Genomic DNA, 54472 nt, shown 5'->3' with positions numbered 1-54472 from the left:
CGCGTTCACCTTCGGCTGAGCGCTGACGCGGCCCGGGCGGGGAGCGAATAAGCGAAGAAACGCTACGCAGCCCAGGCGGTCAACGAAAGCCGCCGAAGCATGTCGGTCTGGCGCGACTCTTCGGCGTCCCGCAGGCTCTTGGCCGCACGGGCGGCCACGTAGGCCACGTACATCGTCTCGATGGCCTTGCCCCATTCGTGCATCTTTTGCGAGACCACGCTGGTGGAGGATGCCGACGGGTCTTCGGCCGGACAGGCGGGAACCTGGAAACCGGCTTTGCTGAGGATGGTGGCTTTCTGAAAAATGGTGAGCATGCGGCTGGCCTCTGGAATATGGGCATCAGATTAGCCTTGGCGCAAGACGCGTGCCATCAGCCGCTTGACGTATGTGTGTGTCAGTAAATGGCTATCCGTCCATGCAAACAGCCGCGGTTTTCTAGGCCTTTAGCCTTAGGCTTGCGCCGATTCGGCATGCCGCCACACCAGGGTGGCGGCCGTCAGGTCTTCGAGCGCGCTGCCCACCGCCTTGAAAACGGTGCGCTCGCCGCTGTCCGTGCGGCCCGCACGCTCGCCCCGGCAGAGTGCGGCAAGCGTGCCTTGCACCTCATCGGCGCGCAGCGTGCCGGCCGCCATTGCGTCGAGCAGCTCGCCCGCTTTCTGCAGGGCCTCGCTGGTGTCGATGAAGGTGCGGGCGCCCGCGAAGCAGCGGGCATCGGCCTCGCGCATGGCAGGCGTAAAGCTGCCGATCAGGTCGAGGTGCGAGCCCCGACTCATCCATTCGCCGCGCACCAGTGGCTCGGTCGCGAGGGTGGCGCAACTCACGATGTCGGCGTGGCGCACGGCTGCTTCGAGATCGGTAGCGGCCCGGGCGTTGAAGCCTTCGGCGCGCCACTGCGCGGCAAGGGCCTCGGCGCCTTCGGGCCGGTGGTTCCACACCTGCACTTCGTCGATGGGCCGCACGCTCGCGTGCGCGGCAGGCAGCAGCCTGGCGATGCGGCCAGTGCCCACCACCAGCAGCCGGCGTGAATCTGCCCGCGCCAGAAACTCTGCGCCCAGTGCCGATGCGGCCGCCGTGCGCCGCGCGGTGAGCTCGTTGCCGTCCATCATCGCCAGCGGCACGCCCGTGTGCGCGTCGTACAGCACATAGGTGGCGTGCAGGCCGGGCAGGCCGCGCGCCCCGTTGCCCGGAAAGACATTGATGGTCTTGATGCCGAGGAACCCCGCATCGCTCCATGCCGGCATGATGAGCACGGTGCCCTTGTCGCCGCCGGCGGTCTCGATGCTGTGCACATGGCGCGGCGGCACTTGCGCCTCGGCCGCGAATGCGGCGCGCAGCGCAGGTACGAGCCGTGCGAAAGCCAGCGGCTCGCGGGTGGCGGTTTCGTCGAAGTGCTTCATGGTTGCCGTGGTTGCAGCGCGGCGTCGAAGAATTCGACCAGTGCGCGCTGGTAAGTGGTGCCGAAGCGGTGGGTCATGGGCTCCAGATGAGCGGCACCGGCCACTTCAATCAGCCGCTTGGGCTCGCGCGCGGCCTCGAGCAGTCGGCGCGAATGCGAATGCGGAATCACCGCGTCGGCCGTGCCATGGATGAGCAGCAACGGAATCGGCGAAACCCCCGCGATGTATTTCGATGCGGCGTATTCGTCGCTCACCAGCAGGCCGGCGCCCGGGAGCTTCTCGCTGGCAATCGATGAGTACGAATAAAAGGTCGCTTCGATGGCCGCCGCCTTCACGCCGGCCCGGTTGCCCGAACCCACCGCAGCCACGGCATTGGTGCCGCCCAGGCTCTGGCCGAAGACGAGGAGGCGCCCGGGGTCGACGTCGGCGCGAGCGCGCACATGGTCCAGCGCGGCATTGGAATCCTCGAACACGCCCTTGGGTTCCGGCTTGCCTTCGGACTCGCCGTAGCCGCGGTAGTCGAACACGAACACGTTGAAGTCCTGCTTCGGCAGCCAGGCAACGAAGCGCCAGTGGGCGGACATGTTCTGCGCGTTGCCGTGGAAATGCACCACCGTGCCCTTGGCATCCTTCGGGTTCTGGCGGCTTGCGGCGGGAATGAACCAGCCGCTCAGGCGCGTGCCGTCGGCGCTGGCAAATTGCACCGCCTCGTAGCGCAGCCCGAGCGCATCGGGCGTTTCGTAGCGCACCCGGTCGGGGTAATAGAACATCGACTGAACACAGCCGGTGAGGAACACGGGCAGCGCGAACAAGGCCAGCTTCCAGTTCATGGGTGTCATGCGCGGGGTGTCGCCATTCCGGCGGAGGATAGCTCAGCCCGCGGCAATTCGGCTCCATTCGAGCCTATGCTTTGCAAGGTACTTCCGGAGCCGGTCGGCATCGTTCACCACGCTGCGCTGCGCGCGCGACGCCTGGAACAGCTGCCGCCCCGCGTCCGACAGGCTGCGCGAATCACGGCACACGCGCACCACCGCCTCCAGCTGCAGCCGGTCGAACAGGTCGAGCGCGGCCGTGCGCTCATCGCCCAACAGTGCGTCGAGGTCCACGTCCTCTGCGCCGCCGCCGGCGGTTTTCGGGCTCTCGCGGTTCCACAGCCAGCGAAGCCGCGCAATCTCGGCTTCGACCAGCGCGACAGGAATGCGCCCGCCGTCCGCCAGCGTGGCCAGCCGCGTCACGCTGGCCGAGAGGTCGCGGAAGTTGCCGCACCACAGCGCCTCGGCGCTTTGCGCAAACCGCAGGTAGGCGGCGCGGGCCTCGGCGTTGAAGCGCACCACGCGATTGTTCTCGGCCGCGTGGATGGCCAGCAGGTGATCGATGTTGGGCTCTATGTCTTCCGGCCGCTTTGCAAGGCCCGGCAGGTCGTAGGTCCAGAGATTGATGCGCGCGAACAGGTCTTCGCGAAAGCGCCCGCCGGCCACGTCGCTGCGCAGGTCGCGGTTGGTGCCGGCAATGAGCTGGAAGTCGCTTTCCACCTCCTTGTCGGCGCCCACAGGGAAGAAGCGCTTCTCTTCGATCGCCTTGAGCAGCATCGCCTGTTCGTCGAGGCCGAGCTCGCCGATCTCGTCGAGAAAAAGCGCGCCCTGGTGCGCCGTGCGCAGCAGGCCCGCGCGCTCGCCCGCTGCGCCGGTGAATGCGCCTTTCTTGTGGCCGAACAGTGTGGATGCGGCGCCGTCGCCCCGCAGCGTGGCGCAGTTCACCTCCACGAACGGCCCCGTCATCTGATGCCGCGCCTGCTTCAGTTCGAACATGCGCCGCGCCAGGAAGGACTTGCCCGCACCGGTCGGCCCCACCAGCAAGATCGGCGCGCGCGATCGCACCGCCACGCGTTCGATCTCGTCGATGAGTGCATTGAAGCGCGCATTGCGCGTGGCGATGCCGCTCTTCAAAAATGCCACCGCATCGCGCTGCTCGGCATCGAAGCGCCGCGCAATCGCGTCGTAGCGCGACAGGTCGAGGTCGATCAGCGCAACGTCGCCCGGGTTGCCCGCGCGCTGCCGCTTGGGCGGTGAGGTCTGCGCCAGCACGCCCGGGATCACCCGCGATTCGGCCAGCAGGAACATGCAGATCTGCGCCACGTGCGTGCCGGTGGTGATGTGCGTCCAGTACTGCTCGCGCTCGGTGTCGAAGGTGTAGGTGCGTGCCCAGTCGTAGAGGCGCGCGTACACCTCGCCGAAATCCCACGGGTCCGCAAGGTCGAGCGGAACGAGGTTGACCATGGTCTCCGGCGACACGGTGGCAATGTCGGTCTTGACCACCTCGGCCAGCGCCTTGTGCTTGAGCGTGTAGAGCAGCTCCATGCGCGAGATGACCATGTCCTCGTGCTGCGCGAGTGAGACGGTGGGGCGCCACTTCTCCCAGCGGCCGGTGCCCTGGCCGGCGTCTAGCTGCGTGCCGAGAAAGCCGATGACGACGGTTGATTTCTTCATTGATTGGATAAATAACTATCCAAAATTATAAGAACTGCCGTCTATTTGAGCCTGCTGAACTTGGTGTGATCAGCTGAAAATCAGAAAAATCTTTTTCAGATCAACAACTTAACTTCAGCTGGCGCTACGGAGCTGCTGGCTGGCACACCCGTTGCAATAAGGATCACACATCCAAGAAAACGAACGAACAAAAAGAACGCCACAAGGAGAAGTCACATGGCCAACCTTCAACTCTTCCAGACCCTGCGCGGCGCGCTGCTGCCTTCGGCCAGCACGCTCAACGAAGCGGGCGGCGCGGCCTACGCGCTGTCGCCAAAGCACCAGCTGGCGCAGCTCGCGGCCACCGGCTGCCTGAACAGCACCTTCTATGCGCAAGCGCAGGACCGGCTCGACACCGTGCTGGCACTGGCCCGCGAAGTCGATCCGGTGTTCGTCGCCAAGACGGCCGTGTACGCACGCCGCGCCGGCCACATGAAGGACATGCCTGCGCTGCTGGCCGCCACGCTGGCGGTGCGCGACGTGGCACTGCTTGCCAAGGTGTTCGGCCGCGTGGTCGACAACGGCAAGATGCTGCGCAACTTCGTGCAGATGCTGCGTTCCGGCGCGGTGGGCCGCAAGTCGCTCGGCACGCGTCCGAAGAAGCTCGTGCAGCAATGGCTGCTCGAAGCAACCGAGGCGCAGCTGCTCAACGCTGCCGTGGGCAACACGCCCTCGCTGGCCGACGTGGTGAAGATGGTTCACCCGAAGCCCGCCGAAGCCTGGCGCGCCGCATGGTTCGCATGGCTCATCGATCGTCCGTGTGCGCTGGAGGCTCTGCCTCCGGTGACGCAGGCTTTCGAACGCTTCAAGCGCGACCGTGCGCAAGCGGTGCCCGACGTGCCGTTCCAGATGCTGACCGCGCTGGAGCTGGACGCGCAGGCCTGGGCGCAGATCGCGCAGCGTGGATCGTGGCAGATGGTGCGTCAGAACCTGAACACCTTTGCGCGCCACGGCGTGTTCGAGTTGCCCGGCCTCGCGGAAGCGGTGGCTGCCAAGCTGCGCGACCCGCAGGCCGTGGCCAAGGCGCGCGTGCTGCCGTACCAGCTGATGGCGGCCTACACCGCAACCGGCGCCGAGGTGCCTCACGCGGTGAAAGAGGCGCTGCAGGACGCGATGGAACTCGCGCTGGCCAATGTGCCGGTGTTCGAGGGCCGCGTGGTGGTGTGCCCCGACGTGTCGGGCTCCATGAGCTCGCCGGTGACGGGCCACCGCGGCTCGGCCACCTCGGCGGTGCGCTGCATCGACGTAGCCGCGCTGGTTGCTGCCGCCGTGCTGCGCCGCAATGCGGATGCGCGTGTGCTGCCCTTCGAGACCAAGGTGGTGCCGCTGAAGCTGAATCCGCGCGATTCGGTGATGACCAACGCAGCCAAGCTGGCGGCGGTGGGCGGCGGCGGTACCTCGTGCAGCGCGCCGCTGGCGCTGCTGAACAAGGAGAAGGCGCAAGCCGATCTGGTGGTGCTGGTGTCGGACAACGAATCGTGGGCCGATGCTGCACGTGGCCGAGGTACGGCCACCATGCAGGAGTGGGAGGCGTTCAAGCAGCGCAACCCCAAGGCGCGGCTGGTGTGCATCGACATCCAGCCCTATGCGACCACCCAGGCGCAGGAGCGTGGCGATGTGCTGAACATCGGCGGCTTCAGCGACGAAGTGTTCAAGCTGCTGGCGGTGTATGCCGCGGGCGGCCTGGGCGCCGAACACTGGGTGGGTGTGATCGAAGAGACTTCGATCTGAGAGAAGAAAAGAGAAAAGGGCGCCGCGGGCTTCGGCCCGTGGTGCCCGGCTCGAAATGAATTGAACGTCGTCGTTCGGCGAATGCAGATGCGAGTACATCCAACCATGTTCTTCCTCGCATCGATTGTTGGTCGCCGAACGGGGATGAGGTTTTTTGCAGCGAATGCTGGCGGAACTACAGACTCTTAATCTCGTGGTCGCGGGTTCGAATCCCGCCGGTCGCAAGGCCGTAGCTCAGTGGTAGAGCACGAATGTTTCGCCGATTTTTGTCGCTGCTTTTTTGTTTTGAGGTGAATGCAGGCGGGTTTACAGGATAGAGCGTCATGGTCTTGGCCATGAAGGTCCCGGGTTCAACCCCCGGTCTGTTTCGGCAGATAGCTCAGTTAACAACCCGTCGCTCCTCGTCACCTTTTTATTCCGCAAGCGCGGATTTCGGATCCGGCGCCCGAATCAGACGGTCGTGAAGAATAGATAGAGAGAAAAGAAAATGGAACAGAACTACAAACTGCATGAAGTAGCCAACGGCGTCCCCGTAAAAATGTGGACGAACGGCGTGCCTGTGGAAGACGAGGCGCAGAAGCAGCTCGAGAACGCGGCGCGCCTGCCCATCGTGTTCAAGCACATCGCGGCCATGCCCGACGTGCACTACGGCATCGGCGCGACCGTGGGCTCGGTGATCCCGACTTTCAAGGCCATCATTCCCGCCGCCGTCGGCGTGGACATCGGCTGCGGAATGATGGCCTGCAAGACCACGCTCAACGCGCGCGACCTGCCCGACAACCTGGGCCCGCTGCGTTCGGCCATCGAGAAGGCCGTGCCGCACGGATCGAATCCCAAGCGCATGGGCCGCGACAAGGGCTCGTGGGAAACGCCGCCCGATGAAACCGATGCGGCCTGGGCCAAGCTGGTGGATGAGTTCGACCTGATCTGCGAGGACTACCCGCGCCTGAAGAATACCAACAACCACAAGCACCTGGGCACGCTGGGTACCGGCAACCACTTCATCGAGGTGTGCCTCGACGAGGCGGGTGCCGTGTGGTTCATGCTGCACTCGGGTTCGCGCGGCGTGGGCAATGCCATCGGCACGCACTTCATCGAACTCGCGAAGAAGGACGCCGAACTGCACCAACGCAACCTGCCCGATCAGGACCTGGCGTACTTCGAAGAAGGCGCCAAGTACTTCGGCGACTACGTGCGCGCGGTGGGCTGGGCCCAGAAGTTCGCGCGTGCCAACCGCGAAGTGATGATGCAGCGCGTGGTCGCGGCCGCGCGCAAGGTCATCACCAAGCCGTTCGAGGCGCATGTGGAAGCGGTGAACTGCCACCACAACTACGTGAGCCGCGAAACGCACTTTGGCGAAGACGTGCTCGTTACGCGCAAGGGTGCGGTAAGCGCCAAGGCGGGCGAACTCGGGATCATTCCCGGCAGCATGGGTGCCAAGAGCTACATCGTGCGCGGCAAGGGCAACCCCGAGAGCTTCATGAGCTGCAGCCACGGCGCCGGCCGAAAGATGAGCCGCACCAAGGCGAAGAAGCTCTTCACCATCGCCGACCAGATTGCCGCGACCGAGGGCGTTGAATGCCGCAAGGACGCCGACGTGATCGACGAGATTCCGATGGCCTACAAGGACATCGACGCGGTGATGGAAGCGCAGAAGGACCTGGTGGAGGTGGTCTACACGCTCAAGCAGGTGGTTTGCGTGAAGGGTTAGTAACCCGCGCTGGTCTCAGGACGGAGGGTGCGGGCGTGTGCAACGGCAATCGGGTAAGTAAACAATGAAAAGCAACAAGCAACGCCGCGCCGAAATCAAGGCGCATCGACTCCAACGCGCCGCAGCGTTGAAGGCGCAGCTGCGCACGCAAGACGCCCGTCAGCTCTCGGCGGGCGGACTCGTGCCCGGCATGGTCATGGCCGACAAGTCGCGGCTTGCGCACTACAACACCACGTTCGGCGAGGTGCCGGATTTCTATCTTGATCAGGCCTACACCTGCCGAGATTGCGGCGCCCAGGAGGTATGGACGGCGAAGCAGCAGAAGTGGTGGCACGAAGTCGCGCAAGGCTCGGTGTACAGCCACGCAGTGCGATGCCATGCATGCCGGCAGGCCCGCCGGGCCTTGCGCGATGCAGCGCTTCGGAACGAAGGCGCCAACCTGCTGGGCGACGAGGTGGCCCGGTTGCGTGCGCTCGCCATGCAAAAGCTCACCGCCAACGCGCTCGCGCAAGTGGAAGCTGCCCTGCAAAGCAAGTGGCGCAGTCTGCGCGTGGTCGCCATCGAAGTCATGGGTCAGTGGGGTGGGGCCGAGCAGATCGAGCGGCTGCAGGCATTCGCAGCGAACCGCACGAGCAGCTACGGGACGTGGGAACGCGAGGCAGCAGACGCCGCGACGAAAGCACTGGCGCGCAGGGCCGAAGAGGGGAGTTGGAAATGCTGATGAAGCTCACCTTCCTGGGCACATCCTCAGGAGTTCCCACGCGCCAGCGCAACGTCTCCGGCCTCGCGGTGCAAACCGTGCTCGGCACCGACTGGTTCCTTGTCGATTGCGGCGAGGGCACGCAGCATCGGCTGCAGCAGACCCGGCTGTCTTTGCACGAGATGGCGGCGGTCTGCATCACGCACGTGCATGGCGACCATTGCTACGGTCTGCCGGGCCTGCTCGCGAGCGCGGGCATGGGCAAGCGCACCAGGCCGCTGAAGCTGATCGCGCCGCTGCCGGTGTGGCAATGGTTCGACGCCACGCGCCGGTTGACGGACCTGCATCTGCCCTACGAGGTGGAGCATGTCGATCTGGAAGCCGACGCGCTGGTGTACGAAGCCCCGGGCCTACGCATCGACCGCCATGTGCTGCGGCACCGGGTGCCCAGCCACGCCTATCGCGTGCAGGTCGAAACCTGGCGCGTGCGGCTGAAGGCCGACGCGCTTCGTGCCGCCGGCCTGCCGCCCGGCCCCGCATGGCGCGCGCTGCAGAACGGCGAAGACGTGCCTTTCAACGGCGCGGTGCTGCGCAGTGCCGACTTTGCGGAGACGCAGGTCGACACGGCAAGCGCTGTGCTTGGCGGTGACAACGCGGAGCCTGCGCTGCTGCATGCGGCCTGCGAAGGCGCTCAACTGCTGGTGCACGAGGCCACCTACACGCAGGAGGCGCTGGACAAGGTCGGCCCAGGGCCCATGCACAGCTCCGCGCGCCTGCTGGCCGAGTTTGCGCAGTCTGCCAAAGTGCCCAACCTGGTGCTGACGCACCTGAGCCCGCGCCACCAGAACGAAGAGGGGATGGCGGCGCTGATGGCGGAAACCCAGGCCTACTACACCGGCACCGCGTTCCTGGCCAACGACCTGGACGTTTTTGAACTCGACAGCGCCGGCAAGGTGGCTGTCACCCGAGCCCGATCGGATGAATGAGAACATCCGGCGGCAAGAAGAAGATTTTTATCCATGAGCAACCAAGAAGAATTCCTGCGCTCGGCGCACCCCATCGATCCCGCCATGCGCGCGCAGATCATGGACGCGCTGCGCGACATCGAAACGCGCCATGACGTGACGGTGCTGTTCGCCTGCGAATCCGGTAGCCGCGGCTGGGGTTTTGCCTCGCCCGACAGCGACTACGACGTGCGCTTCATCTACGTGAACCGCCTGCCGTGGTACCTCACGGTCACGCCGCGCCGCGACGTGATCGAACTGCCGATCAGCGGCGACCTCGACGTGAACGGCTGGGACCTGCGCAAGGCGCTGGGCCTCATGCGCGAGTCGAACCCCACGCTGCTCGAATGGCTGCGCTCGCCGGTGGTGTACCGCGAGGACGACGCGGCCATGCCACGGTTTCGTGCGCTCTCGGAGGCGGTGTTTTCCAACGCGCGCGGCTGGCATCACTACGCGTCGATGGCAAAGAAGAATTTTCGCGAGCACCTGCAGGCGGACGAGGTGCGCTACAAGAAATACCTCTATGTGCTGCGCCCGCTGCTGGCCGCGCGATGGATCCGCACGCAGCCCGGCGTGCCGCCGATGCGCTTTGCCGACCTGGCGCAGAAGACGCTCGACGCCGTGCGCGATGCCGCGCTGATCGAGGAAATCAACGCGCTGCTCGAAGTGAAGATGCGCGCCGGAGAAGCTGCGACCAGCCCGCGCTGGCCCGGCATTCACGCGTTCATCGAAAGCGAGCTGGCGGCCAACGCGGCCGAACCCGTCGCGCCGCTGCCGCAGGCCGAGGGTGCAGGGCTCGATGCGTTTCTCTGCGAGACGGTGCTGCGCTTCGACGCGGCCGCGTCCGATGCAAAGAAAGGAGGCTGTGCATGATCGAACTCGACGGCTCGCAAGGCGAGGGCGGCGGCCAGATCCTGCGCACCAGCCTCGCGCTGTCGGTGGCAACGGGCCAGCCCGTCGCCATCGAGAAGATTCGCGCGGGCCGCGCCAAGCCGGGCCTGATGCGCCAGCATCTCGCCTGCGTCATCGCGGCGGCCGAAATCAGCGGCGCGCAGGTCGAAGGGGCCGAGCTCGGATCGCACTCGCTGCGCTTCGTGCCCGGCCCGGTGCGTGCGGGCGAATACAGCTTCACGATCGCGAGCGCGGGCAGCTGCATGCTGGTGCTGCAAACGGTGCTGCCGCCGCTGCTGCTGGCCGGCGCGCCAAGCCGCGTGCAACTGCGCGGCGGCACGCACAACCCGATGGCGCCGCCGTTCCACTTTCTGGAGCGCGCCTTTGCGCCGCTGGTGCGCCGCCTGGGCGCGGACCTGCAACTGGTGCTGCGCCGCTGCGGCTTTTATCCCGCCGGCGGTGGCGAGGTAGAGGCGACCATCGTTCCGTCGGTCGACAGGCTGAAGCCCTTCGACCTGGTCGAGCGCGGCGCACTGCTGTCGGGCCATGCCGAGTGCCTGGCGCCGGGGCTCGCACGGCACATTGCCGCGCGCGAGCTGGAAACACTGGGCAAGGCCATGGGCTGGTCGGGCGAGCAACTGCGCGTTGGCACGGCGCGGCAGAACGAAGGGCCGGGCAACGCGCTGCTCGCCACGCTGGCCTACGAGCACGTGACCGAGGTTTTTACGGCCTTCGGCGAAAAGACGCTGAGCGCAGAGCAAGTGGCGCATGCGCTGGTGAGGGAGCTGCGCGACTTCCAGAAGAGCCAGGCGGCCGTGGGGCCGCATCTGGCCGACCAGCTGGCGCTGCTGCTGGGCCTGGCCGCATGGCAAAGCGGCGGCGCTGCCGCCTTCACCTGCAGCGAGGTGACGGAGCACACGCGAACCAACTGCGCCGTGATCGAGCGCTTTTTGCCGGTGCGCTATGCCATCGAAGAAGCTGCGGACGCGGCCACCGTGAAGGTGGCGCGGGCCTGAGCGGCCGCCTTACAGGCCGGCTTGCTGCGTGAACGAAACGGCCGGCTTGCTGTAAGCCGAAGGCACCTGGTCGCGGTAGAAGGCGCGGCGGTCCAGGCTTTGCAGCGGATCGTGCGCGGCGGCCACGGCCTGCGCGCGCACCGTGTTGCGGTCGAGCGTGGATTCGACGGCCACCACGCCTTCGGCGGCGCTGTCCGAATACGTGTTGCCGCCGCGCGCAGCGGCCACGGCTTCTGCCTGCACGTCCGCACGGTTGGCGTACGACGTGAGGGCCTGCACGCCTTCGTAGGTTTCGGCATGTGCGCCGGCGGCGCCCAGCATGGCGAATGCGGCGGCGGAAACGGCGATGAGTTGCTTCGTGTTCATGATGAGAGTCCCCTAGACTGAAAGTGGTGTGGGCGGCGGACATTCGTCGTTGCCACAGATGCAGTGTGAAACCGCGCCGCGGCCTGCGCTGTGCGTTTGCGCACCGCTTTTGGCAACTGCTACAGGGGCGTTGCCGCGGGGACGGGCTGCGAACAGATCACCGCAAGCGGCTCGGAGCGCCCGCGCACCACCAGCGTGTCGACCTGATCTGCGGCATGCGCCAGGCCGGCCTGCTGCGCCGCGAACAGCGAAACCACCAGGCGCGATGCGGCCGCCTTGGAATGGTCCTGCAGCCGGCTTGCCGTGTTGACCACTTCGCCGATGGCGGTGAAGGTGGTCGTGTCGAGGTAGCCCACTTCGCCCACCGCCGCGCGCCCGGCGTGCAGGCCCATGCCAAAGTCCAGCCGCTGGCCGAACTGAGCTTCGAAGCCTTCGCTCCAGGCGTCCATGCGCTCGCCGATGAGCTCGGTCGCGCGCAGTGCCTGTCGGCATGCGGTGGGCAGGTCGGTCTCGAGCCCGAAGATCGCCATCACGCTGTCGCCGATGAACTGGTTGGGCACGCCGCCGCTTTCGCGCACGGCGGCACCCACCGTCGCAAAGTAGCGGTCGAGCACATAGGCCAGGTCGAACGGCCATTGCCGCTCCGACAGGCCCGACCAGCGCCGCAGGTCGACGAACAGAACGGCCACGTCGTGCTCGCGGCCGAAGCTGCTGACCGGCGCGGGCCGGCCGCCGTTGGGCGGCGGCGCAAACAGCGGAGTGACCTCGATGTCGCCGCGGGGCCGCAGCTGGCAGGCGAGCCGCACGTCATTGGGCGCACGCACGCGCTCCAGCGTTCGCTGCTCGTCGCGGCCGGGTTCGCCGATGTGTTCGGCGGGGCCGAGCACGCGCACACGGCAGGTCGAGCAGCGCGCCCGTCCCCCGCACACCGAAAGATGGGCGATGCCGTGCGAGCGGCTCGCCTCCAGCACGCTCCAGCCGCGCGGCACCTGCACGGTGCGGCCCGGGTAGCGCAGCGAAACCGAAAGCCCGCGCGGCCGGCGTGCCAGCCAGTGGCGCGTTCCGAAGGCTGCCAGCAAGGCGGCCAGGCCAAGTGCGTAGAAGACCTCGATGCCGGTTTCCACGGCGTCGAGCGTCCGGCCCTGGGCCGCGTTGGGCACCACTGCGGGCGGCACGCCGGTCCACTGGAACTCGCGCCCCATGGAGACGAAGCCCATCGCCGCGGCAAGGGGCAGCACGACCGCGAAGGCAAGCAGCAGATGGGAGAAGCGGCGGTAGCCCGGCCGTGCCCGCAACGCAAAGTGCATGCCGATGCAGCCGTGCGTCCAGGCCGCGAACATCATGGCGAGTTGCGCGGTGGCGCCCGGCAGGCTCCACCGCCCCCAGACCACGCGCGCATAGGAACCTTCGATGCCGTAGGCCTGGTAGGCGCCGCGCATGGCCGTCAGATGGGCGATCAGCAGCAGCGGCAGCGCGAAGCCGAGCAATATGCGCAGGCCCTCGAGCGGCGGCATGCGCAGGGTGCGGCGCTCCCACAGCGCGGCCACGGCAAGCGCCAGGTGAACGGTGGCGGCGCCATACAGCAGCAGCGTGCCCGGCAGGCTGTGCCAGAAGTGCTGCACGCCGCGCAGCACCGTCTCGGCCGCCGCAAAGGAGACGATACCCAGCGAATGGTTCAGCAAATGCGCCGTCACATAGGCCATCAGCACGAGCCCGCTCGCCCAGCGGAGATTGCGCCGGGTCGGCAGTCTCGGCAAAAAAGGGGCTTGGGGGGAACGTCTGTCCATGAACGGGTTCGAAGGGGCACCCGAGCATAATGCGCGCGCCCCTCTCACCCGGCATGGCCCCAACTACTCCTTCGACCACTCTTCGCTCCAGCCTTGCGCTGCGCCGCATCGCGCTGCTCGAGGGCCTTTCCGACCAGCGGCTGGACCTGCTTGCGCAGCAGTGCCTGTGGCACAGCGTGGAGGCCGGCAAGCCGCTGCTGCTGCGCGCCGAGCAGCAAGGCGACGTGTTCCTGCTGGTTTCGGGCCGGGTCCGGGTGACCACCTATTCGGCCAACGGCCGGCAGGTCACCTTCAGGGATTCGGAAGCCGGCGAGCACTTCGGCGACATTGCCGCGATTGACGGCGGGCCGCGCTCCGCCGACGTGGTCACGCTCGAACCCAGCGTGCTCGCCAGCCTGGACCGGCTCTCCTTCATGGCCCTGCTGCGCGACGAGCCCGTGGTGGCCGAGCGCGTGATGCAGCGGCTCGCTTCACTGGTGCGGCAGCTGTCGGAACGCGTGATCGACCTGAGCACGCTGGGTGTGCAGAACCGCTTGCATGCCGAGCTGCTGCGGCTCGCACGCACCGCGGGCGTTGAAGGCAACCAGTCGAGGCTTGACCCGGCGCCCAAGCATGCGGCCCTGGCCAGCCAGATCAGCACCAACCGCGAGCAGGTGACCCGCGAACTCAATGTGCTGGTGCGCAGCGGCGTGCTGCGCAAGGACGGCAAGGCCCTGCTGGTGGCCGACGCCGCCCGGCTCGAACGCATGGTGTCGCAAGTGCGCGGCGATGCGGGTTGAGCCGGCGGCCTGGCCGGATCAGTTCCAGCGGCCGCGCAGGCCTGCCAGGCTGAAGCGGCCCGCGCCCAGCAGCACCACGGCCAGCGCGCCGAACAGGTACAGGCCCTGCAGCTCGAGCGCCCAGCCACCCTGCTTGGTCAGGGCGAACAGGTCGGCCATGTGCACCAGGCCGAAGGCCGCGAGCATGTTGATGACGACCACGCCGGCGGCGGCGCGGGTCCAGAAGCCGGCAATCATGAGCAGCGGCGCCGCGATCTCGCCCACGTACACGAGGTAGGCCAGCCCGCCCGGCAGGCCGGCCTTCACCAGCATGGCGCTGACAAAGCCCACGCCGGCCGAAATCTTGAAAATGCCGTGCAGCAGCACCAGCACGCCGATGGCCACGCGCAGCAGCAGCTTGCCGGAATCGTCCAGCGCGGCGGGCGAGGGAGGGGCGAACGAAGATGCGATCGGCGCACGCGCGGAGTCGGCGGCTACGGCCTGGGTGTTCATGGCAGATCCTTGAGGAAAGTTGAAGCCCGCCGCGGAGTGCGGCGGTTGCGGTTCCAGTGTGCGCAGCCGCAGCCGGCGCGGCTGTGCGTTTACGCACACGTTTGCGAAGGTGCCCCAAGAATCCTGCAGGCCCGGCGCCGTCCTGCTACGCTTGCACCGCCCGCCACACGGCGGGCTTTTTTCTGCGCCGCCACACGGCGGGCTTTTTCTGCGCAGCCTTCCCATGCTCTTTCCTCTCATCACCGATCCGCATTTCTATGCGGTTGCCGTTCCGGCCGTGCTGTTGCTCGGCATCAGCAAGAGCGGGTTCGGCGCCGGTTTCGGCTCGCTCGCGGTGCCGCTGATGGCGCTCGCGGTCACGGTGCCGCAGGCCGCGGCCATCCTGATGCCGCTGCTGCTGTTGATGGACTTGCTGGGGATTGCGGCCTTCCGGCGCGACTTCGACCGGGCGCTGCTCAAGTTCCTGGTTCCGTTCGGGTTGCTCGGCACAGTCATCGGCACGCTGCTGTTCCGCACGCTTTCGGCCCCCACCGTGGCGGGCATCGTCGGCGTGTTCACCCTGCTGTTTCTTGCGCAGCGGCTGGTGTTTCCGCCCAAGCCGGACGACCCGCTGCCTTCGCGCGCAGTGGGCGCGGCGCTCACCGCGGTGTCGGGTTTCACGAGCTTCATTGCCCACGCCGGCGGGCCGCCCATCAACGCCTATGTGATTCCGCTGCGGCTCAAGCCGGTGGTGTTCACGGCCACCATGGCGTACTTCTTCTTCGTGGTGAACCTGAGCAAGTGGATTCCGTACGCCTGGCTCGGCCTCATCGACCTGCGCACCCTGGCCACATCGGCGGTGCTGATGCCTCTTGCGCCGCTCGGCGTGTGGGTCGGCATTCGCATTGCGCGGCGCATCAGCGCCACATGGTTCTACCGCTTCCTGTACCTCGGCATGCTGCTGACCGGGCTCAAGCTGGTTTACGACGGGTTTCTTGCCTGAGCCCGGCGCGCCCGGTCAGAACTCGACGATCGACTTGAACCCGCCGAAGATCATCCGCTTCGCGTCGAAGGGCATGGTCTTCGGGTCCATCGCGGCAATGCGCGGGTCGGCCATGACCTTGGCGTTGACCGTGTCGCGGTGCTTGCGCGACTTGTAGACGATCCACGAGAAGGCCACCGTCTCGTCCGCCTTCTGCTTCACGCTCTGCGGAAACGAAGTGAGCTTGCCGGGCTTCACATCGTCGGCAATGCACTCCACGTATTCGAGCGCGCCGTATTCCATCCAGATCTTGCCGGCCTTGCGCGCCAGCTTGCGATACGCCTCGACGTTGTTCGAGGGAACGGGAACCAGAAAGCCATCGACATAGCGAGCCATTGGAAGTCTCCTTGAGAGAAACGGAAAATAGAAAAGAAAGGCGGCGGCCCAACGGGCGAGCCCTCAAGATGCCGCTGCACGGTCTGCCGTGCTTGCGGATGCCGCGGCTCCCTCGTTGTTCTTGTCGTTCTGAGTGGACCCCGGAGATGCGGTGCGAAGCAGCAATGCCCCCAGCAATCCCGCCACCGCCGCAAACACGGCGCCGACGAGAAACGCAAGGTTGTAGCCACCGGTGAGGGCAAGAGGCAACTGCGCCCCGGCTGCCTGCATCGAGCCGGTGCGCGCCGCGGCGGCACTGGCCAGCACGGCAAGCCCGAGCGCGCCACCCATCATGAAGGCGGTGTTGACCACGCCCGAGGCCAGGCCCGAATCGGCCGGGTCGACCTCGCTCATGGCCGCGAGCAGCACCGGGTTGAACGCCATGCCGGCACCCAGGCCGAGCAGCATCATCCCGGGCAGCACGTCGACGACAAAGCTGCCGTTGACGGGCGCACGCGCGAAGAGCGCAAGGCCGATGGCCGCGAGCCACAGCCCGGCCGCGAGCGGCTTACGGATGCCGAAGCGCATTACCAGCCTGGCCGAGAGGCCGAGCGAGAACACCGCCATGATGATGTTGGCCGGCAGGAAGGCGAGGCCGATCTGCATTGGCGTGTAGTTCAGCACCAGCTGCATGTAGAGCGCGGAAATGAAGAACCACGCAAACATTGCCGCCGCCCACAGCACGCCCACCACGTTGGCGACCGACACACTGCGCAGGCGGAAGAGGCCCAGCGGCATCAGCGGGTGCTGCACGCGTGCCTCGATGGTGATGAAGATTGCGAGCAGCACCACCGCAGCACCGAGCAGGCCCAGCGTTTGGGTGGAGCCCCAGCCGGCTTCGTTGCCATTGACCACGCCGTAGACCGCGAGCATGAGCGACAGCGTGACGGTGACGGCGCCGGCCACGTCGAGCTTTTCGCCGTGCGCCTGGCCGCGCGCGTTGGGCAGCAGCGCCACGCACAGCGCATACACCGCCACGCCGATCGGCAGGTTCACCAGGAAGATCCAGTGCCAGCTCAGCGAGCTCGTGAGCAGCCCGCCCAGCAGCACGCCGATGCTGCCGCCGCCGGCGCAAACGAATCCGTACACCCCCATCGCCTTCGCGCGGTCGGCCGGCTCGGTGAACAGGTTCATGATCAGCGAGAGCGAGACGGCCGAAACCACCGCGCCGCCCAGCCCCTGCACCGCGCGCGCCGCCACCAGCAAGGCTTGCGAATTGGCAATGCCGCAGGCCAGCGATGCAAGCGTGAAGAGCACAAGGCCAATGAGGAAGAGCCTGCGGTGGCCGTACAGGTCGCCGAGCCGACCGCCCAGCAGCAGGAAGCCGCCGAAGGTCAGCATGTAGGCGTTTACCACCCAGACCAGCGAGGTCTCGGTGAAGCCCAGGTCGGTGCGGATCGAAGGCAGCGCCACGTTCACGATCGTGGTGTCCAGCACGATCATCAGCACGCCGAGGCACAGCACCATCAATGCGAGCCAGCGCTTCCGGTTGTTGTCGAGTGTGTCGGTCATGAAGAATGATTCCCTGCAGTTTGCGAGTGAGGTGGTTTCAGACCAGCGGCTTGCCGCCGTTGATGAGCCACGGCGTGCCGAAGCGGTCGGTCACCATACCGAAGCCCTCGACCCAGAAGGTCTTCTCGAAGGGCATGGAGACGGTGCCACCCTCGGCGAAGGCGTCGAACACGCGGCGCGCTTCGGCAACGGTGTCGAGGGTCAGCGCAACGCCGAAGCCCTTCATGCCTTCGTAGGTCTGGCCGGGCATGGTGTCGGAGGCCATGAGCATGCCGTCGCCGTAGGCAAGGGAGGCATGCATGATGCGCTTCTTGACGTCGGCCGGCATCTGCTCGGTATCGGGCGCTTCGCCGATCGTCATCATCATCTGCATGGTGCCGCCGAGTGTCTTCGCGTAGAAGCGCATGGCTTCGGCTGCGTTGCCGTCGAACGTGAGGTAAGCGTGGATGGGAGACATGGTCTTTCCTTTCGGTGGTTACTTTTCGGCGTCCACCACCAGCATCCAGCCAATGCCGAAGCGGTCGGTGAGCATGCCGAAGCTAGAACTGAAGAAGGTCGGCGTCAGCGGCTGCATCACCTGTCCGCCGTCGGCCAGCGCGTCGAACCATTGGCGCGCCTCGGCGTCTGTGCTGGCGCTGAGGGCGAGCATGATGCCCTTGAATTCCGCTTGGCCGGAACACCGTCCGTCGGAAGCCATCAGCTCGGTTTCGCCGATGCGCAAGACGGAGTGCATCACCTTGTCGGCGGCGGGCATGCCGCCGGCGCAGCCTGCTTCGGCTTCGCCCGCCGGCATTTCGGGCGCATCGCTGTAGCGCATGAGCTGCACGACTTCGGCGCCGAGCGCCTTCTTGTAGAACGCGATGGCTTCGTCGCAGCGGCCTTCGAACGACAGATAAGACTGGACTTTCATGGCGGATCCTTAGGACTGAGGTGAAAGGTTGCGCAGACGACCTGCGCGAATACGGAATACCTAGTTTGTGTACACCGTCCACAAAGAATAACAGACATAATGGACACTGTCCACATGGAGATTCCGATGAGCCCCCCCGTCGTTCCGCCCGCGCCCGTTCCGCCTGCCGCCCGAAGTACGTACCGGCATGGCGACTTGCGACGGGCGCTGCTCGAAGCGGGCGTCGAGCTGGCCCGGGACGGCGGCCCCGATGCGGTGGCACTGCGCGAGGTGACGCGGCGCGCGGGCGTGGTGCCCAACGCGGCGTACCGGCATTTCGCAAGCCGGCGCGAGTTGCTGCTGGCGGTGCGGGCGGCGGCGCTCTCGGCGGCTGCCGTTTCCATGGAAAAGGAACTGGCGGTTCTGCCCCGCGACCAGCCGCCGCTGGACTTCGCGCGGGCGCAGGTGCGGGCCATCGGGACGGCCTATCTGCGGTTCGCGCAGGCCGAGCCGGGGCTTTTTCGCACGGCTTTCGTGGTGTCGTCTGAAGATGCCGAGGGCGAGGTGGGCCCGGCGAGCGTGGGCGCCAGCGGGATGGGGCCCTTTCAGCTGCTGGGCGCGGCGATCGACCGGCTGGTGGAGGCGGGCGCGCTCGAGGCTTCGCGCCGGCCGGATGCCGAATACCTGGCCTGGTCGGCCGTGCACGGGCTGGCACTGCTGATCATCGACGGGCCGCTGAAAGGCATCGGTGCCGAAGCGGCCCACGCGCTCGGGCAGCGCCTGATCGACATGGTGGAGCGCGGCCTTTAGCCGGAGCTTCCCGGAGGCAGAGGGCTACAGGTAGATTTTCTGCAGCAGCCGGATCAGCGTTTCGCGCTCGCGCGCCGTGAGCCTTGCGCTGGCATCGGCCTCGAGCTGCGTCACCGTCTGTTCGGCTTCGCGAATGAGCTTGTCTCCCGCTTCGGTGAGATGCAGGCCGACGGCGCGGCCGTCGTGCGGATGCGGCTTGCGCTCGATGAGCCCCCGGCTGTCCAGCGTGGCCACCAGGCTCACCAGGTTGGGCGGCAGGATGTCGAGCGCGTTGCACAGCTGGCGCGAGGTGGCGCCCGGGTTGTGCGCCAGCAGCGACAGCACCGAAAAGTCGATCTGCTTGAGCCCGTAAGGGGCCATGCGTTCGGCGAATACGCCGCTGATGATCAGCCAGGCGCGGCGCGCGTTGTAGCCGACCAGGGCTTCGAGCATGCGGGCGTCGAGCCGGTCGGACTTGCCGTTGCCGGGCGCTGCCGGCTCTGCCTTGGCGGAACTGTTCTTGGATGGACGAGGCATGGCCCGAGCGTAACCCGTGGCCAGCCTGGCCGGGGCTCCGTCAGCTTGAAGCAGCGGGAGTTTTTGCGGCGTCGTGCGACATGGCGACACCCTCGCAGGCGCGCTTGACGATGCCCAGCCGCATTTCGAACTCGGGCAGCACCCAGCGCCGGAATGCCGCAGCAGGTCCGGCCCTGGCGGCACGTTCCGCATCCGATGCCTCGGCTGCGTCGATGCGCGCCCAGGCCCAGGCCATCAATGTGAGCGTGACCACGCGCAGGTAGTCGTCGGCCACTTCGTAGGGCAGCACCGGGTTGGCGTGCGCGGCCATGGCAATGGTGGTGCCCAGGTAGCGCAGCTGCGCGAGCCGGCGCTGCACGTCGGCATCGGCCTCGCGCGAGGCGTCGAGCGTGTCGCGCAGTTCGAGCAGCACGCCCGACATGGCGGCGCCGGCGTCGGGCAGCACCTTGCGCACCAGCAGGTCGATCGCCTGGATCTCGTTGGTGCCCTCGTAGATCATGGTGACGCGCGCGTCCCGCACGATCTGCTCGATGCCCCATTCGCGCACGTAGCCGTGACCGCCGAACACCTGCAGGCATTCGCTCGCACCATGAAAGGCCTGCTGGGTGCAGGCGGCCTTCAGCACCGGAGTGACCAGCGAACACCAGCGCTGCGCGCGGTCGCGCGCCTTGGCGTCGGCGTCGTGCGTGGCCACGTCGAGCATCAGCGCGGTGCGGTAGGCGAGCGTGCGCCCGGCCTGGACCCAGGCGCGCTGCGTGTCCAGAATGCGCCGGACCGCAGGGTGTTCGGCAATCAGGTCGGCGGCTTCAGTGCCGCGGCTCGCGGGCACGGCGCCGGGCGCGCGCATCTGGCGGCGCTCCGCGGCGTAGGCATCGGCTTTCTGCCAGGCGGCATCGAGCAGGCCGACGCCCTGCAGCGCCACATGCAGGCGCGCCGCGTTCATCATCACGAACATCGCGGCCAGGCCGCGGCCCGGTTCGCCGACCAGCCAGCCGGTGGCTTCGTCGAAGCGCATGACGCAGGTCGGGCTGCCGTGCAGGCCCATTTTTTCTTCGATGCGTTCGCAATGCACCGCGTTGCGCGCGCCGTCTTCCAGCTGCTTGGGCACCAGCACCAGCGACAGGCCCTTGGGCCCGGCGGGCGCATCGGGCAGGCGGCAGAGCACCAGGTGCACGATGTTCGGCGTCAGGTCGTGCTCGCCGCCTGAAATGAAGATCTTGCCGCCGCTCACGCGAAAGCTGCCGTCGGCCTGCGGCACGGCGCGCGTGCGCACCTGGCCCAGGTCGCTGCCCGCGTGGGCTTCGGTCAGGCACATGGTGGCGAGCCATTCGCCGGTGGCGATTTTCGAAAGGTAGCGGGCCTTCAGTTCGGCGCTGCCGTGATGCTTGAGGCAGGCGTAGGCGCCGTGCAGAAGCCCGGGCGCCATGGTGAACCCGTGGTTGGCCGCGCTCAGCCACTCGTAGAGAACGGCTTCGAGTACGGTCGGCAAACCTTGGCCGCCGTCTTCCGGCGCCGCCGAAAGGCTGGGCCAGCCGCCGTCGACCAGCGCCTGGTAGGCCTCGCGAAAGCCTGGCGGCGTGGTGACTTCGCCGGCGGCGAAGCGGCAGCCGATCTCGTCTCCACGTCGGTTCGATGGCGCGACCGCCTCGGCGACGAAGCGGGCGGCTTCGTCGAGCACCTGCGCCTGCAGCGCCTCGTCGACTTCGGCAAAGGGCGCGAGCGCGCCCAGCCGCAAGGGCGCGTCGAGCACTGCGTTCAGGACGAATCGGCTGTCTTCGGGGCGGGGGCGGTAATCCATCGAAGTATCGGGATCAGAGGATCAGGATTCGGCGGTGAAGCCGATCTTCTTGACCAGCGGACCCCAGCGCTCGTATTCGGCCTGCAGCGATTTCTTCATGTCCTCGGGCGAGGAGCCGTGTGCGATGAGGCCGACCGACAGCAGGCCATCGGCCACGGCCTTGTCCTTGAGTGCAGCCTGGATCGCGGTGCTTGCCGTGGCGACGACGCTGGCGGGGGTCTTGGCGGGCGCGAAAAAGCCGAACCATTCGTCGGCCACGATTTCCGGAAAACCCTGCTCGGTGAAGGTGGGCACATCGGGCAGGTAAGCCGCGCGCTGCGCACCCGAGGTGGCCAGCACGCGCAGCTTGCCGGCCTTGGCGAAGGGCAGGTAGTCGCCCACCGGCGTCATGCTCGATGCGATCTGCCCGCCCACCACGTCGTTGATGGCTGGCAGCGAGCCGCGGTAGGGAATGTGGCGCAGATCGGTGCCGCTGTTCAGGCCGAGCAGCGCGCCCAGGAAGTGAGGGGTGGAGCCCGCGCCCGGCGAGCCGTAGCTGGCCTGGCCGGGGTTGGCCTTGGCCCAGGCGATGTAGTCTTTCAGCGTCTTCACGGTGGCCGGCACCATCGGTCCGACCGCCAGGCCGTGCGTCATGACCGCGCCAATCGAAACGGGCGCGAAATCGGCAAGGCCGTAGCTCAGCTTGGTATAGATGTGCGGGTAGGTCGACAGCGCGGAGGCCTGCGCCAGGCACAGCACCGAGCCGTCGGCTACCGAAGTCTTGAGCGTTTCGAGTGCAATGCGCCCGCCCGCACCGGGCTTGTTCTCGACCACTGCGTTGATCTTCGAGAAAGGCGTGTCGCCGAGTTTTTCAGCGACACGGCGTGCCACGCTGTCGCCAGCGCTGCCGGCCGGAAAGCCGTAATAGATCTTTGCCTGCTGCACCGCCTGGGCGAGTGCGGCAAGCGGATGCAGGGCGCCGAATGCGGCTGCGCCGCCGAGTGCTGTCACGAACTGACGTCGATTGGTCATGGTCTTGTCTCCTGTATTTTTTCGAGGGGCTGGAATCAGCGCGGCGCCATGCGCAAGGCGCCGTCGAGGCGAATCACTTCGCCATTCAAATGCCCGTTGGTCACGATGTGGCAAGCCAGCTCGGCAAATTCCGAAGGCTTGCCCAGCCGCGGCGGAAACGGAATCGACGCGGCCAGCGACTGCTGCACGGCTTCGGGCAGTTCCATCAGGAGCGGCGTGGCAAAGAGGCCCGGCGCCACGGTGCACACGCGAATGGCGTGCTGCGCCAGGTCGCGCGCCATCGGCAGCGTCATGCCGACCAAGCCGCCTTTCGATGCGCTGTAGGCCTGCTGGCCCACCTGGCCGTCGAAGGCCGCGACCGAGGCGGTGAAGAGCATCACGCCCTTTTCGCCGTTGTCGAGTGCGTCGAGCTTGGCGCAGCGTGCTGCGAACAGGCGCGCCATGTTGTAGCCGCCGATCAGGTTGATGTTGACCACGCGCACGAAGTCTTCGAGCGGCGCCGGGTTGCCGTCCTTGCCGACGATGCGCTTCGCGCTGCCGATGCCGGCCACGTTCATGAGAATGCGCGCGGGGCCGTGCGCCGCGGCGGCCTTGTCGAGCGCGGCATTGACGCTTTCGGTATCGGTGATGTCGCAGACGCACGCCACGCCACCGATTTCGGCAGCCACTTTTTCGGCGAGCTCCGCGTTGCGGTCGAGCACGGCCACCTTGGCACCCAGGCGCGAGAGTTCGCGCGCGGTGGCTTCACCCAGGCCCGATGCGCCGCCGGTGACGAGTGCTGCTTGTCCTTCGATCTTCATGATGCTTGTCTCCTGGGTGTGGGTCAGCGGGGCTTCAGCGTGAAGGGCAGGGTGTCGGCATGCAGCGCCTCGACCAGGTGGGCGCGGTGCTTGAGCACGGCGCGCTGGTTGATGGAGCCCTTGTCGGTCACTTCGCCCTTGTCGATGGAAGGCGGCTCGGCCATGAGGTGCAGCCGCGCGACGCGGTTGGCGCTGCCGGTGCCCATGGCGGCCAGTTCGTTGGCCACCTGCTGGAAGCGCGCCTGCACCGGCGCGCTTTCGAGCACCTGCTGCATCGTTGCGTCTGCGGGCAGGCCGGCAAGCTCGCGCACCTTCTGCGTGGGGAAGATCAGCGCGCCGACTTCCTTCAGGTTGATGCCGGTCAGCACCGCGTCTTGCACATAGGGTGCACCGGCGGCGATGATCTTCGCGCGCAGCGGACCCACGCTCACGAAGGTTCCGGTGGCCAGCTTGAAATCTTCGGCAATGCGGCCGTCGAAGCGCAGCCCGCGGTGGATGTTGTTCTCGTCGATCCACTTCACCGCGTCGCCGGTGCAGAAGAAGCCCTCTTCGTCGAGAGCCTCGGCCGTGGCCTCGGGCGCGCGCCAGTAGCCGGGGGTGATGTTGGGGCCGCGGTAGCGCACCTCGGTCTTGCCGTCGATCTGGATCAGCTTGAGCTCGATGCCCGCCGCGGGCAGGCCGATGTCGCCCGACTTGACTTCGGGGCCAGTGACATACAGCGCGAACGGGCCCGACTCGGTCATGCCCAGCCCCGTGCCCATGACGATGCGCTCGCCCACTTCGGCCTCTTGCGTGCGGTGCAGGCTGTCCCAGATGGGCTGCGCCAGCGCCGCGCCGGAATAGAAGAACATTTTCACGCGCGACAGCAGGTTGCGGCGCAGCACCGCATCGGTTTCCATCGCATGTGCAATGGCCTCGAAGCCGGTGGGCACGTTGAAGTAGATGGTGGGCGCGATCTCGCGCAGGTTGCGCAGCGTCTCGGCCATGCCGCCGGGTGTGGGCTTGCCGTCGTCGATGTAGAGCGTGCCGCCGTTGTCCAGCACGATGCCCACGTTGTGGTTGCCGCCGAAGGTGTGGTTCCACGGCAGCCAGTCGACCAGCACCGGCGGCTCTTCGCCGAGCGCGGGAATCGATTGGCGCAGCTGCTGCTGGTTGGCGCACCACATGCGGTGCGTGTTGATCACCGCCTTGGGCATCTTGGTGGAGCCCGAGGTGAACAGAAACTTGGTGATGGTGTCCGGCCCCGTGGCGCGCATCGCGGCGTCGATGGCCGGTGTTGCGGGCGTGGCGGCGAGTGCGTCCAGGCTGGTGGTGGCGCGGCCTTCAAGCTGTCCTTCGGCGAGGACGACTTCGGTGCCGGCCGGCACAACGGCCTGGATGGCGCGGGCATAGCGCGCGGCGTCGGCGGCGAAGACGAGGCCCGGCGTGAGCGTGTCCAGCACGTGGCGCAGCTTTTCGAAGTCCTGGCTCACCAGCGAATAGGGCGGGGACACGGGGCAATACGGCACGCCGGCATAAAGGCAGCCCAGGGCCAGCAGTGCGTGTTCGATACTGTTCTCGCTGAGGATCGCGACCGGGCGGTCCGGGCTCAGGCCGCGGTCGAGCAGGGCCTGGCCGATGCTGCGTGCCTTCTGCAGCGCCTCGGCGTAGCTCACGCGCTGCCAGTCGCCGGTGCTGCCGTCGGCCAGCCGTTCACGGCGGGCAATGAAGGTGCGCTCGGGTGCGGCTTCGGCCCAATGCGCCAGGCGGTCGGTCATGCGGTCGCGATAGGGGCCGAGCTCTGTTTCGGCGCGCAGGTATTGCGTGCCCGGCGCGCCTTCGCGCAGCACTGCGCGCGTGACGCCGAACGCCAGCGGACGGTATCGGATCGTGGTCATCCCTTGCTCACCTTGGCGCCGCGGCCTTCGAGGAAATCGCGCACGCGCTCCTTGGCCTCGGGCGCGTTCTGCACGATGCCGGACATCAGCGCCTCGGTAAAGAAGCCGTGGTCGGCCGACTGCTCGGCGATGCGCGGCAGCGCATGCATGAGCGCGTAGTTGGTGAGCGGCGCGTTGGTGGCAATGCGCTTGGCGAGTTCGAAGGCCTTGTCGAAAGCGGCGCCTTCGTCGACCAGGTACTGCGCGAAGTTGGCGCGCTCGCCGTCTTCCGCGTTGTAGACGCGGCCGGTCATCATCATGTCGGTCATGCGGGCCACGCCGATCAGCTTGGGAATGCGCACCGAGCCGCCGCCGCCCACGAAGATGCCGCGCGAGCCTTCCGGCAGCGCGTAGAAGGTGGAGCGGTCGGCCACGCGGATGTGGCAGGCGCTGGCCAACTCGAGCCCGCCGCCCACCACCGCGCCGTGCAGTGCGGCAACCACCGGCACCGGGCCGTGCTGGATCAGGTCGAGTGCGGCATGCCACAGGCGCGAATGCTGCATGCCCTGGCCCGCGTCGCGCTCTTTCAGTTCGCTCAGGTCGAGGCCGGCGCAGAAGTGCGGGCCTTCGCCGTCGAGCACCGCCGCGCGCACCGTGGAGGGAAGGGTCTCGAAAGTGTTGCGCAGCGCGAGAATCAGGCCGTCCGAAAGGGCATTGCGTTTGGCGCCGCGCGTCAGGCGAACGATGGCGACTTCGTCGCGAATGTCGAGTTGGAGGTCGGGATTGGTCATGATTGCATTCGTGTGTGAGTTGGATTATGGTTATGATAAATAATCAATTCAAGGCATTTGAGCGCCCCGAATCCTAGGGACTTACCCGTACTGGAGACAACGAGATGGACCACAAGAACCTCATCGCGATCGACATCCACACCCACGCCGAAGTGAGCTGCTGGAACCCGTTCGACAACTACGGCGAGGAATACGACCGCGCCGCGGACAAGTACTTCGGCTCGAGCGGCCGGCCGACCATTGCCGAGAGCGTGGCCTACTACCGCGAAAGAAAGATCGGCCTGGTGATGTTCATGGTCGACGCCGAGTCGAACATGGGCCGCCGTCGCATTCCGAACGAGGAAATCGCCGAGGCGGCGCAGAAGAACAGCGACATCATGATTGCCTTTGCCAGCATCGATCCGCACAAGGGAAAGATGGGTGCGCGCGAGGCGCGGCGGCTCATCGAGGAGCACGGCGTGAAGGGTTTCAAGTTCCACCCGACGGTGCAGGGCTACCACCCGTACGACAAGATGGCGTGGCCGATCTACGAGGTGATTGCCGAGCACAACCTGCCGGCCATCTTCCACACGGGCCACAGCGGCATCGGCTCGGGCATGCGCTGCGGCGGCGGCCTCAGGCTGGAGTACAGCAACCCGATGCACCTGGATGACGTGGCCATCGACTTTCCGGACATGCAGATCGTGATGGCGCACCCCAGCTTTCCGTGGCAGGACGAGGCGCTGAGCGTGGCCACGCACAAGCCCAACGTGTGGATCGACCTGTCCGGCTGGAGCCCGAAGTACTTTCCAAAGCAGCTCGTGCAATACGCCAACACGCTGCTGAAGGACCGCATCCTGTTCGGCAGCGACTACCCGCTGATCACGCCCGACCGCTGGATGAAGGACTTCGAGACGGCCGGCTTCAAGCCCGAGGTGATGCCGGGCATCCTGAAGGGCAACGCGGTGCGGCTGCTCAAGCTGGAAGGCTGACCGGGGTCAGCCGGAGGGCGGGCTCAGCCGTCCGCCTCTTCTTTTTCTTCGAACCGGTCCCAATCGCGGCCCGAGCGGCGCTGCCGCTCCTCGCGTTCGCGCGCCATCTGCTCTTCGAACTGTTGTCGGCCCGCCTTATTGGCGGCAATGAGCTTGGCGCGGTCCTTGTAGTGAGGGTAGATCTCGTCGCTCAGCAAGATGTTCCGGCGGCGGAACCGCATGGCCGTCTCGCGTGCCTCGTGGGCGGGCCAGCCCAGCGCCTCGAGCGTGGTGCGGGCGCTGCGCAGTGACGATTCGAACACCTCCCGTTCCACATCTGTCACGCCGCGGTCGCGCAGCTGGAAGAGGTGCGTCACGTTGCGGGCCCGCGCGATGATGCGCGCCTGCGGAAAGTGCTCCTTCACCAGGTCGACGATATTGAGCGACTGCTCGATGTCGTCCACCGCCACCACAATGGCCTTGGCCGTGCCGGCGCCCGCGGTGCGCAGCAGGTCGAGCCGCGTCGCGTCGCCATAGAACACGCGAAAGCCGAACTGCCGCAGGCCTTCGACGGTGTCGGCGTCATGGTCGAGCACCGTCACGCGCAGGCCCTGCGACATCAGCATGCGGCCGACGATCTGGCCGTAGCGGCCGAAGCCGCAGATCAGCACCTTGGCGTCCTGCTGCTCCGAGATTTCTTCGAGCTGCGCGCCGTTGTTGCGGCTGTAGCGCGGCAGCACGAACTTGTCGAGCAGCACCAGCAAGAGCGGCGACAGCAGCATCGACAGCGCCACGGCACCGATCAGGAGCGAGGTGATTTCGGGCGGCAGCACGTCGGGCCCCGCGGCCTGGAACACCACGAACGCGAACTCGCCGCCCTGCGCCAGCAGCAGCGTGAACACGGGGCGCTCCTGGTAGGCCAGGCCCATGGCCTTGGCCAGCGTGTAGATCACCACCAGCTTGACGGCCATGAAGCCGACCACCAGCGCGGCCATGAGCCAGGGGCTTGCGATCAGCACGCCGAAATTGATCGACATGCCCACGGCGATGAAGAACAGGCCGAGCAGCAGGCCCTTGAAAGGCTCGATGTCGGTCTCGAGTTCGCGCCGGTATTCGCTTTCGGCCAGCAGCACGCCGGCAAGAAAGGCGCCGAGTGCCATCGAGAGGCCCACGAACTGCATCAGCGCGGCAATGGCCACCACCAGCAGCAGCGCCGCGGCGGTGAAGATCTCGGGCGTGTCGCTGCGCGCGATCCAGCGCAGCAGCGGGCGCAACGCAAGCCGGCCGCCGAGGATGATGCCGGCGATCACGCCGACGATCTTCAAGCCTTCGAGCGTGCGGTCGAGCCCGCTGAGCGACTGTTCGGCCGCCGTGGCGCCCGCCAGCAGGGGCAGCAGCGCGAGGATGGGGATTGCCGCCACGTCCTGGAACAGCAGGATCGAAAAGCCGGCCTGGCCGCTCGGCGTCCTGAGCAGGTTGCGCTCGCCGAACACCTGCAGCGCAATGGCGGTGGACGAGAGCGCCAGGCCGAGTGCCGCCACCAGCGCCACGCGCCATTCGGCGCCGGCGGCCCAGCCGACGGCAAACAGCACCGCCGCGCAGCTCAGCACCTGCGCAGCGCCCCAGCCGAAAATGGGCCGGCGCAGGTTCCACAGGCGCTTGGGTTCAAGCTCGAGGCCCACGAGAAACAGCATCAGCACCACGCCGAATTCGGCGAAATGCAGCACGTCTTCCACGCTGGAAACAAGGCCCAGTCCCCAGGGGCCGATGGCGATGCCGGCCACGAGGTAGCCGATGATGGAGCCGAGGCCCAGGGCCTTCGAAAGCGGCACCACCAGCACGGCGGCGCTCAGGTAGATAAGGCTGCTGGTCAGCCAGGCGGGTGCGTGCTCCATGCTCAGGCCGAGCCTTTCTTGTCGCTGTTTTCTTCTTCATTGGCCGCGGACATGAAAGCCACACCATGGGTCATTGCAGATTGGAACGCGCCGGAGGTCGCCGCGCCCGGTTCGTCATGCTCGGCGGGGCGATCGGTCTCGGGCACCGGGCAGGCCACGCACACATCGAGCTCCTCGAGTTCGGGCCAGTCGGGGTAGCTGCCGAGCCGCTGGGCGAACACGTCGACATGGGCCGCCACGTCGGCCTCGCTGGCGCTGCGCGCGCCGTGAAAGACCAGGGGCGGCAAGAAGCGCATGCCGCAGAGGGCCGCGGTCTGCTCGTAGGGCGGCAAAAAGGCGTCGAAGAAATAGCGGTGATAGCTTTGCGGGTGGTAGCTCTGCTCGGGGCTGCCCGTCGTGGCGGCCAGCCACAAGTCCTTGCCCTGCAAGGCGGTGCCGCCCGGGCCATAGGCCCAGCCGTAGCCGAGCACGTCGTCGAGCCAGAGTTTTTGCAGCGCGGGCATCGAATACCACTGGATCGGGTGCAGCAGCACCACCAGGCTGGCCCTGGCAAGCCGCGCCTGTTCGGTCTCGATGTCGATGGAGAAGTCGGGGTAGCTGCCGTAGAGGTCGTTCACCTCCACGCCGGGCACCGAACGCGCGGCGGCCAGCAGCCGGCGGTTGACGCGGGAGTCGCGCCAGTGCGGATGGGCCGCAAGCACATAGATGCCGCCGGATTCGGCGCTGGCGGCGGCCGCGGATGTTGTTGTCGTCATGCCGCGAACATAGCTCAAGATCGACCCGCGCCGGCTGGGCGCGACTCGTGTCGCTACGATGCGGGGTGTTCCAGTTCTGGAGGAGATGCTCATGCCGGTGGTTCTGGTCGCCAACCCCAAGGGTGGCGTAGGCAAGTCGACGCTCGCGACGAACATCGCGGGCTATTTCGCGAGCCGCGGCCATGCCGTGATGCTCGGCGACGTGGACCGCCAGCAATCGTCGCGCCTCTGGCTCGGCCTGCGGCCGTCGCAGGCGCGGCCCATCGCCACCTGGGAGGCCACGGGCGACAGCGCCGTGGTGCGGCCGCCGCGCGGAACCACGCATGCCGTGCTCGACACGCCGGCCGGCCTGCACGGGTGGCGCTTCAAGGAGGTGCTGGCTCTGGCAGACCGGGTGATCGTGCCGCTGCAGCCGAGCATCTTCGACATCTACGCCACGCGCGACTTTCTCGACCGGCTGATGGAGCAGCGGCGTGCCGAAAAAACGAAGATCAGCCTTGTGGGCATGCGGGTGAACGCCCGCACCCTGGCGGCCGACCGATTGAACGAGTTCATCGCAAGCCTGGGCGTGCCGGTGCTGGGCGAACTGCGCGACACGCAGAACTACGTTCAGCTTGCGGCGCGCGGGCTCACGCTGTTCGACATTGCGCCGGGGCGCGTGCAGCGCGACCTGGAGCAGTGGCAGCCGATCTGCGAGTGGCTGGAAGGCTGAGGCTTTCGGCTGTCGCAATGCCGACACCCGCACCCGCGCCCTTGACGCCAGAATGCCGCGCATGACCAAAAAGACATTCCAGACGCTTCAGGATCTTGCCGCCTGCGTTGGCCAGGAAGTCGCCGTGAGCGACTGGATCACCATCACGCAGGAGCAGGTGAACCAGTTTGCCGAAGCCACGGGCGACCACCAGTGGATTCATGTCGACGTCGAGCGCGCCAAGGCGGGGCCCTTCGGCGGGCCGATTGCCCATGGCTTCCTGACGCTCTCGCTGCTGCCGCGCTTCTACGAGACGGCGCTGGAGGTGGTTGAGTCGCGCATGGGCGTGAACTACGGGCTGAACCGGGTGCGCTTCATGTCGCCGGTGCCGGTCGGCAAGCGGCTGCGGGCGCGGATGAAGCTGCTCACCGCCGAGCCGATTGCGGACGACGGCATCCAGATGACCTGGGAAACCACGATCGAGCTCGAAGGCGCGGCCAAGCCGGCTTGCGTGGCGGAGTCGGTGGTGCGCCGCTACCGCTGAATTCGCCTCGGCCAGTGCCCGGAGCGCAACCGCTCAGCCGAATCCGTTCTGCCGCCAGGCTTCGAATACCGTCACTGCCACCGCGTTCGAAAGATTGAGGCTGCGCTGACCCTCGCGCATCGGCAACCGCAGGCGCTGGGGCTCGGCGAAACCTTCGCGCACCGTCGGCGGTAGTCCGCTCGTCTCTGAGCCGAACACCAGCCAGTCGCCAGGCTGGAAGCGAACGTCGTGCACGGCGCGCATGCCGCGCGTGGTAAGGGCAAACATGCGCTCGGCCGCGGGCTTTTCGGTGTCGAGCAGGGTCTGCCAACCGGCATGGCGCTTGACCTCGGCGTACTCGTGATAGTCGAGCCCGGCGCGGCGCAGCAGCCGGTCGTCCATCGAAAAGCCCAGCGGCTCGACCAGGTGCAGCGCGCAGCCTGTGTTGGCCGCCAGGCGGATCACGTTGCCCGTGTTCGGCGGAATTTCGGGGTGGACCAGGACGATATGGAACATGCGCCGATTGTCGCGGTGGCGCGCCCGCTCAATGCGGCGCAGCGGTCCGCGCCAGCACCACGGCGGTGATGTGCGCTGCGCCGGCCAGCCGCAGTGCCGCGGCCGCCGAGAAGAGCGAGGCGCCCGTGGTCATCACATCGTCAATCAGCACGACGCGCCGGCCCTGCAGCTGGCTGGCGCGCAGGGGCTCCACCGCGAAGGCGCCACGCAGGTTGCGAAGGCGCTCGGCGCGCGCCAAACCGATCTGCGCCGGCGTGTCGCGGGTGCGCAGGAGCAACGTGGCGTCGGTTTTGGCGGGGGCCAGCCGGCGCGCCAGTTCGAGGGCCTGGTTGAAGCCGCGCTGACGCAGCCGGGCGGGGGCCATGGGCATCGGCAGCACGGTGTCGCAGTTTTCCAGCGCCGGTTCCACCCAGGGCACGCTGCGCATCAGGGTTGACAGGGGCCCGGCCCAGCCCGCCTCCCCGCGGAACTTGAACTGGGCAATGCACTCCGGCCATGGCCACGCGTAGTCGCAGGCCGCAAGGCAGGCATCGAGCGGCGGCGGATCGCCCATGCATTCGCCGCACCGGGCGACGCCCTGCGGAACGGCCAGCGCGCAGCTGCCGCATCGGTCGGCCGGAGGCGCAAACCGGGCCACGCAGGCATCGCAAACGCGCCGGGAAGGCCAGGCGCGGCACACCTCGCATTGGCTGGGCAGCCGTGCAAGCAGAGAGGTCAAAGGCCGACGGGCCCAACGGCTGAACATGGCCTCAATATACTCACGGCCCCATGGCCACCGACCCCGCAAGAAGACCGCCGACCATCGATCCCACGGCGGCCGCACGCTGGAGGCGGCTCGCGCCTGCCGGCGGCTCCCCGTGGCTGCACGAGGAAATCGGCCGCCGCATGGAAGACCGGCTGCAATGGATCAAGGCGCAGCCACGCACCTGGGCCGACTGGGCCCCCCTTCGCGGCGGCCTGGAGGCGCACGAACTCGTGGCCCGGCGCTATCGCGAAGCCGCCTGCTTCGTGATCGAACCCGAACCGGCCCTTGCCGCCGCAACCAGCCAGGTGCTGGCAGCGCCCTGGTGGAGCGCGCGCCGATGGCAGGGCGGCAAGGCGCGTTTCGATGCGCCGCCGGAAGACGGCGTCGACCTGCTCTGGGCCAACATGTCGCTGCATATGGCGGCCGACCCCGAGGCGCTCATCGCGCACTGGCACCGGCTGGTGGCGACCGACGGCTTCCTGATGTTCTCGTGCCTGGGCCCCGACACGGTCCGCGAGCTGCGGGCCCTGCACGCGCGGCTTGGCTGGCCGGCGGCGGGCCACGAATACACCGACATGCACGACTGGGGCGACATGCTGGTGCATGCCGGCTTTGCCGAGCCGGTGATGGACATGGAACGCATCGTGCTTACCTGGGCTACGCCAGAGGCGGCGCTTGCCGAGCTGCGCACGCTCGGGCGCAACCTGCATCCGGCGCGCTTTTCGGCGCTGCGCGGCAAGGCGTGGCATCAGGCGCTGAAGGCGGCGCTGCCCGACCTAGCGCCGGCGGAAGAGGGCGGCGGGCGCATTGCGCTGACCTTCGAAGTCATCTATGGCCACGCCTTCAAGCCGGCGCCGCGCGTGGCGCTTTCGGCCGAGAGCGCCGTGTCGCTGCGCGAGATGCGCTCGATGCTGCAGCGCGGCCGGCCCGGCGGCTGAGCCGCCGGGCCGCTCCCAAGGCGAGACCGTAGCGCGCAGCGCATAGGCTATCGATGAGCGGCGGGGCCCGCAAGCTGCGCATCTTGCGGGCGGGCACCTGTGTCTACCCGCTACAATCCGCCGTTGCGTGAAACTCGCGGGTGTTGTTCCGCGAACGAGGTCCGTCCGATCCTGTGGAGACAAGGGGTTGGCCGGCGTCGACGCACCGATTTGCTGAACTCGCCCGTGTCGAATTCCGTGTTTCGTTTTGCCACCGTTTCAGGCCAGAACATCCACTGGTTCCTGAAGCGCAATTGCTCGGTGACGCCGAGCCAGCTGGGCTGGCTCTACGCCTCGCTGTGCGTGGCGTCGCTCGGTATCGGTACGGTGTTCTGGCTGCTCGGGGCGCCGCTGGTGCTGCCCTTTGCCTGGCTCGAACTGGCGGCGGTGGGTTTTGTATTCATGCTGTACGCGCGGCACGCGACCGATGGAGAAAAGATCGCGTTGCAGGGCGGACGGCTGGTGGTGGAGCTCGAGAACGGTGGAGACTACGAGCGCACGGAATTTCTGCCGCACCAGGTGCGGATCGAACCGCAGGCCGGCGATCGCTCGTTGATCGAGGTCTCGGGTCAGGGTCGATCGGTCAGGGTGGGGCGCTATGTACGCCCGGAGTTGCGAGCCGCACTGGCGCGCGAGATTCGCATGGCGTTGCGTGGCGCCTGAACGGCTCGCGCGGCGCTGCACGGTTGGGTTTGTTGAAAAAATTGAGAAACGTGAACACGATGAAGAGCATTTGGCGCAACAAGTACAGGCCGGCGAATCTGTTGCTGGCGGCCGGCGCGGCTTTCAGCGGCGCGGCGCACGCAGTCAACGATCTGCCCGGCGGCCCCTCGGTGCGCCAGCTGAACCTCCCGCTTGGCGTTACCAAGATCGCGCAGGAACAGCATTTCCTGCACACGGTAATGATGATCCTGTGCACGGTCATCTTCGTTGCCGTGTTCGCGGTCATGTTCTATTCGATCTGGAAGCACCGCAAGTCGGTCGGCCACAAGGCGGCCAACTTCCATGAATCGGTGGTGGTCGAGGTCATCTGGACCATCGTGCCCTTCATCATCGTGATCGTGATGGCGCTGCCCGCCACCAAAGTGCTGGTGGCCCAGAAGGACACCACCAACGCCGACCTCACCATCAAGACCACCGGCTACCAGTGGAAGTGGGGCTACGACTACCTGACGGGCGAAGGCGAGGGCCTGGCCTTCATCTCCACCCTCGACAGTTCGCAGCGCGCCATGTCCGACGCCGGTGCCAAGGGCCAGATGCCCGACGACTACCTCTTCAAGGTCGACAACCCGCTGGTCGTACCGGTGCAGAAGAAGGTCCGCATCATCACCACCGCCAACGACGTGATCCACGCGTTTGCCGTGCCCCAGCTGGGCATCAAGCAGGACGCGATTCCGGGCTTCGTGCGCGACACCTGGTTCCGCGCCGAAACCGTGGGCGACTACTACGGCCAGTGCCAGGAACTCTGCGGCAAGGAACACGCCTACATGCCCATCCATGTGAAGGTGGTTTCGGCCGCCGACTACACGGCGTGGGTCGACACCAAGCGCAAGGAAGCCGCCGCCAAGCTCGACGACCCGAGCAAGGTCTGGACGCTGCCCGACATGATGGCCCGCGGCGAGAAGGTCTATGCGGCCAACTGCGCGGCCTGCCACCAGGCCAACGGCAAGGGCGCCGGCCCGATCAAGCCGCTCGACGCCAGCCCCAAGGTGGTCGATGCCGACCACAAGGTGCAGCTGCTGGTGCTGCTCAACGGCCAGAACAATGGCGCAATGCCCTCCTGGAAGCAACTGAGCGACACCGACCTGGCCGCCGTTGCCACCTACACCAAGAACAGCTGGTCGAACAAGACGGGCCAGCTGGTGCAGCCGGCCGAAGTTCTGGCCCTGCGCGGCAAGTGATCGCGAAGATCGAGCCCAAGCGCCCCGCGACGAAGAAATTGCAAGGAACAATGAAATGAGTGCAGTCCTCGACCCCCACGGTCACGCCCACGACGGCCACGCACACGATCACGACGAGCACCACGCAGCGCCCACCGGCTGGCGCCGCTGGGTGTTCGCCACCAATCACAAGGACATCGGCACGCTCTACCTGCTGTTCAGCTTCACGATGCTGATGGTGGGCGGCGTGCTCGCGCTCCTGATCCGCGCCGAGCTGTTCCAGCCCGGCCTGCAACTGGTGAACCCCGAGCTGTTCAACCAGTTCACCACCATGCACGGGCTGATCATGGTGTTCGGCGCCATCATGCCGGCGTTCGTGGGCTTTGCAAACTGGATGATCCCGCTGCAGATCGGCGCATCCGACATGGCCTTCGCGCGCATGAACAACTTCAGCTTCTGGCTGCTGATTCCCGCGGCGCTGATGCTCGTGGGTTCGTTCTTCATGCCCGGCGGCGCACCCGCTGCCGGCTGGACGCTCTACGCCCCGCTCACCCTGCAGATGGGCCCCTCGATGGACGCCGGCATCTTCGCGATGCACATCATGGGCGCCTCGTCGATCATGGGCTCGATCAACATCATCGTCACCATCCTGAACATGCGCGCGCCCGGCATGACGCTGATGAAGATGCCGATGTTCTGCTGGACCTGGCTCATCACCGCCTACCTGCTGATTGCCGTGATGCCCGTGCTCGCAGGCGCCATCACCATGACGCTGACCGACCGCCACTTCGGTACCAGCTTCTTCAACCCCGCCGGCGGCGGCGACCCGGTGATGTACCAGCACATCTTCTGGTTCTTCGGCCACCCCGAGGTCTACATCATGATCTTGCCGGCCTTCGGCATCATCAGCCAGATCGTGCCGGCGTTCTCGCGCAAGAAGCTGTTCGGCTACGCCTCGATGGTGTACGCCACCTCGTCGATCGCGATCCTCTCGTTCATCGTCTGGGCGCACCACATGTTCACGACCGGCATGCCGGTCACGGGCCAGCTGTTCTTCATGTACGCGACCATGCTGATCGCGGTGCCGACGGCCGTGAAGATCTTCAACTGGATTGCCACCATGTGGCAGGGCTCGATGACCTTCGAGACCCCGATGCTGTTTGCCGTGGGCTTCATCTTCGTGTTCACGATGGGCGGCTTCACCGGCCTCATCCTGGCCATCGCCCCCATCGACATCCAGTTGCAGGACACCTACTACGTGGTGGCGCACTTCCACTACGTGCTGGTGGCCGGTTCGCTCTATGCCATGTTCGCAGGCTACTACTACTGGGCGCCCAAGTGGACCGGTGTGATGTACGACGAAACGCGCGGCAAGATCCACTTCTGGTGGTCGCTGATCTCGTTCAACATCACCTTCTTCCCGATGCACTTCCTGGGCCTGGCTGGCATGCCGCGCCGCTATGCCGACTACCCAATGCAGTTTGCCGACTTCAACGCGGTGGCGTCCATCGGCGCCTTCGGATTCGGTCTTGCGCAGGTCTATTTCTTCTTCTTCATCGTGCTGCCGACCATGCTCGGCAAGGGTGAGAAGGCGCCGCAAAAGCCATGGGAAGCCGCGGAAGGCCTCGAGTGGGAAGTGCCGTCGCCGGCGCCTTTCCACACTTTCGAGAACCCGCCCAAGCTCGACCCGACCGCCACCAAGGTGATCGGCTGAACGCTGCACGGCCGCCCGCCCGCATGACGACAATGACCACGCCCGAACAAAGAAAGAACAATCGACGCATGGGGCTCACGCTGGCCTCCATCGCCGTGATGTTCTTTCTCGGATTCCTGGTCCGCATGATCTGGTTCAGCGGACGCTGAAGCGAACGGAGCCGTACGCATGAGCCTCGGTCAACGCATCAAGCGCGCCAATGTCCGCATGGTCGGCAAGCTGGCTGTGGTGGCCTGCGGCATGTTCGCGTTCGGCTATGCGCTGGTGCCGCTCTACCGCGCCATCTGCGAAATGACCGGCATCAACATCCTCGCGCTCAACGAGCTCGAAGTGCCGGGCGGCGCGAGCGGCGGCAAGAACGTGCGCGTGCCCGACAACTCGCAGGTCGACACCACCCGCACCATCACGGTCGAGTTCGACTCCAACGTTCGCGGCGGCCTCTGGGACTTCAAGCCCGCCGCGCGGACGATGCAGGTGCACCCCGGCCAGCTCAACACGGTGGTGTACGAGTTCCAGAACGTGCAGAACCGCCGGATGGCGGCGCAGGCCATCCCGAGCTATGCGCCGCAGCAGGCCGCGCCGTACTTCAACAAGCTCGAGTGTTTCTGCTTCAACCAGTACACCCTCGACCCCGGTGAGAAGAAGGATTGGCCGGTCGCGTTCGTGATCGATCCGAAGATCTCCAAGGACGTGAAGACGATCACGCTGTCGTACACCTTCTTCGAAGTCGGCGGCAAGACGCCGCCGGCCCCGGTCGCCGCTGTTTCCAAAGCCGCCCATGAGCCCCGCTCGTGACCGCCGATCCCAATTCGCCGCGCAAGGCCACGCTGTGGGACACGGTGAAGGCCGTCTGCTGGTCGTTCTTCGGGGTGCGCAAGAAAAGCGCCTATCAGGACGACCTGGCGAAGCTGAACCCGCTGCACATCATCGCGGTGGCATTTGCCGCCGTCATTGTTTTCATCGTCGGCCTGGTGCTGCTGGTGCGCTACGTGGTTGCGCCCTGACCGCGCGCCGCTGGGCCCACGACATCCAGACCCCATCGAATTGAATCGAGAGAAGAAAGAAAGCCAGGAGCTGATATGAGTTCAACCACCCACGGCACCACGCCCTACTACTTTGTGCCCGGGCCATCGGCCTACCCGGTCATGGCCTCGATCGGCCTGTTCTTCGTGATTCTTGGCGCCGGCCAGTGGATCAACGGCCACCAGTGGGGCGCTTGGTCGCTGCTGCTCGGCATGGTCGTGTGGCTTGCCACGTTGTTCGTGTGGTTCCGCGCCGCCATCGGCGAGAGCGAAAGCGGCCAGTACGGCCACAAGATCGATCTCTCGTACCGCTGGAGCATGAGCTGGTTCATCTTCTCCGAAGTGATGTTCTTCGGCGCCTTCTTCACCGCGCTGTGGTGGGCCCGCACCCATTCGCTGCCGGCGCTCGGCAGCCTCGACAACGCGCTGCTCTGGCCCGACTTCAAGGCCGTCTGGCCCAGCATTGCCGCCGGCGCAACCGGTTCGCCGGCCGACATCGTCGAGCCTTTCCAGACCGTCGGCCCGTTCTGGCTGCCCACGATCAACACCGCGCTCCTGCTGAGCTCGGGCGTCACGCTCACCATTGCGCACCATGCGCTGCGCGCCGACCATCGCGCCCAATGCATCCGCTTCATGTGGCTCACCGTGCTGCTCGGCGTGGTCTTCCTGGGCGTTCAGGGCTACGAATACTTCCACCTGTACACCGACCTGAACCTCAAGCTCAGCTCGGGTGCCTACGGCTCGACCTTCTTCATGCTGACTGGTTTCCACGGCCTGCACGTGTTCATCGGCATGCTGATGCTGCTGTTCATTACGCTGCGCCTGCAAAAGGGCCATTTCACGCCTGAGCGCCATTTCGGCTTCGAAGGCGCGGCCTGGTACTGGCACTTCGTCGACGTGGTGTGGCTTGGCCTTTACGTGCTGGTCTACTGGCTTTGAGCGAAACCCGCGGCATAAAAACAAAAAGGCGCCGAAAGGCGCCTTTTTCATGGTTCTCGTGGAACGAGCACCATCTACTTGCCGAGCGGGAGCCCGGTGGGCTGGATGTACCCGAATTTCCAGGCGAGCAGCATGCAGAGGAACAAAACCACGGAGATGCCGATCCGAAAGGTGAGCGCGCGCGCCATGCCGCCGCTTTTGGCGCGTCCGTTGCGCCCGTCTTTCAGCATGTAGAAGAGCGCGAAGGCAAGGCTCGCGAAGATGCCCACGAAAGCCAGGGCGACGAAGTATTTCATGACCCCGATTATCGGCCGCGCGCCTCATCCCTTCCAGTGACGCCGGAACCCCTTCAGCCCGCCGCCAGGGCGCCGAGGCGAGGCCGTTTCGTGCTGGTCACGCTGGCCGCCGTGCTGACCTTGGCCGCCACGGTGTCGCTGGGTCGCTGGCAGCTTTCGCGCGCCGCGCAGAAGGAGGCGCTGCAGGCCGAGATCGAAGCCCAGAAGCAGAAGCCGCCGCTCGACCAGGCCGAATTTCTCGCGCTGGAGGCACCCGCCGGCGCGCTGCACCGGCCCGTGCGACTGCGCGGCCTTTGGCTGACGCCCCAGACGGTCTACCTGGACAACCGGCAGATGCACGGCGTGCCCGGCTTCTACGTGCTGACGCCGTTCGCCCTGGAAGGCAGCGACCAAACCGTGATGGTGCAGCGCGGCTGGGTGCAGCGCAATTTCAATGACCGCAAGCAACTGGGCGCGGTCGAGACGCCGGTCGGCATTGTCGAAGTCACCGGGCTGATCGAGCCTCCGCCCGGCCACCTGTTCGAACTCGGCAAGCCGGCCGCGGCCGCCTCGGCACCGGAAGGCGAGGGGTCTTCGCCCATCCGGCAGAATCTCGACCTGGAAGCGTTCCGCGCCGAAACCAAGCTGCCGCTGCGCACAGACGTGTCGCTGCAGCAGGTCGGCCCCGCTTCCGAGGGGTTGCAGCGCGACTGGCCGGCCCCCGCCCTGGGTCTGGAGAAGCACTACGGCTATGCATTCCAGTGGTTCGGGCTCTCAGCCCTCGTGGTCATCCTCTATGTCTGGTTCCAATTCATTGCCCCCTTCCGCCGCTCCAGGCGCCGCACACACGATGCAAGCAGCCTCTGACGAACCACTGGGCCTGACGGTGCACACGATGCCGTCGCCCAACCAGGCGCTCGACGGCGCCGAAGGCCGCCGCACGGTCGTCGGGCGCTGGAAGATGATTGCCGTGATGCTGATGTGCGCGGCCCCTGTCATCGCGTCTTACTTCACCTACTACGTGATCCGGCCCGAAGGCCGCAGCGTCTACGGCGAGCTCATCGATCCGCAGCGCGTGCTGCCGGCGCTCACCGCCACCGACCGCAACGGCGCGCCGGTCGACGTCGCCACGCTCAAGGGGCAGTGGCTGCTGGTTGCGGTGGCCGATGCGGCCTGCAATGCGCTCTGCGAGCAGCAGCTCTACCTGCAGCGCCAGCTGCGCGAAAGCCTGGGCCGCGAGAAAGACCGGCTCGACCGCGTCTGGCTCGTGAGCGACGCGGCACCTGTGCCCGCGCGCCTGGACAACGGCCTGCGCGGCGCCACCGTGCTGCGCGTGCCGGCCGAGCAGCTTGCCCGGTGGTTTGCCCCGGTTCAAGGCCATTCCCTGGCCGAGCACCTCTACGTGGTCGATCCCATGGGCAACTGGATGATGCGTTTTCCGGCCGGCATGGACGCCAAGGGCGCCAGCCGCGCCAAGCGCGACCTCGACCGCCTGCTGCGCGCCTCCGCCTCCTGGGACGAGCCCGGCCGCTGACACCGCATGGACACCGGCTCGCTCTACGACCTTACACCGATCGCCTGGCTGATGGCGGCCGGCGTGCTGATCGCGCTCGGCCCGCTGGTGTGGGTGTGGCGCCGCAATGCCGGCGCCGGTCCGGCACGCCGGCTGCACGCGCTCACCGTGCTCACGCTGTTTCTCACCTTCGATCTGACGCTCTTCGGCGCCTTCACCCGGCTCACCGATTCGGGCCTGGGCTGCCCTGACTGGCCCGGCTGCTACGGCAACGCGAGCCCGGTCGGCGCGCGCCACGAGATTGCGATGGCGCAGTCGGCCCAGCCGACCGGCCCGGTCACGCACAGCAAGGCGTGGGTCGAGATGGTCCACCGCTATCTCGCCACCGGCGTGGGCGTGCTCATCCTTACGCTGGCGGGAGCTACCTGGGTCGTGCGGCGGCGCCAGCGCCGCCTGCCCCTGCCGGCGGAAGGCGGACACGTCACGCTCAGCGCGTGGTGGCCGGCGGTGACGCTGGTCTGGGTCTGCCTGCAGGGCGCATTCGGCGCGTTCACCGTAACCTGGAAGCTCTTTCCCGCCATCGTCACGCTTCACTTGCTGGGCGCCGTGGTGCTGCTCGTGCTGCTGTGCATTCAGGCCGTGCGTTACCGGCAGGCCGCGGCGGACCGCCTGCCCACTGCCGTATCACCCGCCATCCGCAACGGTTTGCTTGCCACTTCTGCATTGCTCCTGTTGCAGATTGCACTCGGCGGCTGGGTCAGCACCAACTACGCCGTGTTGGCCTGCACCCAGTTTCCAACCTGCCAAGGCAGCTGGTGGCCGCCGATGAACTTTGCGCAAGGCTTCGAAATCTGGCGCCACCTTGGCGTGACCGGCAGCGGCGCGCCGCTCGATTTTTCGGCGCTCACGGCCATTCACTATGCGCACCGGCTCATGGCCTACGCGGTGTTTGCCGCCTTGGGCGTGCTCGCGTGGCGCCTGCGCCGCATCGAGCCGCTGCGGCCCCAGGCCGGATGGCTCGCGGGTCTTGCCTTGCTGCAGCTTGCCACCGGCCTGGGCAACGTGCTGCTCGGGTGGCCGCTCGCCGCCGCCGTGCTGCACACCGGCGGCGCCGCGGCGCTGGCCGTGGTGCTGACCTGGGCAATATGCGAAAGCCGCCGCGGGACCGCTGCCGCAACCGTACGCAATAAAGACAAGGCGCCCGGCGCCCTGCATGACAACCCGAGGGGAGCCACCGCGTGAGCACGCCGATTTCCGTGGAGCAGGCGAGCGCCGCCAACGTGCTGCGCCAGTTCTATGCGCTGACCAAGCCGCGCGTGGTGCAGCTGATCGTTTTTTGCGCCCTCATCGGCATGGTGCTGGCCGTTCCCGGCGCGCCGACATGGGCCGACGTGCAGCGCGCGCTGCTGGCGTGCGCAGGCATCTGGCTGGTCGCGGGTGCGGCGGCGGCGTTCAACTGCCTGGTCGAGAAGGGCATCGACGCCAAGATGAAGCGCACCGCGTGGCGACCCACCGCGCGCGGACAGCTCAGCGACCTGCAGGCCCTGGTGTTCTCCGCGCTGCTGTGCGTGGCCGGCTCGGCGCTGCTGTGGTTCAAGGTCAATCCGCTCACCATGTGGCTGACCTTTGCCACCTTCGTCGGCTACGCGGTCGTCTACACCGTCATCCTCAAGCCCCTGACGCCGCAGAACATCGTGATCGGCGGCGCCTCGGGCGCGATGCCGCCGGTGCTGGGCTGGGCCGCAATGACCGGAGAGGTCGGCCCCGAGGCGCTGATCCTGTTCCTCATCATTTTCCTGTGGACGCCGCCGCACTTCTGGGCGCTGGCGCTCTACCGTGTCGAGGACTACCGCAAGGCCGGCCTGCCGATGCTGCCCGTGACGCACGGCAACGAGTTCACGCGGCTGCAGGTGCTGCTGTACACCTTCATATTGTTCGCGGCCTGCCTGATGCCATTCATCTACGGCATGAGCGGCTGGCTCTACCTGGCGGTGGCGGTGGGCGTGAGCATCGGCTTCACGGGCTATGCCTTTGCGCTCTGGCGCAATTACTCCGACACGCTGGCGCGCAAGACCTTCCGGTTTTCGCTCATTCACCTGAGCGTGCTGTTTGCGGCATTGCTCGTCGACCACTATCTCCGCTGATCGAAATGTCCGTATCCATGAACAAGCGAAATGCTCTCAAGTTGATCGTCGGCAGTGCAGGATGGGCCGGCGCCGCCGCCACACTAGGCCTGGGGCTTTCGGCCTGCAGCGAACCCAAGCCGAGCTTCAACGCGGTCGACATCACCGGTGCGGACTACGCCAGGGATTTTTCGCTGAAAGACGCCGATGGCAAGGTCCGCACCATGGCCGACTTCAAGGGCAAGGTGGTGGTGCTGTTCTTCGGCTATGCGCAGTGCCCCGACGTGTGCCCGACCACCATGACCGAAATGGCCCAGGTCAAGCAGCAGCTCGGCAGCGACGCCGACAAGCTGCAGGTGGTGTTCGTCACGGTCGATCCGGCGCGCGACACGCCCGAGGTGCTCAAGGCCTACATGGGCGCGTTCGATCCGGCGTTCGTCGCGCTGATTCCCACACCCGAGCAGCTCGCCGCGACCGCCAAGGACTTCAAGGTCTATTACAAGAAGGTGGAGGGCAAGACCCCCACCAGCTACTCGATGGACCATTCGGCCGCCAGCTTCGTCTACGACACCGAGGGCCGGGTGCGGCTCTACGCACGCTATGGCACCGGCGTGGCGCCCATGGTGTCCGACGTGAAGGCGCTGCTCAAGGCCTGAACCGGCATTGAATCGTCCCATGGACGCTGCCGTTGCCTTCGCCCCGGTCGATCACCTGAAGACGCGCAAGGGTGCGTTCCGCATCGCGCTCATTCCGCCCGAGGTGCTGCGCGCACTGAACGACGGGTTGCTCGAAACCGTCAACCTCAACGAATTCCTGGCACTGGAGCTGCCGCAGCTTGCGCGCAGCATCGCGGGCCATATCGGCCTGGATCCGGCGAGCGAGCGGCTGGCCGACACGCTCGCCATGCTCGGCGCCTTCAAGCCGATGCAGCGGCACGGCCACATTGCGCGCGCGCTCTACGACCTGGCGGCGGTGCATGCCGAGCGCGATGCCGTCGCACACCGGCTGGCCACGCATGCCAGCGACGTGGCGCGCTGCTGGGCCGCGCAGTGGGTGGCACTTTCGGGTTTGCCACTGGCGGCGCAGTTGCACGCGGTGCGCCGGTTTGCCGCCGATCCGCACTTCGGCGTGCGCGAAATCGCCTGGATGGCGGTGCGCGAAGCAGTCATTGCCTCGCTCGACGAGTCGCTGGCGCTGCTGCAGCCATGGGTGGCCGATGCCGACCCGAACATCCGCCGCTTTGCCAGCGAACTCACGCGCCCGCGCGGCGTGTGGTGCGCACAGATCGAGGCGCTCAAGGCCGAACCGTGGCGCGCGCTGCCGCTCATCGAGCCGCTGCGCGCCGACACCAGCCGCTATGTGCAGAACTCGGTGGCCAACTGGCTCAACGATGCGAGCAAGACCCAGCCGGAGTGGGTCGACCGGCTCTGCACGCGCTGGACCGATGAGTCGGACGTGCCGGCAACCCGGTACATCGTCAAGCGCGCGCTGCGAACCCTTTCGAAGCAGGCATGAATGAAAAAGCCCGGCATGGCCGGGCTTTTTTTATAAGCGAAGAGCCGAGCGAGGCTTACGCGTAGTCGGCCAGCGCCTTCTTCATCTTCTTCATCGCCGCGACTTCGATCTGGCGAATGCGCTCGGCGCTCACGCCGTACACCGCCGCCAGGTCGTGCAGCGTCATGCCGCCCGAACCGTCGTCGTTGACCTTGAGCCAGCGCTCTTCCACGATGCGGCGGCTGCGTTCGTCCAGCGCCTCGAGCGCAGTGGCAATGCCGTCGCTCGAGAGCCGGTCGCGCTGCTGCGATTCGAGCAGGGCGGTCGGTTCCTGCGTGGCGTCGGCCAGGTAGGCGATCGGGCCGAAGGCTTCATCGCCGTCGTCCGACGGACCCGGATCGAGCAGCACGTCGCCGCCCGACAGCCGGGTTTCCATTTCGAGCACTTCTTCGGGCTTGACGTTGAGCCGGGTCGCCATTTGCGACACCTCGTCGGGGCTCAGCGTGTCGCGGTGCGTGCCGTTGTCGGCCGCGGCCGAATCGGCCTTGAAGCCCTGCTTCATCGAGCGCAGGTTGAAGAACAGCTTGCGCTGGGCCTTGGTCGTCGCGACCTTGACCATGCGCCAATTCTTCAGGATGTACTCGTGAATCTCGGCCTTGATCCAGTGCATGGCGTAGCTCACCAGCCGCACACCCTGATCGGGGTCGAAGCGCCTCACGGCCTTCATGAGGCCGACGTTGCCCTCCTGGATCAGGTCGCCGTGAGGCAGGCCGTAACCCAGGTATTGGCGCGAAATGGAAACCACGAGGCGCAAGTGCGAGAGGATCAGCGCACCGGCCGCTTCGAGGTCGTTGTGGTCGCGCAAACGGCGCGCGAAGCCCTGCTCTTCTTCGAGCGTGAGCATCGGCAGGCGGTTGGCGGCCGAAATATAAGCATCCAGGTTGCCCAGCGGCGGCACCATCGACCATGGATTGGCGACGGCGAGCTGGTTGGCAGAGGCTCCAGACAGCGTGGTCATCAGGGGAAACTCCTTTGTATTGGGCATATTAGCACTCGATTAGAGGGAGTGCTAAGCCAAGGGTTCCCCCCTAAGTTTCTATCGGGTCGATAGCCAAAGCTGTCGGCAGGAGGGCGGTGCGGCCCGAGGCGGCGTCCGACTCGGGGCTTACCAGCGGATACCCAGGCGCAAAAACAGCCTCGAGAGTACGAACAGCGGCCCCACCCAGAGGTATTGGATGTCTTCGAAGAACGAAGGTTTCCTGCCTTCTATCTTGTGGCCGATGAACTGGAAGATCCATGCCACTACAAAGATGGCGGCGGAAATCGGCAGCACAAGGGTGCCCATGGCCTGAACCACCGCCAGCACCAGGGCCGTTCCGGCCAGCATGGTGATCAGGAAGGCGGGCGAACGCAGGGTGGCGTAGTAGAAGAGGCTCGCCGCCACGAAGCCGTACGCCACCCACGGATGCAGCGCATACAGCAGGCCGACGATGCTCAGCATGATGGCGGGGATCGCGACGAAGTGAATCAGCTCGTTGGTTGGGTGGCGGTGGCTTTCGCCATAGTGGGCAAGCAGCCGGTCGACCTTGCGGTCGCCTGCCGCGGCGGGGGCATCGGCGGTGTGCATGATGTTCTGTCTCCAAAGCGTCGCTCGGTACGGCGATGTACCTGCATGGTGCCTCCGCCGGCAGGCGATGGCAAGTGCTATGGAAAAAGTAGCAAAACCTTCCTGTTTTCGCAACCGCTGGGTCATGACTTAGGCACTGTTGCCCGCTCGAGGCGTCGCTAAGATCGGCTGCGTGGCTCTTCCGCTCGAATCTTCATCTCCTTCGTCGCCTTCGACCGTGGAACCCGGCCCCGCCCGCCCGCCCACTGCCATCCTGGTGGTGGACGACCACGATCTGCTGCGGCTCGGCGTGCGGGCGCTGGTGCAGGCACAGGCCGCTTCTTCCGGCGCGAGCATCGAGGTATTCGAAGCCGGCAATGTGGCTCGTGCGCTGGCGCTCTATGAAGAGCACCGGGACTCCATCGGCCTGGTGCTGCTGGACCTGGCACTGCCCGATACCCATGGCCTCAGCGGCCTGGCCGAATTTCGCCTGCGTTACCCGGCGGCCCGGATCGTGGTGCTTTCGGGCACAGGCAACACGTCCCTGGCCCAAGGCGCGGTGGCCCTGGGTGCGAGCGCCTTCCTTCCCAAGTCGGCGGATCTGAAGGAGGTGGTGGGCTTTATCCGCGCCTGCGGCCTGCTCGATGGGGGCGCTGTGCAGACTGCGCCTCCCCCCGTCATGAAGACGCTCGGCGGCTACGCCGAAACGGCCCACGCCAGCGCCTGGCAGGAACTCACCCCGCGCCAGATGCAGGTCCTGCAGTGGGTGCTCGAAGGCAAGGCGAACAAGGAAATTGCCCAGATAGCAAACCTGAGCGAAGGCACGGTAAAGAACCACGTATCGACCATCCTGCTGCTGTTCGGCGTGCGTTCGCGCGCGCAATTGATCAGCAGCCTGCGTTGAGCCCGCCGCCCATGGCCGCCGACACGCCGCTGAGCCAGCGGGTGCTGCGCGAGCACGTGGCTTCGGTGTATTTCAACTACAAGGCGACGTTCCTGGCTCGCCTGGTCTTCGTTCTGGTGCTCGGCGGGTTCATGTACCTGCAGCTGGGCGATCCCATGGTGCTGCCGTTCGTCGTGCTGCACCTGGCGCTGTACCTGGGCATGTACTTCACGCCGCGATGGAACCCATCCGTGCCGGCGGCGGAAAGCGCCTGGTGGGCCCGCAAGATCACCCGCATCGTGACGCTGCTCGGGTTTGCCGATGCGCTCGCACCGTGGATCTTCGTGCCCGCAGGCAACCTGCCCGTCACCGCCGCGCTGATGGTGGTGATGATGGGCAACTGCGCACGCGCGGTGCAGTCGCTGCGGCCGCTGAAGGCGGCGCTGTTCGGCCACACGCTGCCGATGATGGGTGGGCTGATCGTTGCCCTGGCGTGGCAGGGCGATCCCATCCATCTCTTTCTTGCGGCCTTTGCCGCGATCTATCTTGTTCTGATGCTGCGCGTGGGCGTGCAGGAGCACCAACTGCTGGCGGATTCGCTGGCCCTGCGCTTCGAAAAGGAAGCGCTGGCGGTGCGGCTGGAGGAGCAGATCGCCGCCACCGAACGTGCCAGCGAAGAGAAGACCCGCTTCCTTGCCAGCGCCAGCCATGACCTGCGGCAGCCGCTGCATGCCATAGCGCTGTTCGGCGCCGCACTCGAAAACGAATTGCGCGGCCGCCTCGAAGGAGTCCATGCGGAGCGCCTGATGCGCGCGGTGAACGCGCTGGGCACCTCGCTCGACACCATGCTCGACGTCTCGCGGCTCGACGCGGGTGTGGTCACGCCGGAGATCCGGGCGGTGCAGCTCGACGCCTTGTTCCTGCCGCTCAACCACATGTTTTCGCCGCAGGCCGAACAGAAGGAGCTGCAGCTGCGCGTGCGCGCGAGTGGATTGTGGGTGCGCAGCGATCCGCAACTGCTGCACCGCATGCTCTCCAACCTGATCGACAACGCGCTCAAGTACACCGTGAACGGCGGCGTGACCGTGAGGGCGCGGGCGCGCGGCGATGCCGTGTGGATCGAAGTGCGCGACACCGGCGTCGGCATCGCGCCCGAGCAGATCGGCCGCATCTTCGAAGAGTTCTACCAGGTCGGCAACCCGGGCCGGGACCGATCGCAGGGGTTGGGTATCGGCCTGTCGATCGTGCAGCGCCTGTCGCGCCTGCTGGACCATCCGCTGCAGGTGCATTCGCGCCCGGGGCGGGGCACCCACTTCCGTGTGGTGTTGCCCGCCGCCGCGCCGCTGGCTGTTTCCAGCTTGCAAGGCACCGAGGCTCACCGGCAGCGCGCCGCAGGGGCCCAGGCGCTGCCCCGACGCGTGCTGCTGGTCGACGACGAGGCGGAGATCCGGGAGGCCATGGGCGAGCTGCTGCGCTCCTGGTCCATCGAGGTGGAGGCCGTGGCCGATGAGGCGCAGGCGGAAAAGGCCTTGGCGCGGGCGGAAGGCCAGGCGCGGCCCTTCGACCTGCTGGTGTGCGACTACCGCCTGGCCGAGGGCAATGATGGGCTCGACGCTGGCCAGCGCCTTCGCCGGCGCCATGGCACCGACATGCCGCTGTTGCTGGTCACCGGCGAAACCGCGCCCGAACGCTTGCAGCGTGTCCGGGCCTCGGGCGTGGCCGTGCTGTTCAAGCCGGTCGACGCCGGCAAGCTGTTTCGAACCCTGAGCGAACTCGTGCCCACCGGCGCGACATGACCTTTGGCACTGGTGTGCGGGTAGGGCGCGCTTTACCTTTGCGCGGTCTCACACATCAATGCTCTCAGGGAGTGATTTCATGCAAGCAAAACTATTGATATCGGCGCTCGCCGCGACTCTGGCGGCCTGCGGTGGAGGAGGTGATGGCGGCGGCGGTGGCTTTGCCGGCCTGCCGGTGATACCGGCGCCCGCACCCGCTCCTCCCGCTCCACCGCCACCCGCCCCGCCGCCGCCCGCTCCGGCCCCGGTTCCCGCCACGCGCACTTTCATGTACGAGGCCTTGGCCCCTTCCGCCGACGCATCGGCGTTTCTCGACCGGCTGAATGCGCAGGGCGCGAGGGCCTTTCGCTTCTTCAGCGGCCTTGCTTTCACCACGGGCCCGACGAGCGCGGAGGTCGTCGAGGCTTACGTGAAAGACGCAGAGACCACCTACGCCTTCGAGCTGCTGCCCGACACCGCCTCGGTGGCCGACCTGCAGGCGCAGCTCAGCGCCCAGGGTGCCAGGGGCTTCAAGTGGGGCGGGCCGTACATGGTCGGCGGGCAGATCCGCGCGCTCTATCGCAAGGACAACAGCTCCTCGTCGACCTACACGTATTCCGTGCTGACTGCGCCTGCCGACAGCGCCGGCTATCTGGCACAGGCCAACGCCCAGGGCGGCAACGGCTTTTTCAGCGTCGCCGGGGCCTACATGGTTGGCGGTACGACGGTGCTGGTGTACCAGAAGGACTCGCAAGGCAGTGCAACCTATGGCTACGAGGCGCTGGGCCAGCCTGGCAGCGACGCCGATTTCCTCGCGCAGCTCGAGGCCCAGGGCGCCCGGGGCTTCCGGTTCAAGACGGGCTATGGCTTTTCGGATGGCATCAGGCTGCTCTACGAGAAAGACCTGACGCAGTCGGCCACGTTCAGCTACCAGAACCTGCAGCCCGCGGCCAACAGCGCGGACTACATCGTGCAGGCGAACGCCGAGGGCGCGAAGGGCAATGCGCTGGTGGGCGACTATGCACTGCCAAGCGGCCAGATCCGGACGCTCTACATCCGGCCAACCAACTGCACAGGCTTTCTCTGCGACACCCGCTCGCTGTTCGGGTTCTAAGCAGCTTCTAAGCGGCGGCGGGCGCTGTTGGCTGCACCTCAGCCCAGCAGCGCCTGCGCAAACTCGCGTGCGTTGAAGGTCTCGAGGTCTTCCAGCTTCTCGCCCACGCCGATGAAATAAACCGGAATCGGCCGCTCGCGCGCAATGGCGCAGAGCACGCCGCCCTTGGCGGTGCCGTCGAGCTTGGTCACCACCAGGCCGGTAAGGCCCAGTGTCTCGTCGAAGGCCCTGACCTGCGCCAGGGCGTTCTGCCCGGTGTTGCCGTCGATCACCAGCAGCACTTCGTGCGGCGCCGTGGCGTCGGCCTTGGTGACCACGCGCTTGATCTTCTTGAGTTCGTCCATCAGGTGCAACTGCGTCGGCAGCCGGCCCGCGGTGTCGACCAGCACCACGTCCTTGCCGCGCGCCTTGCCGGCCGTCACCGCGTCGAAGCTCACGGCGGAGGGGTCGCCGCCTTCCTGGCTCACGATCTCGACCGTGTTGCGGTCAGCCCAGACCAGCAGCTGCTCGCGCGCGGCCGCCCGGAAGGTGTCGGCCGCCGCAAGCAGCACCGAGGCGCCTTCGTTGGCCAGGTGCTTGGTGAGCTTGCCGATGGATGTGGTCTTGCCCGCGCCGTTGACGCCGGCCACCATGATCACCGTCGGCGAGAACTGGCCGATGACCAGCGGCTTTTCGAGCGGCCGGAGCAGGTCGGCAATGGCATCGGCCAGCAACTTCTTCACCTGCGTGGCATCCGTCGCCATCTGGCGCTTGACGCGGCCGCGCAGGTCGTCGAGCAGGAACTCGGTCGCCTTCACGCCCGCGTCGGCCATCAGCAGCGCCGATTCGAGTTCTTCGTAGAGCGCTTCATCGATCTGCGCGTTGACGAACACCGCCTGAATGCCGGTGCCGGTCTTGCGCAGGCCGGTTTTCAGCTTGTCGAACCAGCCCTTGCGCTCGGCGAGCATCGCCGCTTCGGTAGCGGGCGCGGGGAGCGGTGCGGGGGGGCTCGACGGGCGCAGGGGCCGGAACCGGTGCTGGTGCCGGCACCGGTGCCGCAGGCGGCGTGGCGGCGGGTACCGGGGGGGGAGGCGGCGGCGCCACGGTGGGCGGCGCGGCGGGCGGCGCGGCGGGCGCGGGCGATGGCGCAGGCGCGGTTTCCTCCGCGGCAGGCTTGGAGCCGAACCAGCTCGACGGCGAAAACACCGAGCGCGCCGGGGCAGGCTCGGGGGCCGGCGCCGGTGCCGGTTCAGCGGCCGGGGCGGGCGCCGGTGCGGCCGGAGCTTCGGCGGGTGGTTTTTTCTTGAAGAAACTGAACATCGGGAGCTTTTTACAATCCGACCCATTCTATGAAACACCCCTCGCCACGCCGTGCTGCGTCTGGTGCGGTGCTGGCAATGGCGCTTTCCGCGCTGTGGGCGGCGCCTGTACTCGCCCAGCCCACACCGGCTTCCGCCGCCTCTGTCAGTTCTTCCACTCCCGTTTCACCGGCCGCTGCCGCCGCGGCGCCTGCGCCCCAGCAGTTCACCCTGGCCAACGGCATGACGCTGCTGGTGCTGCCCGACAGGCGCGCACCCACCGCGGTGCAGATGGTCTGGGTGCGCGTGGGCTCCGTGGACGAGGTCGACGGCACCTCGGGCGTGGCCCACGTGCTCGAGCACATGATGTTCAAGGGCACCAAGACCATCAAGCCTGGTGAGTTCTCGCGCCGCGTGGCGGCCCTGGGCGGCCAGGAAAACGCGTTCACCTCGCGCGACTTCACCGGCTACTACCAGCAGATTCCGGTGGCCAGCCTCGAGCAGGTCATGAAGCTCGAGTCGGACCGCTTTGCCAACAACCAGTGGTCCGACGACGAGTTCAAGCGCGAGATCGAAGTGGTCAAGGAAGAGCGCCGCATGCGCACCGAAGACCAGCCGCGCGCATTGCTGGGCGAACAGCAGAACGCCGCGGTGTTCACGGCTTCGCCCTACCAGCGCCCCGTGGTCGGCTGGATGAGCGACCTGGACGCCATGACGCCCGACGACGCGCGCGAATTCTTCCGGCGCTGGTACGTGCCCGCCAACGCCGCCGTGGTGGTGGTCGGCGATGTCGACGTGGCCAAGGTGCGCGCACTGGCCGAGAAGTACTACGGCAGCATTCCCGCGCGCGCCGTGCCCCCGCGCAAGCCGCGCACCGAGCCCGCGCAACGCGGCATCCGCCGCATCGAATTCAAGGCGCCGGCGGAGCAGGCCTACGTGTCGCTCGCGTTCCGCATTCCGCAGCTCGAGAACATCGACGCTGCGGACAGCGACGTGTGGGCGCTCGAAGTGCTGTCGGCCGTGCTCGACGGCTACACCGGCGCACGGCTCGACCGCGCGCTGACCCAGGGCCCCGATCGCGTGGCCGATTCCGCGGGTGCCTATTCGGGGCTGGCCGGGCGCGGGCCGCAGCTGTTCACGCTGGTGGGCGTGCCGGCGCACGGAAAGACCGCCGAGGCGGTGGAGGCGGCATTGCGGGCGCAGGTGGCGCGCATCGCGAAAGAAGGCGTGGGCGAGGCCGAACTCGCGCGCGTCAAGACGCAATGGGTGGCCAGCGAAACCTACAAGCGCGATTCCGTGATGGCGCAGGCCCGCGAACTCGGAAGCAATTGGGTCCAGGGGCTGCCGCTCGACTCCAGCGCCCGCATCATCGCGAAGCTGCAGGCCGTGACCCCGGCCCAGGTGCAGGCGGTGGCCGCCAAGTACTTCGGAGACGACCAGCTCACGGTAGCCACCTTGCGCCCGCTGCCGCCGGAAGCCAAGCCCCGAGGACGCGGCTTTGCAGCGCCCGCGGGCGAGATGCGTTGAAGGGCCGGACCGCCATGATTGCCATGAAAAAAATTCTCCGTCCCGCGCTGTTCGCCATCGCTGCCGCCCTTGCAGGCGCCGCGCAGGCTGCACTCCCCATCGAACACTGGACGCTCGCGAGCGGTGCCAAGATCTACCTGGTGTCGACCCAGGCGCTGCCCATCGTCGACGTGCAGATCGACTTCGACGCCGGCAGCCGGCGCGACCCGGCGGCGCAAGCTGGCCTGGCCAGCGTGACCGCCGCCATGGTCGAGAAAGGCGTGCGCGCCGGCAAGAACGGCGAGCCCGCGCTCGACGAGAACGCGCTGGGCGAAGCCTGGGCCGATTTGGGCGCCGAGTTCAACGCGAGCGCCGGAACCGACCGCGCCAGCTATTCGCTGCGCACCCTGTCCGACCCGGCCCTCCTGTCCAAGGTGGTGGCGCTGGCTTCGCGCGAGATCGGCGAGCCGGCCTTCCCCGACGATGTGTGGCAGCGCGAGCGCGAACGCATCAATGCATCGCTGAGGGAGGCCAATACCAAGCCGGCGACCATCGCCGGCCGCGCCTTTGCGCAAAGCGTCTATGGCAGCCACCCGTATGGCCAGGACGTGACCGAAGCCACGCTGGCACGCATCGACACGGCGGCCATGCGGCAGCGCTACCAGCAGTTCATCGTGCCGTGCCGCGCCAAGCTCAGCATCGTCGGCGCCGTGACGCGCGCGGAAGCGGAAGCCATGGCCACCGCGCTGCTCTCGCGGCTGCCTGGCCCCGAGGCCTGCACTCCGCTGCCGTCCATTGCGCCGGTGACCGCGCTTGCGGCGCCGAAGGACGAGCGCATTCCGTTCGCGTCGGCCCAGGCCCACGTCTTCATCGGCCAGCCCGGCTATCCGCGCAAGGACCCGGACCACTTCGCACTCACACTCGGCAACTACGTGCTGGGCGGCGGCGGCTTCGTTTCGCGGCTCACCAACGAAGTGCGCGAGAAGCGCGGCCTGGCCTACAGCGTCTACAGCGGCTTTTCGCCGGGGCTGGACGCCGGGGCATTCCGCATCGGCTTTCAGACGCGGCCCGACCAGGCTGAAGAGGCGGTGAAGATCTCCCGCGAGGTGCTCGCCAAGTTCGTGACCGAAGGCCCGACCGCCGCCGAGCTGAAGGCGGCCAAGGACAACCTGATCGGCGGCTTCCCGCTCCTGATGGACAGCAACCGCAAGCTCATCGGCAACGTGGCCAACATTGCGTGGCACGACCTGCCGCTCGACTATCTGGATACCTGGACCGCGCGCATGAACGCCGTTACCGCGACCGAGGTGCGTGCCGCGTTTGCGCGCAAGCTGCAGCCCGAACGCATGGTGACGGTGGTGGTGGGCGGCAAGTGAGCGGGCGGCGTTTCAGCGCAAGGCGTGTGCGCCGCTGCCGGCGGCTGCGCGCACCGTCGTCCTGAGTCGTTCGAGGAGCTGCGGCGCCGCGCGCGCCTGCTGCCAGTAAAGCGGCACCTGGAGCGCGGAGCCCGGCACCAGCTCTGCCAGCGCGCCCGTGCGCATCGCATCGGCCGCCATGCTCACGGGGAGCATGCCCCAGCCCATGCCGGCCCGCGCCGCCTCGAGAAAACCGTGCGCAGAGGGCAGCCAGTGCCGCGGCGTCTCGACGCTGCGATGGCAGATGCGCCGCACCCAGCGCGCCTGCAACCGGTCCTTGCGGTCGAACACCAGGCTGGGTGCATCGGCCAATGTGCGCGCACCCACGCCCTTGGCGAAATACCGGTGCATGAATTCGGGGCTCGCGGCCGCCACGTAGTGCATGGTGCCCAGGGCTTCGCTGTTGCAGCCGACCACCGGCTGCGCCAGGGCCGTGACCGCGGCCAGCACGGCGCCGCTGCGCAGGCGCTCGGCGGTGTGGTCCTGGTCGTCCACGGTCAGGTCGAGCAGGGCGGATTCTTCCTGTCTGGCAAAGGCCGCGGCGGCCGCCATGAACCAGGTGGCCAGGCTGTCTGCGTTGACTGCCACGCGCACCGTGACCCGTTCGCGCTCGTTGCCGCCGCTGCCGGCCATGCCGAGCGCCGGCATCGCGTCGCGCAGTTCGTGTTCCAGCATGCCCACGCGTTCGAAGTGGCGGCAGAGCTGCTGGCCCGCTTCGGTGGGCACGCAAGGCTGTCCGCGCACCAGCAATGCACCGCCCGTGCGTTCCTCGAGCAGCTTCACGCGCTGCGAGACGGCCGAGGGCGTGACGTTCAGTGCGCGCGCGGCGCGCTCGAAGCTGCCTTCGCGCACCACGGCGGCCAATGCGTTCAGGGCGGCGTAGTCGAGCATGGTGCGTGATGAATTAGAGAAACTGAATAAGCCTTAGGAAGTTTAGTTTGAGTTAATTGACTCTTGGCAGCAAGCTCACGCCATGGTCACCGAACAAATCACCACCGCTTTCGCAAACGGGCTCTTCATGAGCCTGGTGCTCATCGTCGCCATCGGCGCGCAGAACGCCTATGTGCTGCGCCAGGGCTTGCGGCGCGAGCATGTGAGCGCCGTGG

58 protein-coding genes and 1 pseudogene (2 of these 59 running past the window's edge) are annotated in these 54472 nt (G+C 67.0%); 33 read left to right on the top strand and 26 right to left on the bottom strand.

Annotated elements, in window-relative coordinates; all coding sequences use genetic code 11:
- Window positions 1–19, top strand: the end of a protein-coding gene (locus GOQ09_RS22310; protein WP_157615814.1) for a cytochrome c biogenesis protein DipZ. Its footprint begins 1772 nt before the window's first position; 19 of the gene's 1791 nt are visible here — the last part of the coding sequence; its start codon lies off the left edge, out of view; its stop codon occupies window positions 17–19.
- Window positions 20–62: 43 nt separating this feature from the next.
- On the opposite strand, the gene GOQ09_RS22305 is transcribed toward GOQ09_RS22310, so the two are convergent.
- From GOQ09_RS22305 to rtcR, 4 genes are all read right to left on the bottom strand, one after another.
- A complete protein-coding gene (locus tag GOQ09_RS22305) occupies window positions 63–314 on the bottom strand; it encodes a hypothetical protein (protein WP_157615812.1) in 252 nt (83 codons plus the stop codon).
- A gap of 135 nt (window positions 315–449) precedes the next feature.
- Window positions 450–1397, bottom strand: coding sequence for an ornithine cyclodeaminase family protein (locus GOQ09_RS22300; RefSeq protein WP_157615810.1), 948 nt, complete (start codon window positions 1395–1397; stop codon window positions 450–452).
- Window positions 1394–2236 carry an alpha/beta hydrolase gene (locus tag GOQ09_RS22295; protein ID WP_242630916.1) on the bottom strand — a complete coding sequence of 281 codons (843 nt, stop codon included), beginning with the start codon at window positions 2234–2236 and terminating at the stop codon, window positions 1394–1396. Before GOQ09_RS22295 ends, GOQ09_RS22300 begins: the two co-directional genes overlap by 4 nt.
- 33 nt (window positions 2237–2269) lie before the next feature.
- A complete protein-coding gene (gene rtcR / locus GOQ09_RS22290; RefSeq protein ID WP_157615808.1) occupies window positions 2270–3883 on the bottom strand; it encodes an RNA repair transcriptional activator RtcR in 1614 nt (537 codons plus the stop codon).
- A gap of 216 nt (window positions 3884–4099) precedes the next feature.
- Between rtcR and GOQ09_RS22285 the strand changes: the two genes are divergently transcribed.
- The 6 genes from GOQ09_RS22285 (at window position 4100) to rtcA (ending at window position 10975) form a co-directional block, all read left to right on the top strand.
- The gene (locus GOQ09_RS22285) at window positions 4100–5653 is read left to right on the top strand and encodes a vWA domain-containing protein (protein WP_157615806.1); all 1554 of its coding nucleotides are present in this window, start codon (window positions 4100–4102) and stop codon (window positions 5651–5653) included.
- A gap of 487 nt (window positions 5654–6140) precedes the next feature.
- Window positions 6141–7364, top strand: a complete 1224-nt coding sequence (locus GOQ09_RS22275) for an RtcB family protein (RefSeq protein WP_157615802.1) — start codon at window positions 6141–6143, stop codon at window positions 7362–7364.
- 64 nt (window positions 7365–7428) lie between these two features.
- Window positions 7429–8085: a zinc-ribbon domain-containing protein gene (locus GOQ09_RS22270; RefSeq protein ID WP_157615800.1), complete on the top strand. Its 657-nt coding sequence runs from the start codon at window positions 7429–7431 to the stop codon at window positions 8083–8085.
- Window positions 8079–9050, top strand: coding sequence for a ribonuclease Z (locus GOQ09_RS22265; RefSeq protein ID WP_157615797.1), 972 nt, complete (start codon window positions 8079–8081; stop codon window positions 9048–9050). Before GOQ09_RS22270 ends, GOQ09_RS22265 begins: the two co-directional genes overlap by 7 nt.
- A gap of 33 nt (window positions 9051–9083) precedes the next feature.
- The gene (locus GOQ09_RS22260; protein ID WP_157615795.1) at window positions 9084–9941 is read left to right on the top strand and encodes a nucleotidyltransferase domain-containing protein; all 858 of its coding nucleotides are present in this window, start codon (window positions 9084–9086) and stop codon (window positions 9939–9941) included.
- The gene (gene rtcA / locus GOQ09_RS22255; protein WP_157615793.1) at window positions 9938–10975 is read left to right on the top strand and encodes an RNA 3'-terminal phosphate cyclase; all 1038 of its coding nucleotides are present in this window, start codon (window positions 9938–9940) and stop codon (window positions 10973–10975) included. Before GOQ09_RS22260 ends, rtcA begins: the two co-directional genes overlap by 4 nt.
- A gap of 9 nt (window positions 10976–10984) precedes the next feature.
- On the opposite strand, the gene GOQ09_RS22250 is transcribed toward rtcA, so the two are convergent.
- Together GOQ09_RS22250 and GOQ09_RS22245 are read right to left on the bottom strand one after the other, a co-directional pair.
- A complete protein-coding gene (locus GOQ09_RS22250; protein WP_157615791.1) occupies window positions 10985–11341 on the bottom strand; it encodes an alpha/beta hydrolase in 357 nt (118 codons plus the stop codon).
- 119 nt (window positions 11342–11460) lie between these two features.
- Window positions 11461–13128, bottom strand: a complete 1668-nt coding sequence (locus GOQ09_RS22245; RefSeq protein ID WP_157615789.1) for an adenylate/guanylate cyclase domain-containing protein — start codon at window positions 13126–13128, stop codon at window positions 11461–11463.
- A gap of 29 nt (window positions 13129–13157) precedes the next feature.
- On the opposite strand from GOQ09_RS22245, the gene GOQ09_RS22240 reads away from it, so the two are divergent.
- Window positions 13158–13907 (top strand): Crp/Fnr family transcriptional regulator, encoded by a 750-nt coding sequence (locus tag GOQ09_RS22240; RefSeq protein ID WP_157615787.1) that lies wholly within the window; start codon window positions 13158–13160, stop codon window positions 13905–13907.
- An 18-nt stretch (window positions 13908–13925) separates the two neighbouring features.
- Here GOQ09_RS22240 and GOQ09_RS22235 read toward each other — a convergent pair whose 3' ends face one another.
- Entirely contained in the window at window positions 13926–14399 is a 474-nt protein-coding gene (locus GOQ09_RS22235; protein ID WP_157615785.1) for a DoxX family protein, read from the bottom strand.
- A 223-nt stretch (window positions 14400–14622) separates the two neighbouring features.
- Between GOQ09_RS22235 and GOQ09_RS22230 the strand changes: the two genes are divergently transcribed.
- A complete protein-coding gene (locus tag GOQ09_RS22230; RefSeq protein WP_157615783.1) occupies window positions 14623–15381 on the top strand; it encodes a sulfite exporter TauE/SafE family protein in 759 nt (252 codons plus the stop codon).
- Window positions 15382–15396: 15 nt separating this feature from the next.
- Here GOQ09_RS22230 and GOQ09_RS22225 read toward each other — a convergent pair whose 3' ends face one another.
- From GOQ09_RS22225 to GOQ09_RS22210, 4 genes are all read right to left on the bottom strand, one after another.
- On the bottom strand, window positions 15397–15756 hold the full coding sequence (locus tag GOQ09_RS22225; protein ID WP_157615781.1) for a DUF1428 domain-containing protein: 360 nt from the start codon (window positions 15754–15756) through the stop codon (window positions 15397–15399).
- Between the two features lie 63 nt (window positions 15757–15819).
- On the bottom strand, window positions 15820–17307 hold the full coding sequence (locus GOQ09_RS22220) for a DHA2 family efflux MFS transporter permease subunit (RefSeq protein ID WP_157615779.1): 1488 nt from the start codon (window positions 17305–17307) through the stop codon (window positions 15820–15822).
- Window positions 17308–17344: 37 nt separating this feature from the next.
- Entirely contained in the window at window positions 17345–17764 is a 420-nt protein-coding gene (locus GOQ09_RS22215; protein ID WP_157615777.1) for a VOC family protein, read from the bottom strand.
- A gap of 18 nt (window positions 17765–17782) precedes the next feature.
- Window positions 17783–18217 (bottom strand): VOC family protein, encoded by a 435-nt coding sequence (locus GOQ09_RS22210; RefSeq protein WP_157615775.1) that lies wholly within the window; start codon window positions 18215–18217, stop codon window positions 17783–17785.
- Between the two features lie 126 nt (window positions 18218–18343).
- Here GOQ09_RS22210 and GOQ09_RS22205 point away from each other — a divergent pair, with 126 nt between their 5' ends.
- Window positions 18344–19006 (top strand): TetR/AcrR family transcriptional regulator, encoded by a 663-nt coding sequence (locus GOQ09_RS22205; protein WP_157615773.1) that lies wholly within the window; start codon window positions 18344–18346, stop codon window positions 19004–19006.
- Between the two features lie 24 nt (window positions 19007–19030).
- Here GOQ09_RS22205 and GOQ09_RS22200 read toward each other — a convergent pair whose 3' ends face one another.
- From GOQ09_RS22200 to GOQ09_RS22175, 6 genes are read right to left on the bottom strand one after another with little or no spacing between them, the layout of a single operon-like run.
- On the bottom strand, window positions 19031–19522 hold the full coding sequence (locus GOQ09_RS22200; RefSeq protein WP_157615771.1) for a MarR family winged helix-turn-helix transcriptional regulator: 492 nt from the start codon (window positions 19520–19522) through the stop codon (window positions 19031–19033).
- A 40-nt stretch (window positions 19523–19562) separates the two neighbouring features.
- Window positions 19563–21320: an acyl-CoA dehydrogenase family protein gene (locus GOQ09_RS22195; protein ID WP_157615770.1), complete on the bottom strand. Its 1758-nt coding sequence runs from the start codon at window positions 21318–21320 to the stop codon at window positions 19563–19565.
- A gap of 21 nt (window positions 21321–21341) precedes the next feature.
- Window positions 21342–22331, bottom strand: coding sequence for a Bug family tripartite tricarboxylate transporter substrate binding protein (locus tag GOQ09_RS22190; protein WP_157615768.1), 990 nt, complete (start codon window positions 22329–22331; stop codon window positions 21342–21344).
- 35 nt (window positions 22332–22366) lie between these two features.
- Window positions 22367–23131 carry an SDR family NAD(P)-dependent oxidoreductase gene (locus GOQ09_RS22185; protein ID WP_157615766.1) on the bottom strand — a complete coding sequence of 255 codons (765 nt, stop codon included), beginning with the start codon at window positions 23129–23131 and terminating at the stop codon, window positions 22367–22369.
- Between the two features lie 23 nt (window positions 23132–23154).
- Window positions 23155–25008 carry a feruloyl-CoA synthase gene (locus tag GOQ09_RS22180; RefSeq protein WP_157615764.1) on the bottom strand — a complete coding sequence of 618 codons (1854 nt, stop codon included), beginning with the start codon at window positions 25006–25008 and terminating at the stop codon, window positions 23155–23157.
- Window positions 25005–25778 (bottom strand): crotonase/enoyl-CoA hydratase family protein, encoded by a 774-nt coding sequence (locus tag GOQ09_RS22175; protein WP_157615762.1) that lies wholly within the window; start codon window positions 25776–25778, stop codon window positions 25005–25007. Before GOQ09_RS22175 ends, GOQ09_RS22180 begins: the two co-directional genes overlap by 4 nt.
- 104 nt (window positions 25779–25882) lie before the next feature.
- Here GOQ09_RS22175 and GOQ09_RS22170 point away from each other — a divergent pair, with 104 nt between their 5' ends.
- Window positions 25883–26749 (top strand): amidohydrolase family protein, encoded by an 867-nt coding sequence (locus tag GOQ09_RS22170; RefSeq protein ID WP_157615760.1) that lies wholly within the window; start codon window positions 25883–25885, stop codon window positions 26747–26749.
- 23 nt (window positions 26750–26772) lie between these two features.
- Here the strand turns inward: GOQ09_RS22170 and kefC are convergent, their stop codons facing one another.
- The gene (gene kefC, locus GOQ09_RS22165) at window positions 26773–28623 is read right to left on the bottom strand and encodes a glutathione-regulated potassium-efflux system protein KefC (protein ID WP_157615758.1); all 1851 of its coding nucleotides are present in this window, start codon (window positions 28621–28623) and stop codon (window positions 26773–26775) included.
- A gap of 2 nt (window positions 28624–28625) precedes the next feature.
- Entirely contained in the window at window positions 28626–29378 is a 753-nt protein-coding gene (locus GOQ09_RS22160) for an NAD(P)H-dependent oxidoreductase (RefSeq protein WP_157615756.1), read from the bottom strand.
- Window positions 29379–29469: 91 nt separating this feature from the next.
- Here GOQ09_RS22160 and GOQ09_RS22155 point away from each other — a divergent pair, with 91 nt between their 5' ends.
- Window positions 29470–30090, top strand: a complete 621-nt coding sequence (locus GOQ09_RS22155; RefSeq protein WP_157615754.1) for a ParA family protein — start codon at window positions 29470–29472, stop codon at window positions 30088–30090.
- Between the two features lie 52 nt (window positions 30091–30142).
- On the top strand, window positions 30143–30613 hold the full coding sequence (locus tag GOQ09_RS22150) for a MaoC family dehydratase (protein WP_157615751.1): 471 nt from the start codon (window positions 30143–30145) through the stop codon (window positions 30611–30613).
- Window positions 30614–30646: 33 nt separating this feature from the next.
- Here the strand turns inward: GOQ09_RS22150 and trmL are convergent, their stop codons facing one another.
- On the bottom strand, window positions 30647–31108 hold the full coding sequence (trmL, locus tag GOQ09_RS22145) for a tRNA (uridine(34)/cytosine(34)/5-carboxymethylaminomethyluridine(34)-2'-O)-methyltransferase TrmL (RefSeq protein WP_157615749.1): 462 nt from the start codon (window positions 31106–31108) through the stop codon (window positions 30647–30649).
- A gap of 28 nt (window positions 31109–31136) precedes the next feature.
- A complete protein-coding gene (locus tag GOQ09_RS22140; RefSeq protein ID WP_157615747.1) occupies window positions 31137–31853 on the bottom strand; it encodes a ComF family protein in 717 nt (238 codons plus the stop codon).
- A gap of 23 nt (window positions 31854–31876) precedes the next feature.
- Here GOQ09_RS22140 and GOQ09_RS22135 point away from each other — a divergent pair, with 23 nt between their 5' ends.
- The 8 genes from GOQ09_RS22135 to GOQ09_RS22105 all read left to right on the top strand — a co-directional run bounded on the left by GOQ09_RS22135 (window position 31877) and on the right by GOQ09_RS22105 (window position 38385).
- Window positions 31877–32791: a biotin synthase gene (locus tag GOQ09_RS22135; RefSeq protein ID WP_157615745.1), complete on the top strand. Its 915-nt coding sequence runs from the start codon at window positions 31877–31879 to the stop codon at window positions 32789–32791.
- A 225-nt stretch (window positions 32792–33016) separates the two neighbouring features.
- The gene (locus GOQ09_RS22130) at window positions 33017–33493 is read left to right on the top strand and encodes a DUF2244 domain-containing protein (RefSeq protein WP_157615743.1); all 477 of its coding nucleotides are present in this window, start codon (window positions 33017–33019) and stop codon (window positions 33491–33493) included.
- Window positions 33494–33552: 59 nt separating this feature from the next.
- A complete protein-coding gene (gene coxB, locus GOQ09_RS22125; protein ID WP_157615741.1) occupies window positions 33553–34731 on the top strand; it encodes a cytochrome c oxidase subunit II in 1179 nt (392 codons plus the stop codon).
- A gap of 55 nt (window positions 34732–34786) precedes the next feature.
- A complete protein-coding gene (gene ctaD, locus GOQ09_RS22120; RefSeq protein WP_157615739.1) occupies window positions 34787–36424 on the top strand; it encodes a cytochrome c oxidase subunit I in 1638 nt (545 codons plus the stop codon).
- Between the two features lie 23 nt (window positions 36425–36447).
- Window positions 36448–36573 (top strand): cytochrome oxidase small assembly protein, encoded by a 126-nt coding sequence (locus GOQ09_RS26420; protein ID WP_431769288.1) that lies wholly within the window; start codon window positions 36448–36450, stop codon window positions 36571–36573.
- A gap of 19 nt (window positions 36574–36592) precedes the next feature.
- Complete coding sequence (locus GOQ09_RS22115; RefSeq protein ID WP_157615737.1) at window positions 36593–37219, top strand: cytochrome c oxidase assembly protein; 627 nt, start codon at window positions 36593–36595, stop codon at window positions 37217–37219.
- On the top strand, window positions 37216–37428 hold the full coding sequence (locus GOQ09_RS22110) for a DUF2970 domain-containing protein (RefSeq protein WP_157615735.1): 213 nt from the start codon (window positions 37216–37218) through the stop codon (window positions 37426–37428). Before GOQ09_RS22115 ends, GOQ09_RS22110 begins: the two co-directional genes overlap by 4 nt.
- A gap of 75 nt (window positions 37429–37503) precedes the next feature.
- Window positions 37504–38385 (top strand): cytochrome c oxidase subunit 3, encoded by an 882-nt coding sequence (locus GOQ09_RS22105; protein WP_157615733.1) that lies wholly within the window; start codon window positions 37504–37506, stop codon window positions 38383–38385.
- A gap of 74 nt (window positions 38386–38459) precedes the next feature.
- On the opposite strand, the gene GOQ09_RS22100 is transcribed toward GOQ09_RS22105, so the two are convergent.
- Window positions 38460–38681, bottom strand: coding sequence for a twin transmembrane helix small protein (locus GOQ09_RS22100; RefSeq protein WP_165442114.1), 222 nt, complete (start codon window positions 38679–38681; stop codon window positions 38460–38462).
- Between the two features lie 36 nt (window positions 38682–38717).
- Between GOQ09_RS22100 and GOQ09_RS22095 the strand changes: the two genes are divergently transcribed.
- From GOQ09_RS22095 to GOQ09_RS22070, 6 genes are read left to right on the top strand one after another with little or no spacing between them, the layout of a single operon-like run.
- Complete coding sequence (locus tag GOQ09_RS22095) at window positions 38718–39527, top strand: SURF1 family protein (RefSeq protein ID WP_157615731.1); 810 nt, start codon at window positions 38718–38720, stop codon at window positions 39525–39527.
- Window positions 39511–40194 (top strand): SCO family protein, encoded by a 684-nt coding sequence (locus GOQ09_RS22090; RefSeq protein ID WP_157615729.1) that lies wholly within the window; start codon window positions 39511–39513, stop codon window positions 40192–40194. Before GOQ09_RS22095 ends, GOQ09_RS22090 begins: the two co-directional genes overlap by 17 nt.
- A gap of 6 nt (window positions 40195–40200) precedes the next feature.
- Entirely contained in the window at window positions 40201–41415 is a 1215-nt protein-coding gene (locus tag GOQ09_RS22085) for a COX15/CtaA family protein (protein ID WP_157615727.1), read from the top strand.
- Entirely contained in the window at window positions 41412–42317 is a 906-nt protein-coding gene (gene cyoE, locus GOQ09_RS22080) for a heme o synthase (protein ID WP_157615726.1), read from the top strand. Before GOQ09_RS22085 ends, cyoE begins: the two co-directional genes overlap by 4 nt.
- A gap of 17 nt (window positions 42318–42334) precedes the next feature.
- The gene (locus tag GOQ09_RS22075; RefSeq protein WP_207309886.1) at window positions 42335–42952 is read left to right on the top strand and encodes an SCO family protein; all 618 of its coding nucleotides are present in this window, start codon (window positions 42335–42337) and stop codon (window positions 42950–42952) included.
- A gap of 19 nt (window positions 42953–42971) precedes the next feature.
- Window positions 42972–43811 carry a DNA alkylation repair protein gene (locus GOQ09_RS22070; protein ID WP_157615722.1) on the top strand — a complete coding sequence of 280 codons (840 nt, stop codon included), beginning with the start codon at window positions 42972–42974 and terminating at the stop codon, window positions 43809–43811.
- 55 nt (window positions 43812–43866) lie between these two features.
- Here the strand turns inward: GOQ09_RS22070 and rpoH are convergent, their stop codons facing one another.
- Complete coding sequence (gene rpoH / locus GOQ09_RS22065) at window positions 43867–44808, bottom strand: RNA polymerase sigma factor RpoH (RefSeq protein WP_157615720.1); 942 nt, start codon at window positions 44806–44808, stop codon at window positions 43867–43869.
- 147 nt (window positions 44809–44955) lie between these two features.
- On the bottom strand, window positions 44956–45420 hold the full coding sequence (locus GOQ09_RS22060; RefSeq protein ID WP_157616811.1) for a DUF962 domain-containing protein: 465 nt from the start codon (window positions 45418–45420) through the stop codon (window positions 44956–44958).
- A gap of 169 nt (window positions 45421–45589) precedes the next feature.
- On the opposite strand from GOQ09_RS22060, the gene GOQ09_RS22055 reads away from it, so the two are divergent.
- The 3 genes from GOQ09_RS22055 to GOQ09_RS22045 all read left to right on the top strand — a co-directional run bounded on the left by GOQ09_RS22055 (window position 45590) and on the right by GOQ09_RS22045 (window position 49168).
- Window positions 45590–46300 (top strand): response regulator transcription factor, encoded by a 711-nt coding sequence (locus GOQ09_RS22055; RefSeq protein WP_242630915.1) that lies wholly within the window; start codon window positions 45590–45592, stop codon window positions 46298–46300.
- A gap of 11 nt (window positions 46301–46311) precedes the next feature.
- Entirely contained in the window at window positions 46312–48075 is a 1764-nt protein-coding gene (locus tag GOQ09_RS22050) for an ATP-binding response regulator (RefSeq protein ID WP_157615716.1), read from the top strand.
- A gap of 79 nt (window positions 48076–48154) precedes the next feature.
- Entirely contained in the window at window positions 48155–49168 is a 1014-nt protein-coding gene (locus GOQ09_RS22045; RefSeq protein ID WP_157615714.1) for a hypothetical protein, read from the top strand.
- A gap of 38 nt (window positions 49169–49206) precedes the next feature.
- On the opposite strand, the pseudogene ftsY reads toward GOQ09_RS22045, so the two are convergent.
- Window positions 49207–50467: pseudogene (gene ftsY / locus GOQ09_RS22040) on the bottom strand (signal recognition particle-docking protein FtsY).
- Window positions 50468–50496: 29 nt separating this feature from the next.
- On the opposite strand from ftsY, the gene GOQ09_RS22035 reads away from it, so the two are divergent.
- Both GOQ09_RS22035 and GOQ09_RS22030 read left to right on the top strand, forming a co-directional pair.
- Window positions 50497–51972: a M16 family metallopeptidase gene (locus GOQ09_RS22035; protein ID WP_242630914.1), complete on the top strand. Its 1476-nt coding sequence runs from the start codon at window positions 50497–50499 to the stop codon at window positions 51970–51972.
- Between the two features lie 14 nt (window positions 51973–51986).
- The gene (locus GOQ09_RS22030) at window positions 51987–53327 is read left to right on the top strand and encodes a M16 family metallopeptidase (RefSeq protein ID WP_157615711.1); all 1341 of its coding nucleotides are present in this window, start codon (window positions 51987–51989) and stop codon (window positions 53325–53327) included.
- 12 nt (window positions 53328–53339) lie between these two features.
- On the opposite strand, the gene GOQ09_RS22025 is transcribed toward GOQ09_RS22030, so the two are convergent.
- Complete coding sequence (locus GOQ09_RS22025) at window positions 53340–54257, bottom strand: LysR family transcriptional regulator ArgP (RefSeq protein WP_157615710.1); 918 nt, start codon at window positions 54255–54257, stop codon at window positions 53340–53342.
- Between the two features lie 82 nt (window positions 54258–54339).
- On the opposite strand from GOQ09_RS22025, the gene GOQ09_RS22020 reads away from it, so the two are divergent.
- Window positions 54340–54472, top strand: the 5' end (the start) of a protein-coding gene (locus GOQ09_RS22020) for a LysE/ArgO family amino acid transporter (protein WP_157615709.1). It continues 503 nt past the right edge of the window; only the first 133 of its 636 coding nucleotides appear in the window; its start codon is at window positions 54340–54342; the stop codon falls past the right edge of the window.

Source organism: Variovorax paradoxus (assembly GCF_009755665.1).
Classification (GTDB): Bacteria; Pseudomonadota; Gammaproteobacteria; order Burkholderiales; family Burkholderiaceae_C; genus Variovorax; species Variovorax paradoxus_G.
The sequence above is the reverse complement of the archived record's forward strand: the minus strand, read 5'-3'. Positions and strand labels throughout refer to the sequence as shown.

Bases quoted from the DNA above. Each gene is read 5' to 3' on its own strand.
- GOQ09_RS22160 (WP_157615756.1), bottom strand. From the start codon at position 29,378: ATGACGACAACAACATCCGCGGCCGCCGCCAGCGCCGAATCCGGCGGC.
- GOQ09_RS22245 (WP_157615789.1), bottom strand. From the start codon at position 13,128: ATGGACAGACGTTCCCCCCAAGCCCCTTTTTTGCCGAGACTGCCGACC.
- GOQ09_RS22105 (WP_157615733.1), top strand. From the start codon at position 37,504: ATGAGTTCAACCACCCACGGCACCACGCCCTACTACTTTGTGCCCGGG.
- GOQ09_RS22185 (WP_157615766.1), bottom strand. From the start codon at position 23,131: ATGAAGATCGAAGGACAAGCAGCACTCGTCACCGGCGGCGCATCGGGC.
- GOQ09_RS22210 (WP_157615775.1), bottom strand. From the start codon at position 18,217: ATGAAAGTCCAGTCTTATCTGTCGTTCGAAGGCCGCTGCGACGAAGCC.
- GOQ09_RS22115 (WP_157615737.1), top strand. From the start codon at position 36,593: ATGAGCCTCGGTCAACGCATCAAGCGCGCCAATGTCCGCATGGTCGGC.
- GOQ09_RS22135 (WP_157615745.1), top strand. From the start codon at position 31,877: ATGGCCACCGACCCCGCAAGAAGACCGCCGACCATCGATCCCACGGCG.
- GOQ09_RS22295 (WP_242630916.1), bottom strand. From the start codon at position 2,236: ATGACACCCATGAACTGGAAGCTGGCCTTGTTCGCGCTGCCCGTGTTC.
- trmL (WP_157615749.1), bottom strand. From the start codon at position 31,108: ATGTTCCATATCGTCCTGGTCCACCCCGAAATTCCGCCGAACACGGGC.
- kefC (WP_157615758.1), bottom strand. From the start codon at position 28,623: ATGGAGCACGCACCCGCCTGGCTGACCAGCAGCCTTATCTACCTGAGC.
- GOQ09_RS22240 (WP_157615787.1), top strand. From the start codon at position 13,158: ATGCGCGCGCCCCTCTCACCCGGCATGGCCCCAACTACTCCTTCGACC.
- GOQ09_RS22260 (WP_157615795.1), top strand. From the start codon at position 9,084: ATGAGCAACCAAGAAGAATTCCTGCGCTCGGCGCACCCCATCGATCCC.
- ctaD (WP_157615739.1), top strand. From the start codon at position 34,787: ATGAGTGCAGTCCTCGACCCCCACGGTCACGCCCACGACGGCCACGCA.
- GOQ09_RS22230 (WP_157615783.1), top strand. From the start codon at position 14,623: ATGCTCTTTCCTCTCATCACCGATCCGCATTTCTATGCGGTTGCCGTT.
- GOQ09_RS22205 (WP_157615773.1), top strand. From the start codon at position 18,344: ATGAGCCCCCCCGTCGTTCCGCCCGCGCCCGTTCCGCCTGCCGCCCGA.
- GOQ09_RS22030 (WP_157615711.1), top strand. From the start codon at position 51,987: ATGATTGCCATGAAAAAAATTCTCCGTCCCGCGCTGTTCGCCATCGCT.
- GOQ09_RS22170 (WP_157615760.1), top strand. From the start codon at position 25,883: ATGGACCACAAGAACCTCATCGCGATCGACATCCACACCCACGCCGAA.
- GOQ09_RS22225 (WP_157615781.1), bottom strand. From the start codon at position 15,756: ATGGCTCGCTATGTCGATGGCTTTCTGGTTCCCGTTCCCTCGAACAAC.
- GOQ09_RS22175 (WP_157615762.1), bottom strand. From the start codon at position 25,778: ATGACCAATCCCGACCTCCAACTCGACATTCGCGACGAAGTCGCCATC.
- GOQ09_RS22050 (WP_157615716.1), top strand. From the start codon at position 46,312: ATGGCCGCCGACACGCCGCTGAGCCAGCGGGTGCTGCGCGAGCACGTG.
- GOQ09_RS22150 (WP_157615751.1), top strand. From the start codon at position 30,143: ATGCCGCGCATGACCAAAAAGACATTCCAGACGCTTCAGGATCTTGCC.
- GOQ09_RS22100 (WP_165442114.1), bottom strand. From the start codon at position 38,681: ATGAAATACTTCGTCGCCCTGGCTTTCGTGGGCATCTTCGCGAGCCTT.
- GOQ09_RS22195 (WP_157615770.1), bottom strand. From the start codon at position 21,320: ATGGATTACCGCCCCCGCCCCGAAGACAGCCGATTCGTCCTGAACGCA.
- rpoH (WP_157615720.1), bottom strand. From the start codon at position 44,808: ATGACCACGCTGTCTGGAGCCTCTGCCAACCAGCTCGCCGTCGCCAAT.
- GOQ09_RS22180 (WP_157615764.1), bottom strand. From the start codon at position 25,008: ATGACCACGATCCGATACCGTCCGCTGGCGTTCGGCGTCACGCGCGCA.
- GOQ09_RS22235 (WP_157615785.1), bottom strand. From the start codon at position 14,399: ATGAACACCCAGGCCGTAGCCGCCGACTCCGCGCGTGCGCCGATCGCA.
- GOQ09_RS22025 (WP_157615710.1), bottom strand. From the start codon at position 54,257: ATGCTCGACTACGCCGCCCTGAACGCATTGGCCGCCGTGGTGCGCGAA.
- GOQ09_RS22085 (WP_157615727.1), top strand. From the start codon at position 40,201: ATGGACACCGGCTCGCTCTACGACCTTACACCGATCGCCTGGCTGATG.
- GOQ09_RS22305 (WP_157615812.1), bottom strand. From the start codon at position 314: ATGCTCACCATTTTTCAGAAAGCCACCATCCTCAGCAAAGCCGGTTTC.
- GOQ09_RS22220 (WP_157615779.1), bottom strand. From the start codon at position 17,307: ATGACCGACACACTCGACAACAACCGGAAGCGCTGGCTCGCATTGATG.
- coxB (WP_157615741.1), top strand. From the start codon at position 33,553: ATGAAGAGCATTTGGCGCAACAAGTACAGGCCGGCGAATCTGTTGCTG.
- GOQ09_RS22300 (WP_157615810.1), bottom strand. From the start codon at position 1,397: ATGAAGCACTTCGACGAAACCGCCACCCGCGAGCCGCTGGCTTTCGCA.
- GOQ09_RS22250 (WP_157615791.1), bottom strand. From the start codon at position 11,341: ATGAACACGAAGCAACTCATCGCCGTTTCCGCCGCCGCATTCGCCATG.
- GOQ09_RS22155 (WP_157615754.1), top strand. From the start codon at position 29,470: ATGCCGGTGGTTCTGGTCGCCAACCCCAAGGGTGGCGTAGGCAAGTCG.
- GOQ09_RS22090 (WP_157615729.1), top strand. From the start codon at position 39,511: ATGCAAGCAGCCTCTGACGAACCACTGGGCCTGACGGTGCACACGATG.
- GOQ09_RS22075 (WP_207309886.1), top strand. From the start codon at position 42,335: ATGAACAAGCGAAATGCTCTCAAGTTGATCGTCGGCAGTGCAGGATGG.
- GOQ09_RS22285 (WP_157615806.1), top strand. From the start codon at position 4,100: ATGGCCAACCTTCAACTCTTCCAGACCCTGCGCGGCGCGCTGCTGCCT.
- GOQ09_RS22270 (WP_157615800.1), top strand. From the start codon at position 7,429: ATGAAAAGCAACAAGCAACGCCGCGCCGAAATCAAGGCGCATCGACTC.
- rtcA (WP_157615793.1), top strand. From the start codon at position 9,938: ATGATCGAACTCGACGGCTCGCAAGGCGAGGGCGGCGGCCAGATCCTG.
- GOQ09_RS22045 (WP_157615714.1), top strand. From the start codon at position 48,155: ATGCAAGCAAAACTATTGATATCGGCGCTCGCCGCGACTCTGGCGGCC.
- GOQ09_RS26420 (WP_431769288.1), top strand. From the start codon at position 36,448: ATGACGACAATGACCACGCCCGAACAAAGAAAGAACAATCGACGCATG.
- GOQ09_RS22275 (WP_157615802.1), top strand. From the start codon at position 6,141: ATGGAACAGAACTACAAACTGCATGAAGTAGCCAACGGCGTCCCCGTA.
- GOQ09_RS22200 (WP_157615771.1), bottom strand. From the start codon at position 19,522: ATGCCTCGTCCATCCAAGAACAGTTCCGCCAAGGCAGAGCCGGCAGCG.
- GOQ09_RS22035 (WP_242630914.1), top strand. From the start codon at position 50,497: ATGAAACACCCCTCGCCACGCCGTGCTGCGTCTGGTGCGGTGCTGGCA.
- GOQ09_RS22140 (WP_157615747.1), bottom strand. From the start codon at position 31,853: ATGTTCAGCCGTTGGGCCCGTCGGCCTTTGACCTCTCTGCTTGCACGG.
- GOQ09_RS22215 (WP_157615777.1), bottom strand. From the start codon at position 17,764: ATGTCTCCCATCCACGCTTACCTCACGTTCGACGGCAACGCAGCCGAA.
- GOQ09_RS22190 (WP_157615768.1), bottom strand. From the start codon at position 22,331: ATGACCAATCGACGTCAGTTCGTGACAGCACTCGGCGGCGCAGCCGCA.
- GOQ09_RS22265 (WP_157615797.1), top strand. From the start codon at position 8,079: ATGCTGATGAAGCTCACCTTCCTGGGCACATCCTCAGGAGTTCCCACG.
- rtcR (WP_157615808.1), bottom strand. From the start codon at position 3,883: ATGAAGAAATCAACCGTCGTCATCGGCTTTCTCGGCACGCAGCTAGAC.
- GOQ09_RS22070 (WP_157615722.1), top strand. From the start codon at position 42,972: ATGGACGCTGCCGTTGCCTTCGCCCCGGTCGATCACCTGAAGACGCGC.